This is a genomic window from Bradyrhizobium sp. 17 (assembly GCF_023073515.1).
GTDB classification, from domain to species: Bacteria; Pseudomonadota; Alphaproteobacteria; order Rhizobiales; family Xanthobacteraceae; genus Bradyrhizobium; species Bradyrhizobium canariense_D.
In genome coordinates, this window is the sequence record NZ_JADPJQ010000117.1 from 346,136 (window position 1) to 402,895 (window position 56,760).

Consider the following 56,760-nt stretch of genomic DNA (forward strand, 5'->3'; position numbering starts at 1 on the left):
CGAGATAGGTCAGCACATAGGCGATCCGTACGATCAGGAACAGCACCGCGAGCTCGTCGATCATCCGCTGCGGCGAGTCCCGGAATTCGGCCAGCAGCACCGCGAAGGCGAAGAACGGAAAGGTCTCGATACCATTCTGGTGGGCGCCGAGCGCGCGCTGCGCGATGGCCTCTTCGTAGAAGGCGGGATCGCGCGGGCGTGAATTGTCGAACCCGCGAAACCTGATCCATTTGACCGAGACGATCGTCACCAAATAGAGCAGCAACGCTCCGGAGACGCACCATTCCGCGAGTGTCATCTTTCCTCCCCCGCCTCGGTGCGACCCTAGCGAAACCGGCCTGATCTTGACAAGCTCGGGGCAACGCGCGACCCAACGAGCATGACAACCCTAGCCCCTCTCAAGACCACGAAGCCGCTGCCTCAGTCCGGCCAGCCGCGCGTCGGCGTACTCCTGGTCAATCTCGGCACGCCCGATACCGCCGACGCGCGCGGCGTGCGGGTCTATCTGAAGGAGTTCCTCTCGGACGCCCGCGTCATCGAGGATCAGGGCTTGATCTGGAAGCTGGTGCTGAACGGCATCATCCTGCGCACCCGCCCCCGCGCCAAGGCGCGCGATTATCTCAAGATCTGGAACACCGAGAAGAACGAGTCGCCGCTCAAGACCATCACGCGCTCGCAGAGCGACAAGCTCGGAGCCATGCTGTCGGACCGCGACCAGGTCACGGTGGAATGGGCTATGCGCTACGGCAATCCCTCGATCAAGTCGGGCGTCGATGCGCTGATTGCGAAGGGCTGCGATCGCATTCTTGCCGTCCCCCTCTATCCGCAATATTCCGCCGCGACGTCGGCCACCGTCTGCGATGAGGTGTTTCGCGTGCTTGCGCGGCTGCGCGCGCAGCCGACGCTGCGGGTGACGCCGTCTTACTACGAGGACGAAGCCTATATCGAGGCGCTCGCCACCTCGATCGAGACGCATCTGGTGAGCCTGTCGTTCAAGCCAGAGCTGATCGTCGCCTCCTTCCACGGCATGCCGAAGGCCTATGTCGACAAGGGCGACCCCTATCAGGACCAATGTGTGGCGACCACCGAGGCGCTGCGGCGCCGGCTCGGCATGGACGAGACAAAGCTGCTGCTGACCTTCCAGTCGCGCTTCGGATTCGACGAGTGGCTGCAGCCCTACACTGACAAGACCATGGAGCGTCTGGCGAAAGAGGGCGTGCGCCGTATCGCGGTGATCACGCCGGGTTTTTCCGCCGACTGCCTGGAGACGCTGGAGGAGATCGCGCAGGAGAATGCCGAGATCTTCAAGCACAATGGCGGGGAGCAGTTTTCCGCGATCCCCTGCCTCAACGACAGCGACCCCGGCATGGATGTGATCCGAACGCTGGTGCTGCGCGAGCTCCAGGGCTGGATATAGTGAGCCTGGATCCGAGGAGCGCCCCATGAACCGCCGCGAGGTTCTGGCGCTTCTTGGGGTGACCACGATGCTGCCGGCCTCGGTGCTGGCGCAAGCGAATGCGACGCGCCGGCTCGGCGTGCTCTCGGTCACTGCGGCGGACGATGCGATCGGGCAGACGCGTAGCGCGGTCCTGGTCGAGGCGCTTGCCGGCCATGGCTGGAAGGAGGACGGCAGCCTTGAGATCGATTGGCGCAACGGCGGCGGCGACCGCGCGCGGATCGCGCAACTCGCCGACGAACTCGTGGCGCTCAAGCCCGACATCCTGCTTGCGGTCGGCACGCCCTCAGTGGAGGAGCTGCGCCAGCGCACGACGACGATCCCGATCGTTTTCGCCGTCGTCACCGATCCTGTCAGCCAGGGCTTTGTCCAGAATCTCGCCCATCCCGGCGGCAATATCACCGGCTTCACCGATTACGACGGCCCGCTGGCCGGCAAATGGCTGGAGATGCTTACGCAGGTCGTGCCAAAGCCGTCACGCGTTTCCGTCGTCTACAATCCCGCCACCGCGCCGTTCGCGCCGCTGATGCTGCGGACGATCGAAGACGCCGGCCGCGCGCTCGATGTGACGGTGGTGCCCGCGCCGGTCCATGACACGGCCTCGATCGCCGCCCTGGCCTTGCGGAAAGACGGCGGCCTGCTGGTGCTGCCGGATTTCTTCACCATGTCCAACCGTGCGCTTCTCCTGGCAGCCATCAATGAAGCGCGCGTGCCGGCGGTGTTCTGGAGCCGGACCTTCGTCGACGAGGGTGGCTTGATGTCCTACAGCACCGACAGCGCCGAGCAGCTCCGCCGCGCCGCCACCTATATCGATCGCATCCTGAAGGGTGCGCGAGCGGCCGACTTGCCGGTCCAGAATCCGACCACGTTCGAGCTGGCGATCAACTTGAAGACGGCCAAGGCGATCGGCGTCACGCTTCCGCCAAGCCTGCTCGCAACCGCGAACGAGGTCATCGAGTAGGATTTGGCTGCGACCGCCGGATTCGTTAACGTCGTCGCTAGGTGTGCGCCAGCACGCTTTCAAGAGCGCCTCGCAAATACATAATCGCGACCATTCCCTCTCCCGGTGTCTTGTGTAGAATCCTACCGATGCCGAAATCAGGCACGACCGCTGAGCCTTGAATCCTTCTGAACTCTTTACTGAATACTTTACTGAACCCTTGGGGTCGTGATCCCGACCAATGACAGCGCGGAAAAGGCCTTTTCCCGCCAATCTTTTCCGCCTTGGAGGAAATATGAGCGGTTTCGACATTTTCGCGATTGTTCTGGTCTTGCTCGTCATCGTCACGCTGGTGGCCGGCGTGAAGACGGTGCCGCAGGGCTATGACTGGACCATCGAGCGGTTCGGCAAATACACCCAGACGCTGAGCCCCGGGCTCAATCTGATCGTGCCCTATTTCGATCGCGTCGGACGCAAGATCAACATGATGGAGCAGGTGATCGACATTCCCGAGCAGGAGGTGATCACCAAGGACAACGCCACCGTGACGGTCGACGGCGTCGCCTTCTTTCAGGTGTTCGATGCCGCCAAGGCGAGCTACGAGGTCTCTAACCTGACCCAAGCCGTCACCGTGCTGACCATGACCAACATCCGTTCGGTGATGGGCTCGATGGATCTCGACCAGGTGTTGTCGCACCGCGACGAAATCAACGAGCGCCTGCTGCGTGTAGTCGATGCCGCCGTCTCGCCCTGGGGCCTCAAGGTCAATCGTATCGAGATCAAGGACATTGTGCCGCCGGCGGACCTCGTCGAAGCCATGGGCCGACAGATGAAGGCCGAGCGCGTCAAACGCGCCGACATCCTTCAGGCCGAAGGTGCACGCCAGTCCGAGATCCTGCGCGCAGAGGGTGCCAAGCAGGGCCAGATCCTCCAGGCGGAAGGTCGCCGCGAGGCCGCCTTCCGCGACGCCGAAGCACGCGAGCGGTCGGCGGAAGCTGAGGCCAAGGCGACGCAGATGGTCAGTGAAGCCATTGCCAAGGGCGACGTCGCGGCGCTGAACTACTTTATCGCCGACAAATATATCAAGGCGTTCGGGCAGTTTGCGGACTCGCCGAACCAGAAGATCATCATGCTGCCGATCGAGGCCACCAGCATGCTCGGCTCGCTCGCCGGCATCGGCGAGATCGCCAAGGCGACGTTCGGCGAGAGTGCTGCATCCGCCGCTGCCGCCGCTCGTCGCGGTTCGGTGCCGACGACTGGGAGCACGCCCCCGGCGGTGCCGCCGCGGCAGGGGTAAAGCGCATGCCCCGGAAAAGTGGACACCGGTTTTCCGACAAGGGCATGCGCCATTTCAAAGAGGTCGTGTCATGACCGACATGTTCGTATCGCTCGGCACCTGGAACTGGCTGATCTTCGGCTTCATCCTGATGGCGCTGGAGGTGCTGGCGCCGGGAGTCTTCCTGTTCTGGCTCGGGCTCGCCGCGCTGCTGGTCGGGCTGATCTCGTTCGGAGTGGCGATATCCTGGCAGATCCAGCTCGTGATGTTCGCGATCTTCGCCGCCGCCGCCGTGCCGGTTTGGCGTCGGCTCGCCCGGCCGAAGCCGGATGCAATTGCCGCCAGCCCCTTCCTCAACAAGCGCGCGGATGCGCTGCTCGGCCGCGAGTTCACGCTGGAGAAGCCGATCGTCGACGGCAACGGCACCATGCGCATCGGCGACACCGTCTGGCGCGTCGCAGGTCCCGATACGCCGGCGGGCACGCGTGTGAAGGTGGTGCAAGTGGACGGCGCGAATCTGACGGTGGCGGCGGCTTAGTCCACCGTCATTGCGAGCGCAGCGAAGCAATCCAGACTGCTGCCGGTGGAAAGATTCTGGATTGCTTCGCTTCGCTCGCAATGACGAGCTAGTCGGGACGGCATCGCCAGACTTACGCGCCGCTCTTGCTGCGCCACCGCTCCGCAAACCTATGCAGCGGCATGAACGTCTCGCACAAGTCCCGCCCGAGCGCCGTCAGCGCGTAACCGCCGGCTTCGCCGAGCTCCACGAACCCGGCCTCGCGCAAATCGTCCAGCCGCGCCTGCAGCACCGTCGGCGAGGCCTCGTCGCAGGCGGTGCGCAATGCGCGCGAGGTGAGGGGGGCGTCGCGCAGCTCCCACAGGATTCGCAGGCTCCAGCGTCGTCCGAGGAGGTCGAGCAGCACCATGATCGGCCGCCCGCTGCGCGGGCCACGGACGCCGCGCGATCTCGAAGTGGTCTGTTTCGCCATCGTCGCCCCCTTGCGCGGTGCTACAAATAGTGTAGCTTCATGCTACGTTAAATGTAGCAAGAGAGGCGGCCAATGTCCCCGGTCACAGCGCGCATTGCCCCGCTCACCCCGCCTTATCCCCCGGAGATCCAGGCCCAGTTCGACCGCATCATGCGCGGCGCGCCGCCACTGCTGCTGTTCCGGGTCATGGCGGGCCACACCCGCGCCTGGGACAAGTTTCGCGCCGGCGGCTTGCTCGATCCCGGACCGCTGTCGCTGCGCCAGCGCGAGATCGTGATCGACCGCACCTGCGCGCTGAACAAATGCGAATATGAATGGGGCGTGCATGTCGCGGTCTTTGCCGGGCCGGCGAAACTCACCGAGGAGGAAGTGCGCGCCACCGTGCAGGGTGATGCGGCGTCGTCGTGCTGGTCCCCGGCCGAGCAGACGCTGATCGCCGCCGTCGACGCGCTGCATCACAGCGCGACGTTTGACGACGCTGAGTTCGCTGCGCTGTCGGCGCATTACGACGAGGCGCAGATCCTGGAGATCATGCTGCTGTGCGGCTTCTACCGCACGGTCTCGTATCTGGCGAACGGACTGCGGTTGCCGCTGGAGGAGACGGCGGCAAGATTTCCTGCGCCGCTCTAGCCGCCGTCGTTGCGAGCGTAGCGAAGCAATCCAGAGTCTTTCCGCGGTGGCACTCTGGATGTTTCGCTGCGCTCGCAATGACGGTGAGTGGCTCCCTACGCCACGCCTGCCCGCAGCAGATCGTGCAGGTGCACGATGCCCACCACCTTGTCCGCCTCGGTCACGACCAGCGTCGTGATCTTGCGGGTGTTGAGCACCTCGATCATCTCGGTGGCCAGCATCGAGGGCGGTACGGTTTTCGGCTGCCTGGTCATGACGTCGTCGACCGACGCCGTCAGCAGGTCGGGCCGCATGTGGCGGCGCAGATCGCCGTCGGTGATGATGCCGAGAGCCTCGTTCGCCTCGTTGACGATGCAGACGCACCCCAAACCCTTGGCGGACATCTCCATCACCGCGTCCGACATCTTGGTGCCGAGCGGCTTGACCGGGATTTCCGCACCGGTGCGCATGTAGTCGCGGACGAATTTCAGCATCGCCCCTAACTTGCCGCCGGGGTGGAAATGCGCGAACTCCAGCGCGGTGAAGCCGCGGCCTTCGAGCAGCGCGATCGCAAGCGCATCGCCTATCGCGGCCTGCATCAGGGTCGAGGTGGTCGGCGCCAGATTGTGCGGGCAGGCCTCGCGCGCCTTCGGCAGCTCGATCACGACGTCGGCCGCTTGTCCCAGCGAGGATGCCGCGTTCGACGTCACCGCGATCATCGGGATTGCGAATCTTGCGGAATAGTTCACGAGAGTCTTCATCTCCGGCTGCTCGCCGGACCAGGACAGCGCCATGATGACGTCGTCGGTGGTAATCATGCCGAGGTCGCCATGGGCGGCTTCGGCGGTGTGCACGAAGAAGGCGGGCGTGCCGGTCGAGGCCAACGTTGCCGCGATCTTGCGGCCCATATGGCCCGACTTGCCGAGCCCGGTGACGATGACGCGGCCCTTCGCGTTGCGGATCAGATCGACCGCCTGGGCGAAGCTCGCGCCAAGCGGGCCGCGCAGGGCGGCGGCGAGCGCGTTGATACCGCCGCTCTCCGTTTCCAGCGTGCGGAGTGCGGATTCGACGCTGTCGGGAATGGGGCCGGATGATTGGGTCATCAGCGGTTTCGAACTCGGCATGTTCTGGTCCAGGAGGAGGGGCCTTCGCCCGTTGGCGCCTGCTTAACACGCCGCGGCCTTCGAGGCGACGAGCCCGACCCGACCCTCAACCGGTCGTTAACCATAATTGTTTTAACTCCATTAACGATAGTTCCCGCCGATCGGTGGGGACAATCGCGAAAGTGTTTGATTTCGTTGGAGTTCTTCCATCGTGGGGTCGTCTCCAGGCACGAGCCGGAGCAAACGCGCGCATTTCCTGCGCGCGGCTTTGCCGTGCTTTGCGCTGACGGTCCTCGGAAGCGCCCCCGTGGCCGCCCAGAGCCTCACCCCCGACCTGTTCAGTCCCAACCGCGGTGGCTTCGCTTCGCCCGACACGCTGCCGACGCGCCGCACCGCGGGCGTTCCGCAGGCACCGTCGGATGCGCTGCCGGCGCTGCCCGATCCCAACTCCGACTTTCGCAAGCGCCAGCAGACGCCGGCGCGCCCATGGCAGAACCCGACGAACCAAAACGCGACCAGCCAGGTCCCGACCTATGGCCTGCCGGCCGCCAACGGTGCGAGCAGCTCCGGCTACGACTCGCTGAACCGCAAGCGGCAGCAGCCGAAGTTCTATCCGGGTCAGCCCAAGCCGAAGCGCCCTGCTGGTCCCGGCTCGCGGGCGCCGACCACTACGCCGCCGCCATCCACGCTCGGTTCGCCGAAGATCGCGCCGCCCCCGTCCGCCTCCGCCAACAAGGCGCCCGTGCCGGCGGCGATGGCGGGCACCGTGCCCGGCCAGCCGCTACGCCGCCGCCTCAAGGCCGATGACGATGCGTTCGGCGCGGTCGGCGACTATGCCGGCAGTTTCCTGATCAAGGGCGGGCTCGAGCTCTCCACCGGTTACGACACCAATCCGGCGCGTCTGAACAAGCCGGTCGGCTCGCCGGCCTATGTGGTTGCACCCGATCTCCTCGTGGCGTCCGATTGGGAGCGCCACGCGCTGGTCGCGGATCTGCGCGGCTCGTTCTCGGGCTACACCAACAACATGCCGGCGACGATCGACGGCTTTGCCTCGCCTTCGCCGGTCGAGGTCGACCGCCCCGACTTCAACGGCCATGTCGACGGCCGCCTCGACGTCAATCGCGATCTCAAGCTGACCACGCAGCTGCGCCTGCGGCTCGCCACCGACAATCCCGGCAGCCCGAACGTGCAGGCCGGCCTGCAAAAATATCCTGTTTATGCCGCCTATGGCACGACCGTCGGCTTCGACCAGAGCTTCAACCGCTTCCAGATCGCGGCCGGCGCCACTGTCGATCGCACCGCCTACACCAACTCAAAACTGACCGACGGCTCGACCTTCAGCAACGACGATCGCGACTTCAACCAGTATGGCGGCGTCGGACGCTTCTCCTACGATCTCAAGCCGGGGCTGAAGCCATTCGTCGAGATCCAGGGCGACACCCGCGTCCATGACCTGGCCGCCGACCGCAACGGCTATTTCCGCGATTCGAACGGCGGCTACGCCAAGGTCGGCACGTCCTTCGAGTTCTCGCGGATCCTCATCGGCGAGGTCTCGGTCGGCTATTCCGCGCGCAACTATGTCGACCCGCGCCTGAGCCAGCTCGCGGGCTTCCTGACCTCGGGCTCGCTGATCTGGAGTGCAAGCGGCCTCACCACGGTGAAATTCGCCACCGACACCCAGATCGCCGAGACCACCGTCCCCGGCTCCTCCGGCGTGCTGGTGCACACCTACGGGGTCGAAGTCGATCACGATTTCCGCCGCTGGCTTACGGCAGTGGGCAAATTCACCTACGGCACCTACGACTATCAGGGCCAGAATCGTAACGACAAGACCTACTCGTTCGAAAGCAATCTGATCTACAAGCTCAACCGCAACATCTGGATCAAGGGCACGCTCCGCCACGACATCCTGGATTCGAACCAGCCGGGGTCAAGCTCGCAGGCGACGGTGGTGATGGTCGGGGTGAGGTTGCAGAATTAGAGGGGAGGCCCCGTGGCGGCTCGGATTACTTTGGACATCAACTCGGCTGGAGTATTCGAGCTATGGCTCAATCCCGAAGGCCGAGACCTTCTCGTCAAGGAACTGCTCGCCCTGAGCGAGACCAACGACCACTTTCACCTGATGCCCAGTGAAGTAGCCTCGGACGTCGAAGTTTCGGCGCGTCCCTATCGGCCGAACGACAAGCTTCTCGAATACGGTAAGGTGCTGTTCCGGCTTGACGAGTGGGACGCACAGCACTTTCCGCACGTCTTGGGCTAAGGCCCCGTCGCTCTCGCCATCTACTCCGCCGTCATGCCCCGCGAAGGCGGGGCATCCAGTACGCCGCGGCTTCTCGGTAAATCACAACTGTTTCGGAATACTGGATCGCCCGCTTTCGCGGGCGATGACACCGTTTGTAAATCTGACAGCGAGCCAAGCAACTACCGCGGCAGATCCGTCTTCCCCATCAGGAACGTATCGATCGACCGGGCACACAGCCGGCCCTCGCGGATGGCCCAGACCACCAGCGACTGGCCGCGGCGCATGTCGCCGGCGGTGAACACGTTGGGGCGTGAGGTCTGATAGTCCAGCGTGTTGGCCTTGACGTTGCCGCGGGGGTCGAGCTCGACCGAGAGCATCTTGAGCAGGCCCTCGTGCACGGGATGGACGAAGCCCATCGCGAGCAGGACGAGGTCGGCGTCGAGTTCGAACTCGGTGCCGGCGATCGGCTTGAACTTGTCGTCGACGCGCACGCAGTGCAGCTTCTTGACCTTGCCGTTCTCGCCGGTGAACTTCTGCGTCAGCACGGCGAATTCGCGGATCGCGCCTTCGGCCTGGCTGGAGGACGTCCGCATCTTCAGCGGCCAGTTCGGCCAGGTGAGGCCCTTGTTCTCGTGCTCCGGCGGGGCGGGCATGATCTCGAGCTGGGTCACGGAGAGCGCGCCCTGGCGCAGCGAGGTGCCGATGCAATCGGATCCGGTGTCGCCGCCGCCGATGACGACGACATGCTTGCCACCGGCCAAAATCTCCTGGACGCCGTTCAACGGTTCCTCCGACACGCGGCGGTTCTGTTGCGGCAGAAAGTCCATGGCATAGTGGATGCCGGCAAGGTCGCGGCCGGGAATCGGGAGGTCGCGCGGGGCTTCGGCGCCGCCGGTCAGCGCCACGGCATCGTACTCGTTGAGCATCTCGCGTGGGTCGACATTGCCGTCGGCGCCGACATGGCTGTTGTAATGGAAGGTGACGCCTTCGCCTTCCATCTGCGCGACGCGGCGGTCGATGATGCCCTTCTCCATCTTGAAGTCGGGGATGCCGTAGCGCAGCAGGCCGCCGGCCTTGGCGAACTTCTCGAACAGATGCACGTCGTGGCCGGCGCGCGCGAGCTGCTGCGCGCAGGCCATGCCGGCCGGACCGGAGCCGATCACCGCGACCTTCTTGCCGGTCTTATGGGCGGCGATTTCGGGCTTCAGCCAGCCATTGTCCCAGGCGCGATCGACGATCGCGCATTCGATGGTCTTGATGGTGACGGGGTTGTCGTCGATGTTGAGCGTGCAGGACGCCTCACACGGCGCCGGGCAGATGCGCCCCGTGAACTCCGGGAAATTGTTGGTCGAGTGCAGATTGCGCGAGGCTTCTTCCCAGTTGCCCTGATAGACGAGGTCGTTCCAGTCCGGGATCTGGTTGTTGACCGGGCAGCCGGGCGTGCCGGGCGAGACCGAGCCGGTGCCGTGGCAATAGGGAATGCCGCAATTCATGCAGCGCGCGGCCTGGTCGCGCGTTTCCTTCTCGGAGAGGGGAACGACGAACTCGTGGAAATGCTTCACGCGCTCGGCGACCGGGGTGTACTTGCGGTCATGCCGTTCGATTTCGAGAAAACCCGTGATCTTGCCCATTAAACCCGAAGTCCCTGCCGCTTAAATTCGTTGTGTTTCTCTCTCGTCGTCATTGCGAGGAGCGTGAGCTTCGAAGCAATCCAGTCTGCATCCGAGGAGAAAGTCTGGATTGCTTCGCTACGCTCGCAATGACGGGCGCTGATATTTCTTACGCCCCGATCGCGATTTTCGGCTCGGCGTCCGCGTTGGCGGCCATCTCGCGCAGCGCGCGCCGGTATTCGACCGGCATCACCTTGCGGAATTTTGGCAGCCAGTCCTTCCAGTTGGCCAGGATGTCGGCGGCGCGCCTGGAGCCTGTCGCCTTCGCATGGCGCGTGATCAGGACGTGCAGCCGCTCGACGTCGGAGGCGAGCAGGTCCTTGAACACGTCGACCCGGCCGTGCGCTTCGAGGTCACCGGAGTGGTGATAGGTGCCGGCGTTGATCAGCTCTTCCGACAGCACCGGCTCGAGCTCGACCATCGCCATGTTGCACAGCCTGTCGAAGTCGCCGGTCTCGTCCAGCACATAGGCGATGCCGCCGGACATGCCGGCCGCGAAGTTGCGTCCGGTCTTGCCGAGCACGACCACGATGCCGCCGGTCATGTATTCGCAGCAATGGTCGCCGGCGCCCTCGACCACCGCCACGGCGCCGGAATTGCGCACGGCAAAACGCTCGCCGGCGATGCCTCGGAAGTAGCACTCGCCTTGAATGGCGCCGTACATCACGGTGTTGCCGACGATGATGCTCTCTTCCGGCACGATGCCGCTGTTGGCCGGCGGCTTGACGATGATCTTGCCGCCCGAGAGGCCCTTGCCGACATAGTCGTTGGCTTCGCCTTCGAGCTCGAAGGTGACGCCTTGCGCCAGCCAGGCGCCGAAGGCCTGGCCGGCGGTGCCCTTGAGGCTGACATGGATGGTCTCATGCGGCAGGCCGGCATGGCCGTAGATCTTGGCGACCGCACCCGACAGCATCGCGCCCGCGGAGCGGTTGGTGCTGTTGATCTTGGCCTCGATCTTCACCGGCGCACCGCGGTCGAGCGCAGGCGTCGCCTGCTCGATCAGCGTGCGGTCGAGCACCGCTTCCAGATGATGGTTCTGGCGCTCGGAGTGATAGATCTTCTGGCCCTTCTCTTCCTTCTGCTTGACGAAGAGCTTGGAGAAATCGAGCCCCTTGGCCTTCCAGTGCGCGACCAGCTTGGTCTGGTCGAGCAGCTGCACCTGGCCGATCATCTCGTTGAAGCTGCGGAAGCCGAGCGAGGCCATGATCTCGCGGACCTCCTCGGCGACGAAGAAGAAGTAGTTGATCACATGCTCGGGCTGGCCGGTGAAGCGCTTGCGCAGGACGGGGTCCTGGGTCGCGACGCCGACCGGGCAGGTGTTGAGATGGCACTTGCGCATCATGATGCAGCCGGCCGCGATCAGGGGCGCGGTGGCGAAGCCGAACTCGTCGGCGCCGAGCAGCGCGCCGATCACGACGTCGCGGCCGGTGCGGAAACCGCCGTCGACCTGGACCACGATGCGGCTGCGCAGCCGCTCGCGCACCAGCGTCTGGTGGGTTTCGGCGAGGCCGATCTCCCACGGCGAGCCGGCGTGCTTGATCGAGGTCAGCGGCGAAGCGCCGGTGCCGCCCTCGAAGCCCGCGATGGTGACATGGTCGGCGCGCGCCTTGGCGACGCCCGCGGCTACGGTTCCGACGCCGATCTCCGAGACGAGCTTGACCGAGACCGCGCCGTCCGGGTTGACGTTCTTGAGGTCGTAGATGAGCTGCGCCAGATCCTCGATCGAGTAGATGTCGTGGTGCGGTGGCGGCGAGATCAGGCCGACGCCCGGCGTCGAATGCCGGACCTTTGCGATGGTGGCATCGACCTTGTGGCCGGGCAACTGGCCGCCTTCGCCGGGTTTTGCACCCTGCGCCATCTTGATCTGCATCATGTCGGAGTTGACGAGATACTCCGTGGTGACGCCGAAGCGGCCCGAGGCGACCTGCTTGATTGCCGAGCGCATGCTGTCACCGTTCGGCATCGGCTTGAAGCGGTCGGCTTCCTCGCCGCCTTCGCCGGTGTTCGACTTGCCGCCGATCCGGTTCATGGCGATCGCGAGCGTGGTGTGCGCCTCGCGCGAGATCGAGCCGAAGCTCATCGCGCCGGTGGCGAAACGCTTGACGATGTCCTTGGCCGGCTCGACCTGGTCGAGCGGTACCGGCTTGCGCTTCTCTTCGTCCGCATTCTTGATCCGGAACAGGCCGCGCAGCGTCAGGAGACGCTCCGACTGCTCGTTGAGGATCTTCGCGAAGGCGCGGTAGCGTTCCAGCGAATTGCCGCGCGCGGCGTGCTGGAGCAGCCCCACCGACTCGGCGGTCCATGCATGGTCCTCGCCGCGGCTGCGATAGGCATATTCGCCGCCGACATCGAGCGAGGTCTTGTACACGAGCGCGTCGCCGAACGCGTCGGCATGACGGCGCACCGCCTCTTCGGCGATCTCGCCAAGACCGACGCCCTCGACGCGGGTGTGCGTGCCCGCGAAGAATTTTCCGACGAATTCCGCCTTCAGGCCAATGGCGTCAAAGATCTGCGCGCCGCAATAGGACTGGTAGGTCGAGATGCCCATCTTGGACATCACCTTGAGCAGGCCCTTGCCGATCGACTTGATGTAGCGCTTGACGATCTCGTAGTCGTCGAGCGAGCCGGGCAGGCGGTCCTTCATCGCGATGATGGTCTCGAACGCCAGATACGGATTGATCGCTTCCGCGCCGTAGCCGGCGAGACAGGCGAAGTGATGCACTTCGCGCGGCTCGCCGGATTCGACGACGAGGCCGACCGAAGTGCGCAATCCGGTGCGGATCAGATGATGATGCACGGCGGCGCAGGCCAGCAGCGACGGGATCGGAACCCGGTCGGTGCCGACCATGCGGTCGGACAGGATGATGATGTTGACGCCCTCGCGCACCGCGCTCTCGGCGCGCGCGCAGAGCTCGTCCAGCACCTGGTCCATGCCGGCCGCGCCGAGGCCGGCGTGGAAGGTGGTGTCCAGCGTGCGCGACTTGAAGTGCGACTCGGCGACCTCGGAGATTGAGCGGATCTTTTCGAGGTCCGCGTCGGTCAGGATCGGCTGGCGCGCTTCGAGGCGCTTGGTAGTGGCTAGGCCTTGCAGGTCGAACAGGTTCGGCCGCGGTCCGATGATGGAGACGAGGCTCATCACCAGCTCCTCGCGGATCGGATCGATCGGCGGATTGGTGACCTGCGCAAAGTTCTGCTTGAAGTAGGTGAACAGCGGCTTGGCCTTGGCCGACAGCGCCGAGATCGGCGTGTCGTTGCCCATCGAGCCTGCGGCTTCCTCGCCGGTGGAGGCCATCGGCGTCATCAGGATGGTGATGTCTTCCTGGCTGTAGCCGAACGCCTGCTGGCGATCGAGCAGCGACAGGTTGGAGCGCACGCCGGTGGTCGGCACCTTCGGCAGCTCTTCCAGCACGATCTGGGTCCGCTCCAGCCACTCCGTGTAGGGATGGCTCCTTGCGAGCTCGGCCTTGATCTCGTCGTCGGGGATGAGGCGGCCCTGCTCGAGGTCGACCAGCAGCATCTTGCCGGGCTGCAAGCGCCACTTGGTGATGATCTGGTCCTCGGGAATCGTCAGCACGCCCATCTCGGACGCCATCACGATGCGGTCGTCCTTGGTGACGAGATAGCGCGCCGGCCGAAGGCCGTTGCGGTCCAGCGTGGCACCGATCTGGCGGCCGTCGGTGAAGGCGATCGCGGCGGGGCCGTCCCACGGCTCCATCAGGGCTGCATGATATTCGTAGAAGGCGCGGCGCTTCTCATCCATCAAGGGATTGCCGGCCCACGCCTCCGGAATCATCATCATGACGGCGTGCGGCAGCGAGTAGCCGCCCTGCACCAGGAATTCGAGTGCGTTGTCGAAGCAGGCGGTGTCCGACTGGCCTTCGTAGGAGATCGGCCAGAGCCGGTTGATGTCCTTGCCGTACAGCTCGGAGCTCACCGAGGCCTGGCGCGCCGCCATCCAGTTGACGTTGCCGCGCAGCGTGTTGATCTCGCCATTATGCGCGATCATGCGGTAGGGATGCGCCAGCGACCACGCCGGGAAGGTGTTGGTCGAGAAACGCTGGTGCACGAGCGCCAGCGCGCTCTCGAAATCCTTCTCGTGCAAATCGGGATAGTACTTGCCGAGCTGGTCGGCGAGGAACATGCCCTTGTAGATCACGGTGCGGCAGGACATCGAGCACGGATAGTAGCCGGCGAGGCCGCGGTCGCGGCGCTGATAGATCGCTTGCGAGATCGACTTGCGCAGGATGTAAAGCCGGCGCTCGAAATCGTCCTCGGTCTTGGCGGTGCCGTTGCGGCCAATGAACACCTGCATGCAGGCGGGCTCGGTCGGCTTTACGGTGACGCCGAGCGAGGAATTGTCGGTTGGCACGTCGCGCCAGCCGAGCAGCGTCAGGCCCTCTTCCTTGATCTGGTCGGCGATGATGCTCTTGATGACGTTGCGCCAGGCAGTGTCGCGCGGCATGAACAACGCGCCGATGGCGTATTCGCCCGGATTGGGCAGCACGAAGCCGAGCTCCTTCGCCTTGCGGCTGAAGAAAGCATGCGGGATCTGCACCAGAATGCCGGCGCCGTCACCGGCGCGCGGGTCGGCGCCGACGGCGCCGCGGTGCTCGAGGTTACAGAGGATGCTGAGCGCGTCCGCGACGATCTCGTGCGACTTCTGGCCCTTGATGTTGGCGATGAAGCCGACGCCGCAGGAATCTTTTTCCAGGCTCGGATCGTACAGGCCTACGGCCGGCGGCCGTGAATTGTGTTCCTGAATCGGATCGGTCGTTTTCGAGGCGACCGTCGCCGACAGTTGTTCTGCCACGATGTTTCCGCGCTCGACTTGCGACCCGTTCATGTTCTCGTCCTCTCCATGCGGCAAGCTGCCTCACCGCCATCTTCGGCGCACCTTGGGCGTCCCGCGGCACCCGCTTCTGGGTCACCGCTCGTCCGCTCGCGAGCCGCATTTTCTTAAATTCAGGCCAAGGCGTTCTTCGTCCCCGAGAACGGCTTTGCCTGTTGCCTTCTTGGCGCTCGAAAGCACCGACTTTCGTTGCAATCCCTATGCCGGAACCGCAAGCAAAATTGAGACAGTCTTCCTGTCCTAACCATCACCTTGCCAAATTTTTGTCTATCACACAAGCGCGCGCAAGTCCCGATTCCCCATATGTCAATCAATCGCTTTCCAAAAGTTGCGCGGCCCCGGTTTTGAAGCAAACGCGCCCTGATCCGGCCCTGCCGACGCCGGAATCCCCAATGAAGCTTCGGATCAACCCTTTGGAAGACCCGCCACGCCGCAAGAAGCAAAAGAGCGCGATCCATCCGGGGGCCTGACAGGAGCGTCTCGACCATGAAGTTTTTCACAGGATGTGTGGCCGCCGCCACGCTGGCGCTGGCCGCGACCGCGGCTCAAGCGCAGGTTCCAGCGCGAGGGGCGATGATCGCGGTCTCGGATTTCGACGCCCCCTATGCGCCGTCGGAGGCCGCGCCGCCGCCGCGCTACGGCTATGGCTACGAAGAACGCGGGCCGGCCCCGGTGCTGCTGCCATCGACCGAGGTCTACGCGGTGCTGCGCGAGAACGGCTTCTCTCCACTGGGCATCCCGCGCCTGCGCGGCGGCGTCTACACCATCGCGGTGATTGACCGCCGGGGGGAGGACGGCCGGCTCGTGATCGATGCCCGCGACGGAAGGATTTTGCGCTTCATGCCGGCTGCCGACGCCTACGGCATGGCACCCGGCTACGAGCAGCCTGCGGTTGCACCTTACCGCCCGCAAAGCGCGCTGCCGCCGCCGACCATGGTCCGCAGTGGTCCGCCCCGCCCTCCGGCCCCGATCCCGCATGTCGCCAGCCGTTCCGTGCCGCTGCCCAAGGCGGCTCCGCCGCGCGAGGCCCCGGGCGTCCCCGCCAAGCCGGCCGAGCCTGCGACGCCGCAGGCCCAGGTGCCGCAGGCACAACCTGTGACGCAGACCGCGGCCGCCGTGCCGTCCAAGCCCGCTGAGGTCGCACCGCAAGCCGCCGCGCCAACCGTAGGTCAGGTCAAGCCTGCCGCGACTATCCTGCCTACGCAGGAGATGCCGGCGGCACAGGGGCTGGACTAAGCGCGGGCGTTTGAGGCGATGGCCCGCATCACCCCAACGGTGTCGTCCTGGCGAAGGCCAGGACCCATACCGCGAGGTGCATCATATGAGTGACGCGGGAGTACCGAACTCCGAATCTTCGCCAAACTCCTCCCTGTGGTGATGGGTCCTGGCCTTCGCCAGGACGAGGTTGGGGAGAGAGTTAGCGCAAACAGAAGGCGTCTCAGCACTCAGGCGCCTTCTGAACCATGACGAGCGCGGCTCAGCTCCGGCCATACCCCGCCGCTTCCAGGATCAAATTCGCCACCTCCTTCGGATGCGACACCAGCGACAGATGGCCGGCGTCGAGCTCGATCGTGGTTGCGTTCATGCGCTTGGCGAGGAAGCGTTCGAGATCGGGATTGATGGTGTAGTCGTTCTTCGACACCGCGTACCAGCTCGGCTTGGAATGCCATGCCGCCTCCGTGGTGCGACCGGCGAAGATCGAGGCGGCCGTCGGCCATTGCACGGCGTAGAGCTCCTTGGCCTGCTCCGGCTTAACGCCATTGGCGAAGTACTTCAGGAAGGCGTCTTCTGACAGCTTGGTGTAGCCGTCGCGCTCGACGACGCCGGCGCGTGCCGGTCCCGCCGGAAACTGCTTCGACAGCGCGACAAAATCCTCGTTGGCATCGGGCGCACGGGCGGCGACATAGACGAGGCCGGTGACCTTCGGGTCGGTGCCGACCTGGCTGATCACGGTGCCGCCCCAGGAATGCGCGACCAGCACGGTCGGACCATCCTGTTCGGCCAGCACGCGCTTGGTCGCCTCGACGGAATCCGCAAGCGACGACAACGGATTTTGCACGGCAGTTACGTTGAGCCCTGCGGCCTGGAGGATCGGGATCACTTCCGACCAGCTTGAGCCGTCGGCCCAGGCGCCGTGCACCAGCACAACGTTCTTGGCCTTTACGGTCTGCGGCGTCTGCGCGTGAGCGAGGCTGAGAGGGGCCGCCAGCAGGCTCGCGGCGACGAAAAGGCTGCGCCAGAAAGTCATGATTGTTCTCCGTCTTGTTTTTGGGTTCGATATCCAAAAGACGATGCGCGGGGCGGCGGTGTTACGCCATTTCACCGCTCTGTGATGCGGCGCAACAGTCCAGCACGGCCGTTCAGCAATCGGTGACGTCCCGGCGACGACCGAGACCATCCTCTCTGGTAAGGTATGGCAGATCCGTCGTTCGGTATTTCTTCCGTGCACGATTGATCGATCTCGCGGCAGGATTCCCCGGCTCTCGCCGGGACGAGGAGAGCCCAACAAAAAAACGCCCCGGGGCACCGGGGCGTTTTCGCAACCTGGAAGCGGCCGACGTGATTTACGCGGCTACCGAGTTCTCGATCACCTGTGCGCCTTGCGCACCGGTGTTGATCGCGATGTGGCGGGGCTTCTTCGCTTCGGGAATCTCACGGACGAGGTCGACGTGAAGCAGCCCGTTCTCGAGCGAGGCGTTCTTCACCTGCACGAAGTCGGCAAGCTGGAAGGCGCGCTCGAAGGCACGCGCGGCGATGCCACGGTACAGCACTTCGGCCTTCGAGTTCTCGTTGGCGACTTTCTCGCCCTTAATCGTCAACGTGTTTTCCTTCGCGACGATGGAGAGCTCATCCTTGGCAAAGCCCGAAACCGCAACGGTGATGCGGTAGTCGTTCTCACCGGTACGCTCGATATTGTAGGGGGGATAACCGGGGCTGCCGTCCGAACCGGCCTGGTCGAGCAGGTTGAAGAGACGGTCGAAGCCGACGGTGGAACGGTAGAAGGGGGTCAGGTCGTAGGTACGCATGGTCAAGTCCTCCATTGAGCGACTGTTGAGTAACCCGCCCGCCAATCGGGCCGGGCTTTCGTCTGTGTGCAGCCTGATGTTCCGGTTCCGAAACACTGGTAGCGGCCTGCACCAAGGTGATATGGGTTCAGGGGAACGGCGTTCAAGAGGGCGGATACTCAGCCTTTTCGGCGCTCCCGCCCCTGATTTGCAGCTCTTCGTGCCCAAGCCCTCCCCATCATGACGCTGGTCTCGATACCGTCCAATCCCGTTCCCGAAGACGTCGTCAGCGGCACCATCAAGACCCCTGATGGCGTCGAGCTGCGCTTTGCGCGCTGGGCACCGCCGGCGAACCGCAAGGGCACGGTCTGCGTCTTCACCGGACGCAGCGAGCAGATCGAGAAGTATTTCGAGACCGTGCGCGACCTGCGCGACCGCGGTTTTGCGGTGGCGATGATCGACTGGCGCGGGCAGGGCCACTCCTCGCGCCGCCTGCGCGATCCGCGCAAGGGCTATGTCCGCGACTTCGCTGATTTCGAGATCGACGTCGAGACCTTCGTGCAGCAGGTGGTGCTGCCGGATTGCCCGCCGCCCTTCTTCGCGCTCGCCCACTCCATGGGCGGCACCGTGATGCTGCGGGTGGCGCATGCGGGCAAGCGCTGGTTCGACCGCATGGTGCTGTCTGCGCCGATGATCGACCTCCCCGGCCGCGCCACCTCGTTTCCGGCGCGGGCTCTGCTGAAGACGATGCGCGTGCTGGGGATGGGCGGCCGTTATGTCCCCGGCGGCAGCGACCAGATCACCGGGCTCAATCCCTTCATCAACAATCCGCTGACCAGCGACCCCGTGCGCTATGCGCGCAATGCCGCAATCCTGGAGGAGGATCCGACCCTCGGGCTCGCGTCACCGACGGTCGCCTGGGCCGATACCGCCTTCCGCGCGATGAACACCTTCAAGGGCAAAAACTACCCGTCCGAGATCCGTCAGCCGATCCTGATGCTGGCGGCCTCCAGCGACACCGTGGTCTCGATCGCGGCGATCGAGGAGTTCGCCTATCATTTGCGCGCAGGCTCCCATCTCGTGATCGCCGGTGCCAAGCACGAGATTCTCCAGGAGCAGGACCGCTACCGTTCCCAATTCTGGGCAGCCTTCGACGCCTTCGTGCCAGGCACGCCGCTGTTCAAGTGAGGGGAGGCGATGCTGCCCTGCGACCACACGCCGGCATGCCGGGACAAGCCCGGCCATGACGAGGAAGTAGCATCACCCACTACAGCGTCTTCAGATACTCGATCAGATCGTAGCGCTCGTTGTCGTCCTTGAACACGCGGCCGATGACACCGGGACGTTTTTCCTCGCCCGGCTTGCGCTCGAAGGAATGGCCGAGCACGCTGTTGCCCTGGATCGGATCCTTGTCCGACCCGGCCGAGAACTCGGTTTCACCCGTCTTGCACTTCTCGTTGGCGGTGACCGCAAAGCCGACGGTCACGGGATCATAGTCGCGGCGGCCCATGCAGAATTTTTGCGGGCGCTCGCTTGCAGGCTTCAGCAACCAGTAGAGAGAGGGCACCGAACCGTTGTGCAGATAGGGTGCCGTGGCCCAGACGCCGTTCAGCGGCCGTGCCCGATAGCGTGCTCCCCCCACCGGATTGAGGCAGTTCTTGCGCGCGAGATTCCACAATTTCGACCGCTCGGCGTCCGGAGTCTTCTCGTCGTCCATCCATTTGCGGGCGACGAGATCCACCACCGTCATCAACCCGAGCGCATAAACCATCTCGGTCGGCGAGCTTGCGGTCGAGACGTCGCATTGCCACCATTTCTGGAGGTCGGCCGTATTCACCTTCAGGAAGCCGGGCAGATCGACGATCCTGTTGCTGAGCACGAGCGACTGTTCGGGATCCGTCTTGATCTCGTCGAGGGGGATCGTCACCGCGTTCAGCACCTTGCTGTCGCCGCTCGGCTCCCAATGTCCCGACGACCAGAAAGCCGGGGTGTCGATCGCCGGCAGATGGCATCCGGAGCACATCTCGGCGTAGATCTTGCGGCCATTGTCGACCTTCTTTTGATCGAGCCTCCAATTGTCGCCAAGGATCTGCGAGGGCCATTTCGGCGCCAGCAGGCCGCCGAACTTCGGGCCGGTGGAGGGATCTGCCGTCTTGAACGGGTCTGGCCCCCTGAGCATGTCCTCGATCCAGCCGAGCGTGTTGATATGAACCGAGGAGCGCCACAGCCTGTCCTCCGGGTAGGCGTCGGACAGGTTGAGCAGCGCCGTCACGCCGAGGGCTTCGCCGGCGTTGCGGATCAGCGGCTGCTCGATCGAGGCGTCGTACTGGGCGAACTTGAACCAGGGCACGGTCCAGATCGGGGGATAGCTGACCGGCGCGTCCTGGGCGTGCAGGTTCTTCTCGAATCCCTTGATCCCGCTCAGCGCGAGATCCTGCGAAAAAACTTGATTGCCGATGCGATTGAGAGCGTCGAGGCGACCGAACCCTTCCTCGGTGTCCTGCTGCTGCCTGCCGTTCCAGGTCTTCTTGCCTTCAATCGTCTTTTGCTGGGTTTGCGCCCAGTCGATCAGGAAGTTGCCGATCGCGCTGAGCTTCTGCTTGAGCGCGGCGCGGTCAGCCTTGCTGGCATCGGGGCCGAGCACGCGATCGGCGAAGCGCTGGAAGCGGAACGGCACGTAAAGCGTGTAGGCGATCGACAGGCCGGTGGAGACCTCGAGCTTCTTCAGGTCGGTCATGGCCGGGCCGCCGTCGAAACGCACGTCCACGCCCTGGTAGTGGATCTGGCCGGTATGGCAGGCCGCGCAGGTCAGCCCGATCTTGTCCTCTTCGCGACGGCCGGTCGCGGGATCGACGACACCGGTCATCCGTGCGAAGCCGACCGGCAGGCCGTCGACGTTCTCCGCCGGCGTCCACCTGGTCGACCAGTCCGGCACCTGTGTCGTCTCGTAGACATTGGCATAGCCGAAGCGGCGCAGTGACGTCGCGTCAGTCTGGATCGACTGCGGGCTCGGGATGAACCCGAAGCGCTCGAGATAGGTGCCGTCCGTCATCATGCCCGGCGCCGAGAACAGATGCAGGCGCGGCTGCTCCAGGGCCATGAACCATTCATAGGGCACCGGGAAGGTCGCTGTGCCCTGGCTGGCATGGTGAAACCAGTGCCTGTCCTTCAGCGACCAATTCTGTTCGAGCCAAAAGGCCGCCTTCGTCTCCGGGACCGTGGGCAAGGGTGGCGGCAGGAGATTCACGAGAATTCCCTTTTGCGGCAGCATGGCGCGCACCTGGTCGGGAAATTCGGCGACCGCAACGAGCAAGGCGAGACCGAGGGCGAGCAGCAGGGCCGCAACCTTGAGGGCGCCCCGCACCACACGCTGGCAGGTGGACAGCACCGGCTGCGATACCAGCCGCTGGTTGATGCGAGCAGGGAATTGCCGCTCGTTGAACAGAGTGCGCACGTCGGCCACGCTGAGATAGCGGTCCTCACCCGCGCCCTTGCCCATGATCTTCAGGAGGATCGGCCACTCGAACTTCATCAGCAGGGGGTAGTACCAGCGCGCGGCGCTGCCGGCGCGCTTGAGGTTGTCGCGCATGAAGACGCCGATTTCCGAGGCGTTGAGACCGGGCTCAGAGCCGCCGCCGTTCGGATCCCGGTAGTCCCGGCCGAAGCTCGCAAACCGCGCAAGCTCGTCCTCATCGACCTTGCCGTCGACGCCGAGGACGCGCGAGCCGGCACCGCGCTTGTCGAGAGGGCCGCCACGCAACGCGTCGAGCTGTGCGCCCGAAAATATGCTCTTCAGGATGTGACCGAGCCCGTTGGCGATAAGCGCAACGCCGCGGACCTGGATGCGGGCCGAGACCTTCTTCAGCCCGGTCTCGCCGCTCGCATTCGCGATCGTTTGCGACAGCGTGCCGAGCGGAACGGTTCTGCCGTCAACAAACCCCTCGCCGACGAGGCCGCGGAGGAATGGACAGGGATTGTTCGGGGAGACCTGGATCGAAGGGTCTAAGGAGGGCTTCGGAGCGGAGTCATGCATGGCCCAAATCCTGAAAACGGCGAATCGTGAAATACAGACGCGGCGATAGAGCGCGGAAAGTCCTGACAAACCGACAACACGTTATACTACTTCAGCGTGTAGCCGAGTGTGGCTGAATTCACTGTCGTGTCAATAAAGGCGGAGGGGACATTGCCGCGTGGCCGCGGCTGGCTCTCAGGATTCGGCGACGCGTTTGACGTCGCTCGAAACCAGGGTCAGTTTGCCGAGCGGCACGCCCGCATTCAAGAGTCCGGCGCGGTAATGGGCGAGGTCCTCGGGCCGCTTCCAGTGGAAATTGCGCAAATGGCGGTCGACATTGAGAGTCGGGTAGTTAGCCATGAGCACGCGGGTCGCCTCGACCGCCTCGTCGCCGCGTCCCAATTGCGCCAGCGCCGCGGCGCGGATTGCCAGCGCCTGCAAATGGTTCGGGTTGATGTAGAGCTGTTCTCGAGCCCATGACAGAGTCGCGTCATATTGGCCCAGCAGATAATGGCTGAAGGCGTTCAGTGCGGCCCATTGGTAGCGCGGATCGCTGTTGTCGCGCTGTGCGGCCATCGAGAACAGCTCGATCGCCTCGCGGTGCTCGCCGATGACGAAATGGCAGATGCCGAGCACGCCGCGCGCGCCGTTGTCGTAGGGGTTGAGCGCGACGGCGCGCTTGGCGGCGTCCATCGCGGCCTCGTAATGCCCCTCCAGCGCGTGGGTCCAGGACAGGATCGAGAACGCAAATGACGAGCGCGGATCGAGCCGAACGCTGGTTTCGGCAAGCTTCATCGCCTCGGCCCACATCTCGCGCGTGCCCTTGACCCAGCCGAACTGGATGCTCTGGATCTGAATCGTGGCGAGATAGGCGTGCGCAATCGACAGCTTGGGCTCGAGCCTGATGGCCTCCCGGAACAGGTCGACGGCGATGGCCAGGTCTTCCTTGGTTTGCCGATAATAGTGCGACAGTCCTTTGAGGAAGCGGTCCCAGGCGGTGACGTCGGTCGAGAGCCGCGCCGGCGCCGAGGCTTCGGCCCGGACGATCTCGGTGGCGATGGCGGCGGACAGGTTGGTGGTGATCTCGTCCTGCATCGCGAAGAGATCGCCGATGTCGCGGTCGTAGCGGCCAGTCCAGAGCTGCTCGCCGGTCTCCGGCGCGATCAGCTCTGCGGTCACGCGGATCTTGGCTCCGGCACGCCGCACCGAACCCTGGATCAGATAGGTGGCGTCGATCTCCCGCGCGATCAGGCGGGTGCTGGCGTTGTTGCCCTTGAACACGAACGTCGAGTTGCGGCTCAGCACGCGATAGAAGGATTGCAGCGACAGCGCGTGGATCAGATCCTCGGTCAGGCCGTCGGAGAAATACTCGTCCTGTGCGTCGCTGAGATTGGCGAAAGGGAGCACGCCGACGATCGCGGTGCGATACTGCTGCGAGAGGGCGGATGCCTCCCTCAGCGCGGGCGCAAGCGCCGGTGCACCTTCAGGCGTCCAGGTCCAGACCCCGATCGGATCCTTGATGTTCTTGAAGCGGTGGTTGCCGGCATCGACCAGCGGCACGGTGAGATGCTTGCTGGCCTCCTTGTAGGCCTTGGCCGAGATGGCGAAGCCGCCGGGGCTCGCCACGGCTTCGAGGCGGACGGCAATGTTGACATCGTCACCGAAGACCTCGTCCTCGTCGGCGATGACGTCACCCATATGGATCCCGAGGCGGAACTGCATGGCGCGATCGGCGGGCAGATGGTGATTGCGCTCCGCCATCAGGGTCTGCATCGCGATCGCGGCCTCGGTGGCGCCGACGATCGAGGGGAATTCCAGCAGGAAGCCGTCGCCGGTGTTTTTGACGACGCGGCCGCCGTGATTGAGGATGATGGGATGGATCGCGCTGCGATGGGCCTTGAAGGCGGCATGGGTGCCGGCCTCATCGGTGCCCATCATGCGCGAATAGCCGGCGACATCGGCGCAGACAATGGCAGCCAGACGTCTTTCCATATTCCGGAGCTCCAAGAGACTTGCAAGAGACTTGGAAGAGATCGAGGACCGGCCACGGCGTGGCAGTCGCCTCGAATCCCGCATTCAAAGAACCCGTTCCTTATAGAGCAGATGAGGCCGAGCGAAAGTATGATCCGCATTGCAAATTCGAGGTAAATCCTCGGCAATCCGGCAGTGGACGGGGACGAGCGAACGCACTAAGCCGACCTCTTGGGCTACGGTTGGGCGGCGGAGGCACGTCACACATGCTGGGCATTCACGAAATCTGGCTCTTCGTCCTGTCGGGCGTGCTGCTCAACATCACGCCGGGGCCTGATACGGTCTATGTGATCGGCCGCAGCATGCAGCTGGGCTGGCGAGGTGGCGCCGCGGCCGCGCTGGGCATCAGTTGCGGCTGCTTTTTCCATGTCGCGGGCGCGGCAATCGGCCTTTCGGCCCTGCTGATGGCCTCATCGACCGCGTTCTCGATCCTGAAGCTGGTCGGAGCGGCCTATCTCGTCGTGACCGGGCTTCAGATGCTGTGGTCGCGCCCGGTGCTGGCCTCGGCCATCGACGAGCCTGTGCAGAGCTCGCTGCGGCGGGTTTTCCTCCAGGGCGTCTTCACCAACGCGCTCAATCCCAAGGTCGCGCTGTTCTTCCTTGCCTTCCTGCCGCAATTCGTCGCAGCGGACTCGGCGCACAAGCCGCTCGCCTTCCTGATGCTGGGCCTGATCTTCATCTGCACGGGAACGCTGTGGTGCCTGGTGCTGGCGGCGTTCGCGGCAAGGGCCGCCCACCGCTTGCGGAGCTCCGAAGGCGCGGTCGCCTGGGTCAACCGTACCCTCGGCGGCCTCTTCATCTATCTCGGCATCCGCGTCGCCATGCTGGAGACGCGGTAACGTCCTTTACGCGAATTCCTTCAGCAGCGCGCTGCCGGCGAGATAGAGGCCGAGCAGGATCATCGCGATCAGGAACCAGCGGCGAAACGCTTCCGCCGGCATCCGCGCCCGCACCGTTTGGCCGATATACATGCCGGCAAACGCGCAGGCCATGCCCACGGCGCCCGGCACCGCGTTGGCCGGCGTCAGCAATCCCCCCGCGGTGAGATTGAAGGCGAGCGCCAGTGTCGCTGTCGTGAAAAACACGCCGAGCGCCTGCACCAGCTCGTCCTTCTCCATGCCGATCGCCTGCATGAACGGCATCGAGGGGATCACCTGCACGCCGGTCGAGGCCGAGATCACGCCGGTGACCACGCCGACCACGCCGCCGACCCATTTCTCGTTCTTTGGCGCAACATGAAACTGGAATTTGTTCAGCCCGATGATCGCGTAGATGACCAGGAGCACGCCGAGCACGATCGTGCCGTAGCGCGCATGCGGGCCGGTGAGCGCGCCGGCATTGAGCCAGCACCCGATCACGGTGCCGATCATCAGCGGCCACAGCCGCCTCAGGATATCGCGCAAATGGGGGCCGACGAAGGTCTGCCAGATGTTGGTGACGATGGCGGGGACGATCACGATGGCGATCGCGCGGCTCGGCGCCATGCTCACCGCGAGCAGGCCCATGGAGACAGTCGGCAGGCCGAGCCCGACCACGCCCTTGACGAATCCGGCGATCAGGAAAACGGCGGCGATGAGAATGAGGAGCGGGTCGATCATATCTGCACATTGACCGATGCAGCGCGCCGGCACAATCTGTAGCTTACGGAGAAAGCCTTCGTTTGGAACGAAGGCTGAAGGGACCCCCGATGCGCTTCGACCTCGTCGACCTCCAGCTGTTCATCGCGGTCGCCGACCAGCGCAGCATCACCCGCGGCGCGGAGCGGTCGCATCTGGCGCTGGCCTCAGCCAGCGCGCGCATCAAGGGGCTGGAGGATGCGCTCGGCGTCGCGCTGCTCAAGCGCGGGCGCCGCGGCGTTGAGTTGACCTCGGCCGGCGAGAGCCTGCTCGATCACGCCCGTCTCGTCATTCACCAGATCGACGCCATGCGCGGCGATCTCGCCGGCTTTGCCAGCGGCGTGCGCGCCAGCGTGCACTTCCTCGCCAATACCTCGGGGCTTTCGGAGCATCTGCCGAAGGCGCTCGCCGGCTTCCTGCGCGAGCATCGCGACGTTGCCATCGACATCGAGGAGCGCGAGAGCACCGACATCGCGGCCGCGATCACTGCGGGCGCGGCCGATCTCGGCTTCGCCGCCGAGCACGCGCTGCCCGATCATATCGAGCGATTCGCCTTCAGCGAGGATCGCCTGACGCTGGTGACGTCTAGGCGCGGCCCGTTCGCCGGCCGCCGCGCGATCGATTTCCAGGAGGCGGGCGCTTGCGACTTCGTCGGGCTGACCAGCGCCACCGCGCTTCAGGTGCATATTTCGAAGCACGCCGCCCGGCTCGGCATGCGGCCGCATTACCGCGCACGCTTGCGCGACTTCGATGCGATCTGCCAGATGGTCGCCGCCGATGTCGGCGTCGCGCTGGTGCCCGAAGCCGCGGCCCGCCGCTGCGCAAAACTGATGCCGCTCGCCATGGTCCGCCTGCGCGATAGCTGGGCCAACCGCAAACTCGTGATCTGCGCGCGAAGCTTCAAGACACTACCGCGCCCGGCGAAGATGCTGGTGGAGCATTTGCGGTCTGCGGCGGTGTGAGTTCTGGGATTTCCCCTCCCTTTAGAAGAGGTTAAGACGCAGCTACTTCGCCGTCTCCACGCCAGCGTCCTTGATCACCTTCGCCCATTTCTTCGTCTCGTCCGCGATGAATGTGCGAAAATGCTCCGGCTCATCGCCGACCAGCGTCGCGCCCTGGGCAGCGAGCTTTTCCTTCACCGCCGGATCCGCCATCGCCTTCGTGGCCAGATCATGTAGCGCGGTGACGATCTCCTTCGGCGTGCCCTTCGGCGCGACCATGCCGTACCAGTTCTCGATGCGCAGATCCGCAAAGCCCGCTTCCGCGGTGGTCGGCACGTCAGGCGCCGTCGGCGAACGCTCGGCGGAGCCGACCGCGATCGGTCGCAGGGCGCCCGCCTTGACCTGCGGCAGCAGCACGGGGAGGTCCAGGAACGTCATCTGCACCTGCTGGCCCAGCAGATCGTTCACGGCGGGCGCCGCGCCGCGATAGGGCACGTGCACGATGTCGATCTTGGCCGTCAGCTTGAACAATTCACCGGCGAGATGCGGCAGGCTGCCGGGTCCGGAGGAGGCGAAGTTGAGTTTTCCCGGCTGCGCCTTGGCGAGCGCGATCAATTCCGCGATGTCCTTTGCGGGGACGTTGGTGGCGACCACCAACATTTCCGGCACGGTTGCGACCAACGTCACGGGCGTGAGGTCGTTGAGCGTATCGTAGGCGACCCTTTCCATGCTCGGGCTGATCGCCAGCGCGCCGGCGCTGGAGATCGCGATGGTGTAGCCGTCAGGTGCAGCCTTGGAGACGGCATCGGTGCCGAGCACGCCACCCTGGCCGCCGCGATTGTCGATCAGCACCGGCTGCCCTGACAGTTCCGACATGCGCTGGCCGATCACCCGCGCGATGATATCGTTGGGGCCGCCGGCCGGAAACGGCACGATCAGCTTGATCGGCTTGGCCGGGAAATTCTGGGCGGAGGCGAGCGTCGGAAAAAGAAGCAAGGCCGCGAGAAGGAGCGTACGCCGGTTGGTCATGCAGGCTCCTAGATCGCCTAGCCGTTGAGCAGTTTCAGTGCTTCTTCGTGAACCCTGGCGTCGCCGGCCGCGACGATGCGGCCGCCGCCCTGGGCCGGCTTGCCTTCCCAGGTGGTGACGACGCCGCCGGCACCGGTCACGATCGGGATCAGGGCTGCGATGTCGTAAGGCTTCAGCTCGGTCTCGACCACGAGATCGACGTGACCTGCCGCCAGCATGCAATAGGAGTAGCAGTCGCCGCCATAGCGCGACAGCCGCGCGCCCGTTTCGATGCGGCCGAAGATGGCGCGGTCGCGCTCGCTCATCAGCAGCGGGCTGGTGGTGTAGGTCGTCGCCTCCGACAGCAAGGCGCAGCGCCGGACCTGGAGCCGGCGCTCGCCGGACGGGCCTTTATAATGAGCCGAGCCGCTGTCGCCGGAAAAGCGTTCGCCGATGAAGGGCTGGTGCATCATGCCGTAGACCGGCGTGCCCTTGTGCAGGAGCGCGATCAGCGTGCCCCAGATCGGAAAGCCGCCGATGAAGGATTTGGTGCCGTCGATGGGGTCGAGCACCCAGACATAATCCGAATCCTCGCGCTCGTTGCCGAATTCCTCGCCGACGATGCCGTGCTGGGGAAAGTTGGCCTTGATCAGACGCCGCATCACCGCCTCCGCGGCGCGATCGGCCTCGGTCACGGGGTCGAAATCCTTGGTCTTGCTCTTGTCCTCGATCGACAGCGAGGTGCGGAAGAACGGTAGGATGGTTTCGCCGGAGGCGGTGGCGAGCCGTCCGATGAAGGCGGAGAAATCGATCACCGTCACGGCGTATCCTCAAAAAAGCGAAAGTCGGGTGAAGCTCACTCCTGCCTAGCTCAAATCGGAAGAATCGTGCAGCGCTGTCTTGCTTTTGCACCCTGGTATTTTGGATGCCGGATGCGTCCCTCCTTCAAAGAACTTGGCTGGCCAAAAATCGATCATTGAGTTGAAACCTTAGTTCCGGATCTGCCTCGTTCGTATGCAAATGACTATCAACCCATTGAATTTCCTTATCAAAGGAACTGAATCTGGGTTTCTCTAGAAGCAACCGAGCTATGTCCTCATTGCATGGGAAACCGGTCGAAAGCCCTTGCACTTTGTGCGTCGCGGCCGCATATTGTTGCGGTGCGGTAGCGCTTCTCGCGTTACTGCTGCCCTCCTTGGGCGTTTCCTCCCTAGACTTGGGCCGCTTCTTCATTAGAAGCGGCCCTTTTTTCTTTCAGCCTCTGCTTTCTCTCGGCATCGGCTTTCATTTCGATGCTCGCCGCGAAACGCATTCGCGCTGATCGCACCCAACACAATTGTTCGAAGAAAACGTCGCGCCTATTCAGCCGCGGCCTGGAACGGGCCGAGATCGCCGAACGGGACCGTGGTCGCCAGCACGTCTGCGAGCACGCCGAAGTCCGACGCCACTTGTGCAAAGCGCGGACTGCGCTCGCGCCGCCGCTCGTCCATGTAGATTGCGCGGTTGAGCTCGAGCTGCACGGCATGCAGGCCACTGGCCGGGTTACCGTAATGCTCGGTGATGAAGCCGCCGGCGTAGGGCTTGTTGCGGCCGATCGAATAGCCGAGGCCGGCCATGGTCTCCTCGACCCGGTCGGGCAATAGCGGCGTGCAGCTCGTGCCGTAGCGGTCGCCGATGACGATGTCGGGCCGGCGCGGCTCGTCGCGGGAGACGCCGACCGAGGGCATCGAATGGCAGTCGACCAGCACGACGGTGCCGAACATCTGGTGCACCTTGTTGATCAGCCGGCGCAGCGCGCGATGATACGGCTTGTACAGCGTCTCGATCCGCCCCAGCGCGTCGTCGACCAGGATGCGCTCGCGATAGATCTCCTGGCCGTCGCCGACCACGCGCGGAATGGTGCCAAGTCCGCCGGCAACCCGCATCGAGCGGGTGTTGGCAAAGCTCGGCAGGCGCCCGGTGAACATCCGGGGATCGAGCTCATAGGGCTCGCGGTTGACGTCGACATAGGAGCGCGGAAAGTTGACCCGCACGGTCGGAAAGCCGCGCTCGCTGAGATGGCCGATCAGCTCGTCCATGAAGGAATCTTCGGAACGCCGCAGCGTCGGCAGGTCGATCCTGGAGGCGCTGAGGAATTCGTCCGGATAGGTCGAGCCGGAATGGGGCGAGTTGAAGATAACCGGCGCGCGCCATTGCGCGGGCTCAACGATCTCGAAGGCTGGCGACTTGTCGCCGTCAAACCGGGTCATCTTCTCAGGCTTCGTCCCTTGGTGTCAGGCTTCGCCCTTGGCAATCAGGCTCCGCCTCTCGGTATCAGGCTTCGCCCTTGGCGCATTGATTCGGCCGATCGGGCGGCTCTTATGTGTCGTCATTGTCCGGAATCGCAACCATCCTGCCAAGCGAAAAGATGAGATCTGCGCTGGAACATGTCTTAACCCTGCGGGCAGCGAGGTGGGGACCGGCAGGTACGGCTCGATTGCTTCGTGCCGTATTCCGGTTCACAAGAGTCCGGCAGCGCGAGCTGCGGAGGGTAAAGATTTTCACCCCAAATTTACCCTCCGTCGGGCTTAGTGACCTCCGCTGATATCCTCTGGGGATTCGACATTTCCGCCATGCCAAAGATCCTGCTCGCCGAAGACGACAACGACATGCGCCGTTTCCTGGTCAAGGCGCTGGAAAACGCCGGTTTTCAGGTCTCGTCCCACGATAACGGCATGGCCGCCTATCAGCGGCTACGGGAAGAGCCGTTCGAGATGCTGCTCACCGACATCGTGATGCCGGAGATGGACGGCATCGAGCTCGCCCGCCGGGCCTCGGAACTCGACCCCGACATCAAGATCATGTTCATCACGGGCTTCGCCGCGGTCGCCCTGAACTCCGATTCGGATGCCCCCAAGAACGCCAAGGTGCTGTCCAAGCCCGTGCATTTGCGCGAATTGGTCAGCGAAGTGAACAAGATGCTGGCGGCCTAAATCGGCCCCCTTCCGTCCTTGCACCGGCTCCCGTGAGCCGTTATAGGGACCCGACCCGATCTAGAGACATCTAGGGCGCGTAGCTCAGCGGGAGAGCACTACCTTGACATGGTAGGGGTCACAGGTTCGATCCCTGTCGCGCCCACCATCCTTCGCTCGCGATAGCCGAGTGAAGGATGCCACGCCGAAGCCCAACGGGCGCAGGCGGGCTGCCGCCGCGAGGTTCGGCTCGGCAAGCCACCAATCTCATTTCGGCGAAGCGTGTCCGGTGTAGCTCGAAGAGCGTAGACGGACTGGAGCGGCAGCCTCCTTCGCCGACACACCGCCGCTAAATCCCCTATTTCAGTTCCGTGTTTGCGACCGGAAGGATGGAGGCGACGTGCCAGCCGTCCGCATCCTGAACGTAGGTCTGGCTGATCAGAAACGTATTTTGTTGTGGCGGCTTGCCCGGAAGGCCGCGCGTAAAGACGATCGGCACGAGGATCTGCATGATCTCGTTCGAGATCACGGCGACGCGGAATTTCGACATGTCGGGTTCGAGGTGCCAGGTGCCCTCGTAATAGGTCTTGAACCGCGCGGCGACCTCATCGCGACCGCGCGTCTCGATGTTTCTGGCAAACAACAGCGTTCCGGCTGAATTCAGGAGCATGGCCTTCATGGCGTCCGCATCATGCGCATTCTGCGCCGCGATGAATTTCTCGAAGATGGTTCGTGCTTCGGCATCATTTGCGGCAGCCTGCGCGCCTCCGGCCGGCCAGAACGTTGCGGCGAGAAACAGCGCTGCGGCAAACGCCGCAACTTGAGGGCGCCGTGAAAACACTCGTGGCGTGAAATTGCCTGAAGGCATTTTAGGTCGGATCATGGTCACCTCTGGTCATTTGCCGGCGGAATTTGAATGGTGAGCGTCATACCATTGTGGCCAGGTCGATGTTTTCAGGATTGCACGATCGGCGATGACCCCGACATCACGGAAACGTAGGCTTCCGGATGCCACGGGACCAGGCAAGCAAACCCTCGCCGCGAGCAGCGAGTTGAGTTATCGTCTTGTGGTGTGAAGTAACCCGGATGAAGGTTGCCCATGAGCGTGTCCGTCATCGAGCAGGCAAAGATCCAGGCGCAGGTGCTGGTGCCCCTGGTTAAGGCGTTGCAGGCCGAACTCGGCGAGGCGCGCGCCAATGCATTGGTGCGCAAGGCGCTTGGCGACCTCTATCGCGGCTTCGGCGAGGAATTCTGGAAGGCAAAGAACAGCACGAACAACGAAGCCGATCTCGGCAAGGCCGTCGCGTCGGCGTTCAAGACCTATGCCCGAGACGACGCGCTCGCCTATGACATCATCGAGCAGACCCAGGACGCCTTTGCGTTCGACGTGACGCGATGCGCCTATGCCGAGTTCTACAAGGCGCTGGGCGAGCCGGAGCTCGGTTTCCTGCTGGTCTGCACCGCCGACTTCGCGACCGCTGATGGATTTGGCGCCGACGTCAGGCTCACGCGCACGCAAACCATCATGCAAGGCGCGTCCCATTGCGATTTCCGCTACTGGCGCGACGAGCGCGGATCAAATGAAGGGAATGCGGGTGATGCGGGCGAGCTATGTTGCCCTGATGGTGCTGGCGCTGATGTCGTCGCGCGCCGCTGCTGCGGTCATCGACTGGCAGGCCGAACTGCAGCGCTGCCGCGCATTGCGCGAAAGCGTGGCGCCGCTGCTTCAGGCCGGCGAGGGCATCTCGGCCGTCGGCCGCTCCAACAGATCCATCCGCCGCTGCATCTGGATCCAGCGCATCGCGGTGCGCAGGAAGATTCCCGGCGCGGAGGTTTGGTAGCGTAGCTGGTCATGCAGCGCTGCTGTCTCACACTCCGTCATCGCGAGCGCAACGAAGCAATCCAGACTGTTTCCGCGGAGGGGTTCTGGATTGCTTGGCCGCGCTCGCAATGACGATGTGGAAGCAGCAACGTGTTCAGCTCATCGCCTTCACGATGGAGATTCCGATACCGAGCTCCTCGTGGAACTTACGCACCAGCGCGGCCTGCCAGCTCTCACCGAACTCGATCTCGCCGCCGATCGCGACGACGCGATGTGCGAATGAAGGCGCCATGTGGTCATGGGGGATCGTTATCGTGCACCACCTCGGTGCAATGCGCAGCTTGATCCGCGACTCCCCGCCTGCCATTGTCCGCCCACCACGCCAGCGAGAAATGAAGGCAGGTTATCGATATGAGCAGCGTGAACAAACCAGGTGGCAACTACTTGCCGGTGATCATCCATGGTGGAATTGCGTATGTCAGTGGTCAGCTGCCGCGTCGCGGCGAAGCCCTGCTGTGCTCCGGTAAAGTCGGCGCAGGTGTCGATGTCGCCGCCGCACAGGGGGCGGCGGCCCTCTGCGCAGATCTCTGCATTTCGGCCATCAATCACGCAACAGGTGGAGAGGACAAGATCGTCCAGGTCTTGCAGCTCGTTGGATACATCGCCTCGGCCCCTGGATTCACTCAGCAATCGCAAGTCATGAACGGCGCTTCCGACCGGTTGATCGAGCGCCTAGGCGATCGCGGTCGTCACACGCGTACATCTGTCGGCGTCGCCGAGTTGCCGCGGGGTGCACCGGTCGAGCTGAGTATGATTGCCGCTGTTCAGTCGTAGGAAGGCATGCCGTTCGCTGATCGTCAGCTTCGACGTTCGCACTTCGATACGTCGCGACGACACGCGGTCTATTCGACCAGATACTTCTTCACCGCAGCCTCGTCCCACGCGATCCCGTTGCCGGGCTCCTCGTTCGGCAGGGCAAAGCCGTCCTTGATGATCAGCCGCGTTGAAAGCACTGCGTCGGCCCAGTCGACATATTCGAGCCAATGCGCGGTCGGCGTCACGCACAAAAGATGCGCGCTGACTTCCGAGAACAGATGCGTCGACATCTCGATCCCGGCGGCATGCGCCAGCGCGGCGGCGCGCAGCCAGCCGGTGACGCCGCCGATGCGCTGCACGTCGGGCATCACGTAGTCGCAGGCTTCGGCTGAGAGCGCGGTCTGCATCGCGAAGGCGCTGTCGAAATTCTCGCCGATCTGGACCGGCGTGCGCAGCGCATCCGCGATGCGGGCGTTACCCTCATAATCGTCGTGACGGATCGGCTCCTCGATCCAGGTCAGGCCCTCATCGTCGAGCATCTCGCCACGGCGGATCGCCTCGGTGGCCGTCAGCGCCTGGTTATAGTCGCACATCAAGGTCACGTCGTCGCCGACGGCCTTGCGCACCGCGCGCACCACCTTCAGGTCTTCCCGTGCATCGGGACGGCCGACGCGGATCTTTGCGGCCTGAAAGCCCTCGGCCAGCAGCTTGTGGGCTTCCTCCACCGCGGCACCCGCCGGCATGATGCCGAGCCCCTTCGAATTGTAGGCCCTGACCGGTCTTGGCGCGCCGCCGAGCAGCCGCGCTAGCGGCAGGCCGCGTGCGCGCGCCAGTGCGTCCCATGCCGCCATGTCGATGCCGGATTGTGCCAGCCGCTGCAGGCCGGCGAGCCCCAGCAGGGTGAAGCGCTGGGTCAGCTTGCGCTCGATCTCGAACGGTAGCAGCTCGTCGCCCGCAAGCAGCTCCGACATTTCCGCGACCATCGCCGTCAGCGGCTTCAAGGCCGATGGCGTGATCGAGAACAGATAGGCGTGCCCCTGGACGCCCTGGTCGGTCTCGCAGTCGATCAGCACCAGCGGTGCCTTTGCGACAGCCCCGGTCGAGGTCTGGAGCGGGAGGTTCATCGGCACGATGACGGAGCGCGCATTGAAGCGCTTGATGCGGATGGTCTCGGCCATTTGGTGGATCTCCTGGCGGAGTGAATGCAGATAAATGCCGATCTTAAACATTCGCCATGAAACGAAAAGCCGCTTGGCGCGACCACCATAAAATGGGGTTGCGCGGGAGCGCGTTTATTGGCTCTGTTCCGCAAATCGCCCCGAGTTCGAGACAGGAACGCAATCACGGAGCCAAAGAGTGAAGCAAGAGATCTCCGAAGAACAGCGCAAGAGCGGCATCCTGACCGGTGCCGCGATCGCCTTCCTGCTGCTCGCCTTGCCGCTCGCGGTGTGGCTGGACCTGACCGAACTCAGCAAGACCGCGCTGCGCCGGCAGGCGATCGACCTGAATTCGGTGATCACGAGCGTGCGCAGCTACTACGCGACCAACGTGGTCGGGCGCATCATCGCCAATCCGAACGGTACGACCAGGGTGATTCACAACTACGAATCCATCCCCGGCGCGATCCCGATCCCGGCGACATTGTCGCTGGAGCTAGGGCGGGTGATCGGGGCGCAGCAGGAAAACATCACCTACCGTTTCGTCTCGGACTTCCCGTTCCAGAACCGCGCCCCGCACCAGCTCGACAAGTTCGAGAAGGACGCGCTCGAATCGCTTCGCAACGATCCCGAGCAGAAGATCGTCGACACCGAGACCTCGCTGTTCAACGACAAGGTCCGGCTGATTGCTCCGGTGACGATGGGCCCGGCCTGCGTCAGCTGCCACAACAGCCACCCCGAGAGCCCGAAGAAGGACTGGAAGGTTGGTGACGTCAGAGGCATCCAGGAGGTGATCATCGCCCAGCCGATCGCCGCCAACATCTTCTCGTTCAAGTTCCTGCTGGCCTATTTCCTGATCGCCGCCGGCAGCGGCCTGTCGTTTCTCTCGCTGCAGCGCCGCCAGGCGAGCCGTATCAAGGGCATGAACAAGGAGCTCGAATCCGCCAACGACTTCCTGGCTTCGCTGTCGATGAAGATCTCGCGCTACATCCCGCCGCAGGTCTACAAGAGCATCTTCTCCGGCCAGAAGGACGTCACCATCCACACCGAGCGCAAGAAGCTCACCATCTTCTTCTCCGACATCCAGAATTTCACCGCGACGGCGGAGCGGCTCCAGCCGGAGTTGCTGACCCAGCTCCTCAACGAATATTTCACCGAGATGTCGGCGGTCGCCCACGAATTTGGCGGCACCATCGACAAGTTCATCGGCGATGCCATGCTGATCTTCTTCGGCGACCCCGAGACCAAAGGCGACCGCGCCGACGCGCAGGCCTGCCTTCAGATGGCCTGGCGCATGCAGCACCGGCTCACCGAGCTCAATGCGAAATGGCGCGCCTCCGGCATCGAGCTGCCGTTCAAGGCCCGCATGGGCGTCAATTCCGGCTATTGCAATGTCGGCAATTTCGGCAGCAGCGATCGCATGGACTACACCATCATCGGTGCGGAGGCGAACCTCGCCGCGCGCCTGCAATCGATCGCCGAGCCCGGCGGCATCGTGCTGAGCTACGAGACCTTCGCGCTGGTCAGCGACATCGTCCGCGCCCACGCGCTGCCCGCGATCACGATGAAGGGCATCAGCCGCGAAATCATTCCCTATTCGGTCGACGCGCTGAACGACGCGGCCGCCGAAAGGAGCGGGATCATCACCGAGCGAGCGCCGGGGCTGGAGCTCTATCTCGACCCCGCCGTGGTCAAATCCGGCGACGCGGCGCGGGTGCGCTCGCTGCTGGAGAATGCGCTGGCCTCGCTGAACCCGGCGTGAGGAGCACGCGCGTTGCCGTCTCCCATCGAGAGAGTGTGCCGTGTGGCACCCCCTCCCTAGCCCTCCCCCACAAGGAGGGAGGGAAACACATCTTTAACGTGGCGACGTTGTCCAACTTCGCGGAAAGTCGATCATGGTGCGACGCTGCTCCGTTCTCCGCTCGGCTCCCTCCCCCCCCTTGTGGGAGAGGGCGGGGGAGAGGGGTAGCCCAGCAATAGGTGGGCCCGAGTCAACTCACCGCGCCGCGCCTTCCGTGAAGGCGGTGTCGATCACGTCGCCGAAGGGTTGCCAGGAGCGGCCGTCGAACTGGACCAGCCGCATCTGCCGGATCGGCAGGTAGCTGTTCGGCGAGGTGTTCATCCTGATGTTGGGCAGGGCGACCGAAGGCTGATAATTCCTCAGCGAAGCCGCCTGACGCATGATGTTCTCGCGCGAGAGGTCGTCGCCGCATTGCTTCAGCACCTGCGTCAGCGCCTCTGCCGCGGCGTAGCCATAGAGCGCGGCGCTGCTGTTGGTGCTTTCGTCGTGATGGTATTTGTCCATGAAAGTGAACCAGTCCTTCATGGCGGGATCGTCCTTCCATGCGGGATCGCTCGGGTCCTTCAGAAAGGCCGCCGAGATCACGCCGGAGGAATTCTCCAGGCCTGCGGGCGCCATCGCATTGGCGATTGAGGCGGAGGCGTCGTTGACGATGAAGACCGGGCGCCACTTGAGCGACGCCGCCAGCTTGATCACCTTGGACGCCGTCGACGGTACACCGAGAAAGACGAAGATATCGGCGCCGGCGCGCTTGAGGATCGAGACGTGTCCGTCGAGATGCTCATCGGCAATGTCGAAGGCGATGTCGACGAGGACGAGACGGTTCAGATCGCCAAGACCTTCCTCCAGGCCCTTGAGAAGCGCACGCCCGAACTGGTCGTTCTGCCAGAGCACCACGATCTTCTTCCTGGGATAATAGGCCTGGAGATAGTTGGCGTAGATGCGCCCCTCCGACCGGAACGACGGCTGCCAGCCCATGGTCCAGGGAAACGCCTTGGCCTGGCTCAGCTCCTCGTCGCCGGAGGCGACGAACAGTTGTGGGATCTTCTTCGCGTTCAGATACCAGCGCGTGGCGAGATTACCGGGCGTGCCGAACGATCCGAACATCAAATGCACGTCGTCCGTCTCGACCAGATTGCGCGTCAGCTCCAGCGCGGTCGTCGGATCGGAATTGTCATCGCGCGTGATGAAGCGGATCTTGCGGCCGTTGATGCCGCCGCGCGCGTTGACCATGTCGAAATAGGCCGCTTCCGCCTGGCCGATGGCGCCGAATTCGGACAGCGGTCCCGAATACGGCATGACATTGCCGATACGGATTTCGTTGTCGGCGGTGGGTTGATCGGCGCGCTCCTGCGACATCGCCCCGAGCGATGCCAGGGCAACCATCAACACGAACAGCATCCTGCCGGAGACGCGCATGCCCGATACCTTGACGTTGGCCCCTCATCGAGGTCGGCTCAATCCGCACCAAGGCTGCTTGATCTAGGTCAAGCGTTTGTCAAAGCTGTGGCGCGCTGCGCAGCTGGAGGGCCGGACGAAACGGCAGGCGTGCTGACGCGCCGACTGGGGCGCGCCGCTAGGGCAGCCCGCGGACTTTGAACTCCATCTCGACCCGGCGGTCGTGAAATCGGGCGATATAGCCCGGGTGCGCTCGCTGTTCCGCACTCGTCCGATGAAAAATGAATCGATCTGTGAAAGATCATGTTTGGGATAGCGGGCCGTAATTTGGATGGTGGTCTATATTGACCGGTGGCGGCAGAGCTCTCGGTTCCATGATGGTCCATCACCGCCCGCATCGGCGCCCATCGGTGACTGAGAGTATCGCGCTCCCGCCGGATTCAGGCGAGCCTCATGGCCATTCAGCGACCACCTTGTCCTACATGCCGGATAACAACGACGCTGGCGCGCATCACGCCAAGCTCCGCCGGTTCTGAGATTTGGACCTTCGAATGTCCCGCTTGCGATTTCGTCGACCAGATCGCGGTCGTGCTGGTCGACCCAATGAGATCGTCTGATACCTTGGCTTGGTTTCAGGGCGAATTGCGGGCGCCTACATAGGGCGCGCGCTACCTGGAACGATCGAGCGCCGAAGGCCTGGACGTAGGCATTGGTCGAGAAGAACCGGTTGCAGCGCTCGGCTTGGCAACGACGGTGACGTTCAGCGAGCTTGGTGCTGCGCTTCATCAGCAGAGGTAGTCACCCGAAAATCCGCATCATTAATGCTTTGCCGATCGGGGCGGCGTGGATGCCGCTGAATGCGCTGACGTAGTCACCGGAATAGAAAGCGCGAATGAGAGCGATGCGGGTGTTGAGGGTTTCATCAAACCGGATTGCAAAGCCATTCCCCGTGCGTCGCACGACCAGGGCCGCGACGTTTCTCTCCTGGAGGGTGCAGCGAACCGCGGTCCCGACAGGTGGTGGATTGTCGCTCACGAAGCGAGCGCCCGTGATCGACATGTCTGCCAAACGGTAGATGCACTGCCGGGAACCGATATTGAAAAGGACAGGCTCATCTCGCTCGAACCGCTCGGCCTTCCGTCGCCGCGGCTGCTCGATGGACACCAGGCAGACGATCAACAGAATGATGGCGTTGTACAAACTCCAGGCGAGCGCCAGACCGCCATAGGCGATCATGTCACCTTGCACATGAAGCACGAAGGCATAGACGATACCCGCGAGCGTAATCGCCAATGCGGTGCCGTATATCCTGAGCAGTGGCCATTCGACGAAGCGTTGGTCGCGATCCCCGCCCTTCGCCGTGACCTTGAATGTGTGTCCCTGCGTCTGGAGCAGTCCCGCCGCCACGGCCTTGAGAACCGCCGGCAGTGCAATGTATTGAGCGACATCCGACATCACCGCCATGGAGCGTCCGCGGGAAATCCAGGCCATGGTGAGCGAATACCAGACATAAAAAGGCAGGAAATATCCGAGGAGTTCGAAAAGATCGGCCTGGACCGCTTTGATGCCGAAGAGAAGATAAAGGCTTGGAACGACGAGACCGAAGACCTTGACGACATAGGTCGAGGTCCAACTCATGAATGCTTCGATGAGAGAAAGCCTGTCGACAACGTCCAGCTGCGATCTTCGGGAAAAGGGACCACTGCGCCCCCGAAAGATTTGCATGAAGCCAAGACACCATCGGCTGCGCTGAGTGATGTACTCCTTGAGTCCCTCCGGGGCCAGCCCCAAGGTCAGACGCTCGTTCAGGTACACCGTGCGTGATCCAATTTCCGTCAGCCGCAGCGTCAGCAAGTAGTCCTCCGTCACGGAATCGGTCGGAAAGCCGCCGATCTTCACGAGGGACGAGAATCGGATGACCGACGACGTGCCGCAACAAAACGCCACGCCCCAAGCGTCCTTCGATGGCATCAGGATATCGAAGAAAAAGCGCTGCTCGTCCGGCCAGACCTTGGTCGCGGCCAAATTGGTTTGGATCGGATCCGCATTGATGAAATGCTGAGGTGTCTGTACCACGCCTACGCCCTGGTCGCGGAACAGGCACGTCGCGCGGCTGAGAAATTCGGGCATAGGCACGAAATCGGCGTCGAGAATCGAAATGAAATCTGGGGGATCGGCGAGCTCCGCCACATGCCACAGGGCGTGATTGATGTTGCCGGCCTTGGCGTCCTTGTTGTCCGGACGCGCCAGATACCGGCAGCCGAGCTGGCCGGCAAGCTTTTCGAGCCAGTCACGCCGTCCGTCGTCCAGAACCCAGACGCGGTAGTTGGGATAGTTCATTCCCGTGGCGCCGATGATTGTGCGCTCCAGAATCGACGTTTCCTCGTTGTAGGTGCAAATGAATACGTCGATCAGCGGAGCTTGCCGTCCGGCAAGCCACCGCCTGTTGACTTCGACTTGCGGCGTTCGATTGGTCGAGCGGCTGAGAAACACCAGTGTCAGTGCACCCGCCGCAAGCGATACAGCCTCGACGAAGAGGAACACGGATCCCACGGCGAAGTCGGCGGTCCAGCCGACGGGCGGCACCGTGGCTGTCATGCGCCATCCAAAATAGCGGATCATGAGCAGCAATGCGATTGAGATCATCAGCGAGCGCGCCGTGGAGTTCTCGTGCCGCAACCAGGGAAGGACGGCAACGCAGAACCCGAGCGCAATAAGGCCCGGTGTCAGCGCGGCGATCATGGCTTTCTCGCAGTGTCTGGCGAGAAGATGACGCGTCCGGTTCGCCCGACTGGACAATCGTTGGAGCCATCGTTGAGGTCGGGGACCGAAATCGTCGCACGATACGGTTCCTTGCTCAGCGCATCGGGATTAATGGCGAGGTTCGCTGCGACCCCTGCGGAGCCGGTGAGATTGACGACGGTGCCAGTCAATTCGGGGCCGCCGGCGCTCGGCCGGAAATGTGCGAGAGATCCCAGTTGCAGCCCGTTATACACGCTCTCAGTGACGTTCGCCGTCACTACGGCGCCGGAACAATCGAGTAGACGAATGAGCGGTTGTCCGGCCCGGACGTCCTCTCCAGGTGCCGTCATGACCTCCCATATTCGGCCGGCGACGGGGAACTTGATGTCCGCCTCGGAGCGGCCGATGTAACGAGATCGCTCTGATTCTATCTCGCCGACGAGCCACGAGATTTGCGCATCGGCGTGCGCTACGTCCGCGGTGAGGCCTTCAGCCCGCTGCCGCATTTCCTCCTCACGCTGCACCGAGCTCGGACGATCGTTGTAGCTGTCGCCGAGGAAAGTGCCCTCGCGCGCGGCGGTGAGCTCGACCTGGGTTGCATCCAGACGGCGTCGCGCGCCGATTTCGGTCTGCTGAGCAATGGTTTGATCCCGCGTCAGGCGCCCAAGCTCGACAGACGAAACGCTGCCCGATTTGATGAGCGATGATGCTCGTTCCACCGCGGCTGCCGCCTCTTCACGACGCGCTGCGGCCGCTTCGATTGATGTTTGGATTTCTGCGATGCGCGCCTCGAGCTGACGAATGCGCCCCGCTGTGAACAGGGCCGCCTGACGCGCCAGATCCTTCTGCCCCGCCTGGGCTGAAGCTATCTTCGAAACGAGGCTCGGCCTTTCGTTTTCGAGGCGAGACATCTGACTGCGCAGGTCATCGAGCCGCACGCGGTCGCCGCGCGGATTGACGACACGGAGGATGAAAGTGCCCTCACCGACGGTGCCTAAATCGCCTGACAGACTGGCCCCGGCTGAAATCTTCCCGTCAATCGGCGACCTCAACGTCACGAGCCTCGAATTGACGACGGCTTCGACGCTTGACGTCTGGAAAAGCGCTCTGAGCGGCAGCCAGCCGAATACTGCGACGATGGCGATGCCCGCCGCGGCCTTCACAAATCGGAGAAGCGTCCGGCTCGGCTTGGATTGCGCTACATCCGCGGCGGCATCGCCGCCGGTTGCGGGGGCATCGGCATTGCCGGGACTGAGACGCGCATCCAACGCGCGTTGCAAACCGTGCGCGTCATGGTTTCCGTCCACCGCGAGAGGTTTTGCGATATCTGGACCGCCGCCGCCTTCGAATGTCGAATCGAAACGCGTTTTGTTTTGCATCATACACCTGAGAGTCAACGCGCAACCTCCGCGCGAGATACGGCCGGCCGAATCCAAATGCGATGTTGGTGTTGCAAAGGCTAACTGAAACATGAGAATTGTCTGCGATAGCGGATCGCCAAGAGTCGCATTGGGCCGATAGAGGCACGGGTCCGTGCTACCGTTCAGCCGATGTGTTGACGAGGTGCAGCTTGGTCGCGGGCGAAGCCCGCGGCATTGCTTTCTCAAACTCCGCGAGAATGCTGGCGCCGAGCTCTGAGGCGGGGATCGGCCGGCCGAAGAAGAAGCCCTGGACCTGATCACCGTTGGCCGCGTCGAGGAAAGCTGCCTGGTTGGCGGTCTCGACGCCTTCGACCGTCACCCGCATGCGCAGTTCCCGTCCGAGCGCGATGATCGCTTTTACTACTGTCCCGACCTGACAATGAGGGCCGTCGAGGCTCTGCATGAAGGCTCGATCGATCTTGATCTTGTCGAACGGAAAGCGCCACAGATAGCTGAGGCTCGAATAGCCAGCCCCGAAATCGTCCATCACGATGGCAACGCCCATCGTCTTGAGCGTCCGGAGCTGAGCCATGATCGTTTCGGTGTTGCCGAGCAGCAGGCTTTCGGTGATCTCCAGTTCGAGTCGGTGCGCCGCGAGTCCGGCGTCTTTTAGTGCGGCGGCGACGATGTCACCGATGTTGCCCGCCACGAACTGCACGGGTGACAGGTTCACTGCAACGGTCAGGTGCGCCGGCCAGGTCGCGGCCGTGCGGCATGCCTCCCGCAACACCCACGCCCCGATCTTGTCGATAAGCCGCAAGTCCTCGGCGACCGGAATGAAGGTCAATGGCGGAATGAGGGTTCCGTCCGCCGCGGGCATCCGGATCAGCGCTTCGAAGCCGGCAAGGCGGCGCTGGGATATTTCGAAGAGCGGCTGATAATGCAATTCGAAGCGATCATTCAGTACCGCGTCGCGAATCGCCCTCTCGAGCTCGATGCGCGCTTGTAGCTCAGTGTCCATTTCAGGCAGGAAAAACCGGATGCAGTTGCGGCCGGCTGCCTTGGCCGCGTAGAGCGCGAGGTCGGCACTCTTGAGCAACCGCTCGGCGGTGGTGTCTTCCCCCGTCGCCAGCGCCACGCCGATGCTAGCGGTGGTGAGGATCTCGTGCTGCTTGAATTTCACGGTCGCATTTACCGCGGCGGCGAGATGGCTCGCAAACGACTCGGCCTGAGCTTTGCCGGCGATCCCGCTCTGCACGACCACGAATTCGTCGCCGCCGAGCCGCGCCACCACGTCGTCGATCCTGGCCGCGGCGCGAAGACGCTTGGCGATGGACTTGAGCAGAAAATCGCCACTGTCGTGACCAAGCGAATCGTTGACCTCCTTGAAACGGTCGATGTCGATGAAGTGTACGGCAAGGCTGCCGCCCCGCATCGGCAGGCGAGCGATGGCGCTCTCCAGTTTTTCGATCAGCTGCGGGCGATTGGTCAGCCCGGTCAACGCGTCATGATGGGCGAGAAACCGGATGCGCCGGTCAGCGTGCTTCACCTTTGTTTCCCGATACCAGGCAATTGCGGGAATGGAGAAGGCGAGACCTGACAGCAGGCAAAGGAACACGGCCGCGGTCAGGAACGTATTGTGGACATTCTTGCGTTGCTCGGTTTCATCCACGTAGGCCGCAACGACAGCGGTGAGGCGACCGTCGGTCTGGACCGGGACATAGGCGCGGGCGAAGAATGCCGGTCGGTCGGGCGAATTTCCCTCCCTGACGTCGACGATCGGGAGACCGTCAACCGCTGATCGCGCCGCATCGGGGCTATATTCAGACAAGTCGACGAGCGCGATCTTTTCGCGGGTCGAAACGAACTGGGAGTAGCCATTACGGTTGAATATTTCGTAGTGAAAGACCTCGCCGGAATTTCGCGCCGACAGGAAGAACGCCATGCTCGCGGCGGAAGGCTGCTCGCCGCCGGCGATCTGCTCGAGATCGGTGACACTGGCCGCCAGGAACCTCGCCCAGCTACGAGCGGTCGACGTCGCATCTTGACGGAGAAGATGATCGGTCGTGATCTTCAGGGTCGTCCCGGCGCCCAGCAACAGAATGGCAAGCGCGGCGACGATGGTGACGATGTTTCGCTGAGGCCAGATACTGGCGAGTGACGGCATCAGTGCTACCGGGTCGATCGCATTTTCGTGAGCTCGGCCCGAACCGTTTTTAGCAGTTCGGCATTGCGCTCACTTTTCGAAGCCCAATCGTCGGCAACGGCCGCGAACACGGCATTGGCCGCATCGAGGTCCGACGGCGTGGGTATGGTCACCTGGCGTTTGGGATCGGACTTCAGCTCCCCCATAATGCTGTTTTCAACGGCTTCGTAGGTATCCATGAAACGTCCGGCAGACCACGCACCGCTGTATTTGAGGATGGTCGCCTGTGCAGGTTTCGGCAGCCGGTTGAATATTTTCCGGTTCATCAAAACCATCAGCGGTGCGCCGCTGATGCCAAGAAGGTAATGATAGGTCGCAACGCGTTTGATGCCGTAATCGACCAATGGAGATGGTGGTACCAGGGCGCCATCGATGCTGCCGCTGCCAATGGCTTCGGAGATCTTGGTGACCGGCAGAAATACGGGCCGCGCTCCGAGCTTTTCGAGCGCTGCGGCTTCGCCCGGATTGTTGACGCGAATTCTCTTGTCCTTCAGATCATTCAGCGACGTGATCGGAATGTTGCTGTGGATCGTCTCGGGCTCGGTGACATAGGCGCCGATCACCACGTAGTCGTCGTATCCTTGCAGCGCGCCGGCGGCCATAAGCCGGTTGAACACCGCAACGGACTCCCGCATGTTCGTAAACAGGCCGGGCATCTCGATGATTGCATTGTCTGCGAACCGGTTGCGAGTCAGTCCCGTCACGACGTAGGCGATGTCGGCCGTACCATCGAGCACGAGCTGGGGTTGCTCAGCCGGATCCTTTCCAAGCACGCCGCTGAAATAGGTCTCGATTTCGATCTGGCCTCTTGCCTCGGCGTTGACCGCGTCGACGAATGGCTTGACCGCAGCGAGATAACTCGTCGAGCGGTCGGAACTGGGGAAGGCCAATTTGAGCTTGACCGGTTCGGCGGCGGAGGCCGAAATCAACGCAAAAGAGATCACCGCGCATCGTGCAAGCAAACTAAGCATCGGTTTTCCGATCGTGGCGGCGGCGCGTCGAAACGCCGATTTGCTCGGTCCCTAACGAACCCCCATAGATAGAAATGCTTCAGAGAACTCTCCTAGATAGCACGCGGCGATCCGGGCGGCGACCAGATCGCGAATCGTAGTTTGAAGCGTGCTAACGCCGGCGAGACAATTGTCTGAGAGCGCGCGGCCGCGAGAGGGCAACCCAGCTAAAGGTGGACGTTATCAGCGCGCTGCCGGCAACACGCCGCTACGGCAGACCGCGCGCCTCGAGCTGATGCACCAGCAGCAGTGTCGGCTCGGCGAGGCTGTCGCCGGAGCCGTCGAGGCCGAAGGCGCTCGCGATGCCGTCGCGGCTGCGCAGCAGCGCGCTACGCGGACAATGGCCGGCGCCGCAGAGCGTCTTCTTCAGGGTTTCGCCCTGCGCCGTGATGCCGGCGGAATCATCCGCGGCCCAGGCCAGCACGATCGGGACGTCCACATTGAGGATGCCGGGGAAGACCGAGCGCTTGTTGTACTGGCTGGCGTCCCTGCCGAGATAGGCCTTCTCGCTGTCGCTGGCGTCCTTGCCGGCGCGGTAGATCCCGGACACCAGCACGACCGCCGCGACATCGGCGCGGTCGGTCTGGAGTTCGGGATGGGCCAGCAGGGTGGCGACGTGGAAGGCGCCGGCGCCGTAGCCGACTGCGACGATCTCGCGGGCATCGCCGTTGAATAGGTCGATATTGCCGTAGACCCAGGACAGCGCCGCCGCCACGTCGCTCGCACCCGCCGGCCACGTCGCCGAGGGCGCCAGCCGGTAGTTGACGCGCACGCCGATCATGTCGTTGCGCGCGGCAAAGCACATGGCCTGGTCCTGGATCTGGCGCGACAGCTCCGGCGCGGCGCGGTCGCCAGTGAAGGTGTCGCCGGTCACGAACAGCAGCACCGGCCGCGGCGTATCCGCCTTGGTCGTGGCGGTGGCGACATCGAGCACATTGGCTTCGCTCTCGCCGTAGCGCAGGCCGCGCGAGAAGGTGACCTGCTCGCATAGCCGCGCGGTGCCGCCTGCGGTGGTGTCGCTATCTGTGAGGCCGACCTGGACAAGATCGGACGGCGCAGCCGGCCGCGGCGGCAAGGGGCCGTGCGCGGAGGCTGCCGTCAGGCCCAGAATCAGAAAAAATGCGAGAAAATTCTTCATGTCGGTGGTGGCCCTGCGTGCCCGATATGGGCTCGCGCGTTTGGCCCGTCTTTTCAATTCGCCTTATTAGTTAGTTGGTCATGAGGCGATTTCGCGGCACCCATGGTTCTCTCGGCTCGTCCTCCACGCGTGGTTCAATTCCCCGGCTGGAACGTGCAATCCGCCCCGCTGCCGTCCTTCCGGCGGATGGCATTGGGGTCGATCGTGCAGCTCAGCTTGGTCAGGCTCTCGAAATTCGATCCTGCGGCGCCGTCGGCCGGAATGCCGGCCAGAGCTTCGGTGGCGAAGATCTCGTTGGCCGTGGAGCCATTCACCGTCCGGGTCTTCTTGCCGAAGGTGACCTCGCAGTTCCGGACGGTGATGTCGACATTGCCGGCGCGACAGACGATTCGATCGGCGGTCACCATGATCGGCTTCTTGTAGGGAATGTCGCTGTTGGCGGCGAACAGCATCGCCATTGCCTTCTTCTCGGCGCCAGACAGGACCGACGACAGCGGCGCGATCACCCCCGCGAGCGCCAGCGCCGTCGCGCCCGAGACTTTTGCGGGCGTCGCGTCGGAGGCTCCCGCGACGCCGGAGGCGGCTGCGAGGACGAGGGTGCAGGCGAAGATCAATCGACCGGCTTTCATCTTCCCTCCCTGGACCTGCAATCGCGGCTTCCCTCCGAGAAGCGCGCGGAACCAGATTAGCATGTAAATCCGAATTGGAAGGCAAGTTCGCCTCGCCTCGCGCCTTCGCGCGCTACGGCTGTTTTGCTCCGAGGTGTCAAACGGTTACGCCGCGGGGCCGAGCCCCGCGCCGAGACGGCCGTTCTACTGTGCATGGGGTTGTTTTCGCGTTTTTTTGTTTGGCCGACCTGTCAGGCCTGCTTCATCGTCCGGAAGGTGATGGAATAGCGGCGCGCCTCGACCGGCGGGATGCTGTGCTCCCATTGCGACCGCGCCTCGCCGTCCATCATGTAAAGCGAGCGCGGCCGGGCTTCGAGCGTGTGGCGCTCCCATTTGTCGCCGCTACGGCGGCGGAAACGGAATTTGCAGGACGAGCCCAGCGACATGCCGAGGATTTTGTCGAAATGCGGCTTGTCGCGATGCCAGCCGATGCCGACGCCGGCCTCGTATTCGGTGCAGAGCACCTGCCGCACGCTGCCGCCGGCAAGCCCAGCCCATGCCTCGACCTGCCGCGCGACGGGCAGGACCCAGTCCGGGATCGGCTCGGCCTCGGCCAGCCGCTGCAGCGAATAGTCATAGCGATAGCCGAAGGACGCCACCCGGCGGTTGCCCTCGAAGGCGCCGAACTGGAAGCGCTGGAGCGGCAATGCTGCGATGCGGCCGATGAGCGCCTGCTCGACGGCGGTCTCGACGAAGTCATCGGCATAGCGAAGGCCGGCGGGCCCTGCGTGCGGATCGTCGAACAAGCCAAGCTGCGTCATTCCTCGCATTTCCGTGATGGAACCTAATGGTGGCTGATGCGACTTACATATGACGCGGAAAGTAACATGCGAGGCTGTCATGGCAGAGAAGCATACCGCCGATCCGGCAGAGATCATGCGGGCGACCGGTCATCCTGAGCTGGAATACGCAGCCGGCTGGACCATCGCCGGTCTGGTCACCATCGGCACCATCGTCGCCGCCTGGGTGTTCGCGATCTAGCCATTGGAAACTGCAGCTCGAACGCCGCGCCCTGATCGGTCGGCGTGAGCCTGATCGAGCCGCCATGGCTCGCCATCACCGCGCGCGCGATCGCCAGCCCCATCCCGGTGCCGCCCTGGTCGCGGCGCGTGGTGAAGAACGCGTCGAAGATCCTGTCGCGGTTCGGCGTCGAGATCGGCTCGCCGTCATTGCTTACCGTCACACGCAGGGTCGTACGCTCGTCGATCGCTTTCAGCCTGATTGTCCCAGCCTTGTGTCGCATCGCATTATCGGCGAGATGCGACAGCACGATGAGCGCCTTCTCGGCCGACATGCCGATCATCAGGTCGAGGCTGCCGCTGGCCTCTATCGAGCTCGCCGGAAATCGGCTCCTGAGGTCGGCAATCACCGGCGCCAATTCCGTGCGCTCGTTTTGCGGCAGGCTTTCGGCACGCGCGAGTTCGCGCAGCCGCTGCGCCATCGCTTCCAGCCGCTTTGTGTCGGACAGGATGTTGGCGATGAACGTCTCCTGCTCGGCCGGCGTCAGGCTGCCCGCTTTGCCCTGAAGCGTCCGCGTCGTGTAGATCACCCCCGCGACGTGGTTGTTGACGATGACAGGCATTGCCGAAAACACGTGGACGCCGAGGCCGCGGCCATCAATTCTACGGCGTCACCGCTCCGCGGGGCACGGCGCGTGGGGCGGTCAGCTCCTTCCACGTCGAATTGGCGACATGCACGGGCGAGAACGCCGGGCGCTCGACATAACGGCCGTCGCCGGCCTCGGCGCGCAGATCGCCGTCTTTCCAGACGATTCGGCCGCGCGACAGCGTCGCCGCCGGTCCGCCGGTGCAGGAAAACCCCTCGAACACGTTGTAATCGATCCGGCTCATCTGCCGCTTCGCGCTGATGGTCTTGCTCGCCTTGGGATCCCAAACCACGATATCTGCATCCGAGCCGACGGCGACCGCGCCCTTGCGCGGATAGATGTTGAGGATGCGGGCGATATTCGCCGAGGTGACTGCGACGAATTCTTCCTTCGTCAACCGTCCCGTGGCGACGCCCGCGGTCCACAGCAGGGCGAGGCGATCTTCGAGGCCGCCGGTGCCGTTCGGGATCTTTCTGAAATCGCCGAACCCGAACCGCTTCTGCTCGGTGGTGAAGGCGCAGTGGTCGGTCGCGACCACCTGCAGCGAGCCGGCTTGCAGACCGGCCCAAAGACTATCCTGATGCGACCTGTCGCGGAACGGCGGCGACATCACGCGCTGCGCGGCATGATCCCAGTCCTTGTTCTGATATTCACCGGCGTCCAGCAACAAGTGCTGGATCAACGGCTCGCCATAGACGCGCTTGCCCGCCGCACGTGCGCGCGCGATCGCCTCATGCGCTTCGCGGCAGCTCGTGTGCACGATATAGACCGGCGTCCCCGTCATGTCGGCGATCATGATGGCGCGGTTGGTGGCTTCGCCCTCGACCTCCGGCGGCCGTGAATAAGCGTGTCCCTCGGGCCCGGTGACGCCGCCCGCGATCAGCGCCTCCTGCATCAGGGCGACGACGTCGCCGTTCTCCGCATGCACGACAGGCATGGCGCCGAGATGGGCGCAGCGGGCGAACGAGTTGTAGAGCTCGTCGTCGTTCACCATGAGCGCGCCCTTGTAGGCCATGAAGTGCTTGAAGGTGTTGATGCCGTAGGTTTTGACCACGGTCTCCATCTCGTCATGGATCTGCTTCGACCACGACGTTACCGCCATGTGGAAGCCGTAGTCGGAGGCCGCCTTCTCGGATTTGTGTCGCCACTCCTGATAGGCCGCGAGCATCGGCTGGCCTGGATCGGGCAGGCAGAAATCCACCACCATGGTGGTGCCGCCGGCCAGCGCCGCCTTGGTCCCCGATTCGAAATCGTCGGCGGTGACAGTGCCCATGAACGGCATTTCGAGATGAGTGTGCGGATCGATGCCGCCCGGGATGACGTAGGCGCCGCCGGCATCGATGACCTCGCACCCCGTCGGCGCATCGAGCGATTGCCCGACCGCGACGATGGTCTCGCCGTCGATCAGCACGTCCGCGCGGCGCGAATGATCATGATTGACGACGGTGCCGCCGCGGATGAGGAGGGGCATTGGATGCTCCGGAGAGGAAAGTGGACCTCGCGAAGCTAAGCGCGCGGCACACGACGCGACAGGTGGAATTTTAGTCAGGCACGCCGACAGTTGAGCCGTGCTCTCTCGGCCCCTACGCCGCCCGCGCGATCAGCCCGTCAATCATCGCGCGCACCAGGCCCGCGATTTCCTTCCGGAGCGCCGGCAGCGGCACCGCGACCAGTTTCTGCTCCAGTCCCAGCGCCACCATGCCATGCACCGCCGAGAACAGGCTGCGCGCGGTGATGCCGAGCTCCTCCCGACTGCGTTTTGGAAATAGCGCGGCCAGCGGCTGGTAGACGTGGCGAAACAGCTGCAGCTGGTCGTCGATGGACCAGTCGGGGAGGGGCTTGTCGGCTGCCATGCGGTGCTCGAACAGAGCGCGCCACAGTTCGAGATTCTCCGCGGCGAAATCGCAATAGGCGAGAGCAATGCGGACCAGGGTCTCCTGCGGCGACGGCTCGCGCGCGCTTTCCGCCGCGCTCAGGGCCCGGTCGAGCCGAAGCAAAGTGCGCGAGCCCACGCGCAGGATCAGTTCATCGACATCGGCGACGAGATTGTAGACCGCGCCGTTGGCGCAGCCGATCTCGCGGGCGAGATCGCGGGTCTTTAAACCCGCCAATCCCCTGTCGGCGATCATTCGTTCCGCCGCCAGGATCAAATCGGATCGAAGTTTCTCTCGGCGTTCCAATGGCTTAGTCATCTGCAAACCAAATTCTTGAGCGTCGCTCAAATATTCCTTGAACGATGTTCAAGTTTCTTGCTACAAACCATCCGTGAGCAACGCTCATAACAGGGAGCTTCAGATGTTCAAGACCGTAGTGACACTTTTCCGCGGCAGCGTGGCCGCCGCCAGCGAGGAGCTGGAAGACCGGACGGCCCTTCTGATCCTCGATCAACAGATGCGCGACGCGGCCGCGGCCGTCGAGCGCGGCAAACGGACCCTTGCGCTGGCGATTGCGCAGGACCAGCAGGAAGCTCGCAAGCTCGAGGCGACCGTCGCCCGCATCGCTGATCTCGAGATGCGCGCGGTCGCGGCGCTCGACGGGGACCGCGAGGATCTCGCCAACGATGCTGCCGAAGCCATCGCGGGCCTGGAGGCCGATCGCGATGCGGCGCTGACGGCCCGCGCACTGTTCGCAACCGAAATCGCGCGGCTGAAGCGGCACGTCGCAAGCGCGCAGGCCCGCATCACCGAGCTCGACCGCGGCCGCCGCGTCGCCCGTGCCTCGGAAGCGGTGCGCTCGCTTCGCCGCAGCGGCATCGAGGCGGCACGCCCCTACGAATCCACGCTGCCGGAGGCGGAGAGCACTTTGAGGCGTCTTCGTGAGCGGCAGATGGAAGCCCAGGCCGCCGACGACGCGCTGGTCGAGCTCGATGCGGCCACCGGTCCGCTCGCCACCGCCGAAAAACTCGCCGAGCAGGGTTTTGGCCCCAGGCTCAAGACGACCGCGGACGACGTGCTGGCACGGTTGAAGTCCAAGCGCACGCCGACGGTCTGATCCCAAACCCATCATCATTCGAACCAACAGGAGACCATCATGAACCAGAATGGCCAGCCCCACAGCGGCGCCTGGGTGACTTTCACTTACGTGTCCTTCGCAGCCTCCGCCTTCCTCATCGCCATCGGCATCTTCTTCCTGCCGATCGACCTCTGGATGAAGGGTTATCTCACCATGGGCATCGTCATGTTGATCCAGACTTGCATCACCCTGACCAAGACGGTCCGGGACAACCATGAAAGTAGCCGGATGGTGAACCGCATCGAGGATGCCAAGGCGGAACGTCTGCTGATGGAAGTCTCCAAGGCGGCCTGAGAGGCATGACAATACGCAAGGAAGCAGCGGAGCAATTTGTTCCGCTGCTTCGCGCCGGATGCATTCCGTCAAACCTTATCGCGCCAGCGAAATGCAACCGAGCCATGACGGATCGCGCGGGCGTGCGCTCTTGCGCACCGGCAGCGGCCGGAGCACTCTGCACGAGCGGCACACAAAGAATGCCGCCAAAAAGATGTGCTTACAAGATCTCGGCGAGGAACTTCATGGCGGTGACGCGGATCGACTGCGACATCCACCCGGCGGTTGGTGGCACGCGCACGACGCTGCTGCCGTATCTCAGCGATCACTGGAAAGAGCAGGTCGTGAGCCGCGCCATCGACGGGCTCGATCTCACCTCCTATCCGCCCAGCATGCCGCTGGCGGGCCGCGCCGACTGGCGTCCGGCGAACGGCGCAAAGCCTGGTTCCGATCTTGCGATGGTACAGAAGGGCGCATTCGAGCAGTTGGGTGCCAGCCACGCGATTCTCAACGTGCTCTACGGCGCTCAGGCCGTGTTCGATCCCTACATGGCGGCCGACTTCTGCAGGGCGATCAACGACTGGATCGCGACTGAGTGGCTGTCGCGCGATGCGCGCTTGCGTGCCTCGATCGTGGTGCCGATGCAGGATCCGGATCTGGCGGTCGAGGAGATCGAGCGCCGCGCCGGCGATCACCGCTTCGTGTCGATCCTCGTGCTGGCGCAGGGCGAGACGCTGCTGGGACGCCGGCATTTCTGGCCGGTCTATCGGCTCGCGGAAAAGTACAAGCTGCCGCTCGCGATCCACGCCGGCACGCAATATCGGCAGGCGCCGAGCTCGGCCGGATGGCCGTCGCACCGCTACGAATATTACTTCGTCGAGGCGCAGGCATTTCAGGCGCAGATCCTGAGCCTGATCTATGAGGGCGTGTTCGGCAAGTTTCCGGACCTCAAGGTCGTGCTGATGGAATCCGGCGTGAGCTGGCTCCCGGCTTTCAAGTGGCGCGCCAACAAGACCTGGCGCGGCGTGCGCGTCGAGGTGCCCTGGGTCGAGCGCGAGCCGGCAGCGATCATCCGCGACAGTTTTCGTGTCACAATGCAGCCGTTCGACGCGCCGGGCGACGCCAAAAGCGTCGAGGAGATCATCGACCAGATCGGCTCGGACAAGATGTTCCTGTTCGCGTCCGACTATCCGCACTGGCAGTTCGACGGCGACGATCCGATCCCGCCGGACCTGCCGAACAGCATCATCTCGAAGATGTGCGTCGACAACCCGCTGGAGACGTTTCCGCGGCTGTCGCTCGCCAACTAGACCGGAGTTTCGCATGAGTGACGTCATCGACCGCCCACTACGAGAAGACGAAAAGCCTGCCGCTTCGCGGCTGCGCATCGTCGATTGCGACGTTCATCCGAGCCTGCATTCGTTCGACGATCTCAACGAGTTTCTGCCAAAGCGCTGGCAGCAGCATCTGAAGGAATATGGCAGCCATTTGCGCACGCCCTATCTGTTCACCACGCCCTATCCGCGCTCTTCGCCGCTGATCGCGCGGCGCGATGCCTGGCCGCCGACCGGCGGGCCGCCCGGTTCGGATCTCGCCTTCATGCAGAAGCAGCATCTCGATCCGCTCGATGTCGAGTTCGGGATTTTGCAGGTGCTCGATCTCTTCATCTTCTCGCAGCAGAACCTCGAATTCGGCGCCGCGATCCAGCGTGCCATCAACGACTGGCAACTGGCGTTCTGGTCGCATCGCGACCCGCGCCTGAAGGCTTCGATCCTGGTCGGGCAGGACGGCGTCGATCTCGCCATTGCCGAGATCGAACGCTGCGCGAAAATCGGCGAATACGTCCAGATCAACGTCTCGCCGCGCGCCAACGAGCCGTTGGGCCGCCGCCGCTACTGGCCGATCTACGAGCGTGCCCAAGAACTGGACCTGCCGCTCGGCATCCATGTCGGCGGCTATGGCGGGCATGCGCCGACCGGTGGCGGCTGGCCGTCCTATTATGTCGAGGAGCACCAGTCCAACGCGCACACCATTGCGGCGCAGCTTGCCAGCCTCGTGATCGAGGGTGTGCCGGAGCGTTTTCCGAAATTGAAGTTTGTCTTTATCGAGGGCGGCTTCGGCTGGATCCCGTCCGCGGTGTGGCGAATGGACCAGCATTTTGAGCGGTTTCGCAGCGAGGTGCCGCATCTCAAGGCAAGCCGTCGGAATATGTCCGCGAGCATTTCTGGTTCACGACGCAACCGATCGACGAACCTGACGAAGCCCGGCACCTGCGCTCGTTGATCGAATGGGTCGGCATCGACCGTCTCCTGTTCTCGTCGGACTATCCGCACTGGGATTTCGACGATCCGCGCTTTGCGTTCAAGACGCCACTGACGGAGGCCGAGCGAAGGAAGATCTTCAGCACCAATGCCCGCGCGGTCTACAAGTTCTGAGAAGGTCTGCACGGATGGCCCGTCACATCGTCGCGTCCACCTCGGAGATCCCACCCGGTGGCAACAAGGTCGTCGATGTCGCCGGCCGCGACATTGTCGTGTTCCACGTCAATGGCGAGTTCTTCGCTTTGCTGAACCGCTGCCCGCACGAAGGCGCGCCGCTGGAGAAAGCGGCCTGTGTCGCGCGACTGACCTCGCCCGAGCCCGGCATCTATCAGCGCTCGCGCGTCGGCGAGATGCTGCGCTGTCCCTGGCATGGCTGGGAGTTCGACATGCGCAACGGCCAATCCTGGTTCGACCCGAAGCGCGTCAAGATTAAGTCATATCCGGTCGCGGTGGAGCGAGGCGAGGAACTCCAGAAAGGCCCGTATGTTGCCGAGACCTTTCCGGTGCATGTCGAGGACAGCTACGTGATTGTCGAGGTCTGAGCAGCCGTTTCGGATTGTGATTTCGCCGCAGGTGGGATAAGCCTCGCCCGCATTTATGGCGGAGACGAGCTTTGTCGAAACAATCACTGCGTGAGGAGGCCGAGCGCCTGATCCGCGAATCGATGGAAAAGAAAACCGTCGTCGTCAAGCAGGGCGATACTCGCATCGAGGCCGTCTGTGGTAAATGCGGCGCCCCGAACCGTGTGCAGGCGCCAAAGGGCCAGACCCGCATCAAGTTCGCCTGCAAGAATTGCGGGCATCAGCAAGAGACGCTGTAGGTTTCTTCGCCCTCTCCCCCTGTGGGAGAGGGTGGCTCGCCGCATAGCGGCGAGACGGGCGAGGGGTTTCTCTCTGCGAGAGACACTGCTCCTGAATTTGCGGATGCAACCCCTCATCCGGCGCTTCGCGCCACCTTCTCCCACAAGGGGAGAAGGAAAAACGCCTAATCCCCCTTCACGAACTTCGCGAATGCATCCGCATGGTCCGGGTGCCAGCGTGACAGCGGCGGGCGGTTCTCCACGATGTCGCCGGCGGCCCACAGCATGCGCTTTTCATCGAGCGCGCGCGGGACATCGTTGTCCGGGCACAGAATGTAGAAATCCCCGGCCTCCAGCCGCGCCAACATGAAATTCACGGTCTGCTCGGCCGTCCAGGCGCCGGCCGGCTTCTCTGTGCGGCCCTTCGCGGTAAGGCCCGTAAAGACGAAGCCGGGAATCAGCAGATGCGCGGTGATGCGGCAACCCGCAGTGTTGCGCAGCTCGTGCTGGAGCGCTTCCGTAAAAGCTTTCACGCCTGCCTTGGAGACGTTGTAGGCGGGATCGCCGGGCGGGGTGGTGATGCCCTGCTTCGACCCGGTGTTGATGATGAGCCCCGCGCTGCCGCGCGCGATCATGTTGGGCGCGAAGGTGCGCGAGCCGTTGATGATGCCCCACATGTTGACGCCGATGATGCGCTGCCAGTTGTTGGGTTCGCCGAACAGCGTGCTGCCGGGCTGGATGCCCGCATTGTTCATGAGGATGTCGGTGCCGCCGAAGCGCTCGTGGACGGCGCGCTCCAGTTCCATCACGCTCTCGGCCTTGCTGACGTCAATCGCGAAGGTCATCACATGTGCGGCGGACGTGAGGGATGAGAGTCTTGTCGCGGCGTCCGCCAGCCGCGCCTGATCCACATCGGCGATACACACCTTCACGCCGTTTCGCGCGAAGGCTGCGGCGGCGGCGAATCCGATGCCGGACGCGCCACCGGTGATCACGGCAACATTGTCTTTGATGATCGCGGGATGTGGCATGGATCGGTCTCCGGGGAGGGGCTCGGTCGTGCTATAACATGGCACTCGCGCGACCCCGCACAAGTCGGCATGGGAGGTGTTCGTTCCGCGCCGACTCTACGCCTCTACTTTACGCCTGTCCGGCATCGCAGTATTCTATCGATCAACGATCCCACCCAGATCGAACCAATCAATCATTGACAGGGAGTTCAGCCATGGCTGTGTCGCAGGCTATTCCGATCACGCGCCATCCATTCGCCAACGGATCCTACAAGCAGATGCTGATCGACGGGAAGTGGGTCGATGCTGCCTCAGGCAAGCGCTTCGAGACCCACAACCCCGCGACCGGCGAACTGCTCGCAACAGTGGCCGAGGGCGACAAGGAAGATATCGATCGCGCAGTTGCTGCCGCTCGCCGCGCCTTCGAAGGGCCCTGGAGCAAGGTCAAGCCGTTCGAGCGGCAGAATCTGCTCCTGAAGCTTGCCGACCTCGTCGAGAAGAATTTCGACGAATTGTCGCAGCTCGACACGCTCGACATGGGCGCGCCGCTCAGCCGTACCCGTGCCTATCGCCTGCGCGCCGTCGGCATGCTGCGCTATTATGCCGGCCAGACCACCGCGATCCATGGCGAGACCATCGAGAACTCGCTGCCCGGCGAAATCTTCTCCTACACGCTGAAGGAGCCGATCGGCGTCGTCGGCGCCATCATTCCCTGGAATGGTCCGCTGACTGCGACGATCTGGAAGATCGGTCCGGCGATCGCGACCGGCTGCACCGTCGTGCTCAAACCGGCCGAAGAAGCGCCGCTGACCTCGCTGCGCATCGCCGAGCTGGCGATGGAAGCGGGCGTTCCGCCCGGCGTCATCAACGTCGTGCCTGGCTATGGCGAGACTGCGGGCGCGGCGCTTGCCGCACACCACGA

Annotated in this window: 48 protein-coding genes, 1 tRNA gene and 3 pseudogenes (2 of these 52 only partly in view); 24 read left to right on the forward strand and 28 right to left on the reverse strand. The window is 63.7% G+C overall.

Annotated features, from left to right (window positions below; genetic code table 11):
• A protein-coding gene (locus tag IVB13_RS26715) for an MAPEG family protein (protein WP_018453326.1) crosses the window boundary here: on the reverse strand, positions 1 to 298 show its 5' portion. It extends 101 nt beyond the left edge of the window; only the first 298 of its 399 coding nucleotides appear in the window; the start codon lies at positions 296 to 298; its stop codon lies beyond the left edge, outside the window.
• Between the two features lie 81 nt (positions 299 to 379).
• Between IVB13_RS26715 and hemH the strand changes: the two genes are divergently transcribed.
• The 4 genes from hemH to IVB13_RS26735 all read left to right on the forward strand — a co-directional run bounded on the left by hemH (position 380) and on the right by IVB13_RS26735 (position 4,210).
• Positions 380 to 1,417, forward strand: coding sequence for a ferrochelatase (hemH, locus tag IVB13_RS26720; RefSeq protein ID WP_018453327.1), 1,038 nt, complete (start codon positions 380 to 382; stop codon positions 1,415 to 1,417).
• 25 nt (positions 1,418 to 1,442) lie between these two features.
• Positions 1,443 to 2,417, forward strand: a complete 975-nt coding sequence (locus IVB13_RS26725; RefSeq protein WP_018453328.1) for an ABC transporter substrate-binding protein — start codon at positions 1,443 to 1,445, stop codon at positions 2,415 to 2,417.
• A 274-nt stretch (positions 2,418 to 2,691) separates the two neighbouring features.
• Positions 2,692 to 3,693 (forward strand): SPFH domain-containing protein, encoded by a 1,002-nt coding sequence (locus IVB13_RS26730; RefSeq protein WP_007615156.1) that lies wholly within the window; start codon positions 2,692 to 2,694, stop codon positions 3,691 to 3,693.
• Positions 3,694 to 3,763: 70 nt separating this feature from the next.
• Positions 3,764 to 4,210: an NfeD family protein gene (locus IVB13_RS26735; RefSeq protein WP_007597152.1), complete on the forward strand. Its 447-nt coding sequence runs from the start codon at positions 3,764 to 3,766 to the stop codon at positions 4,208 to 4,210.
• 112 nt (positions 4,211 to 4,322) lie between these two features.
• Here IVB13_RS26735 and IVB13_RS26740 read toward each other — a convergent pair whose 3' ends face one another.
• Positions 4,323 to 4,661, reverse strand: a complete 339-nt coding sequence (locus IVB13_RS26740) for a helix-turn-helix domain-containing protein (protein ID WP_204512442.1) — start codon at positions 4,659 to 4,661, stop codon at positions 4,323 to 4,325.
• Positions 4,662 to 4,733: 72 nt separating this feature from the next.
• Between IVB13_RS26740 and IVB13_RS26745 the strand changes: the two genes are divergently transcribed.
• Positions 4,734 to 5,291, forward strand: coding sequence for a carboxymuconolactone decarboxylase family protein (locus tag IVB13_RS26745; protein ID WP_018453330.1), 558 nt, complete (start codon positions 4,734 to 4,736; stop codon positions 5,289 to 5,291).
• A gap of 95 nt (positions 5,292 to 5,386) precedes the next feature.
• Here IVB13_RS26745 and IVB13_RS26750 read toward each other — a convergent pair whose 3' ends face one another.
• Complete coding sequence (locus IVB13_RS26750; RefSeq protein WP_166520846.1) at positions 5,387 to 6,394, reverse strand: KpsF/GutQ family sugar-phosphate isomerase; 1,008 nt, start codon at positions 6,392 to 6,394, stop codon at positions 5,387 to 5,389.
• 190 nt (positions 6,395 to 6,584) lie between these two features.
• Between IVB13_RS26750 and IVB13_RS26755 the strand changes: the two genes are divergently transcribed.
• Complete coding sequence (locus tag IVB13_RS26755; RefSeq protein WP_247299314.1) at positions 6,585 to 8,354, forward strand: outer membrane beta-barrel protein; 1,770 nt, start codon at positions 6,585 to 6,587, stop codon at positions 8,352 to 8,354.
• Between the two features lie 12 nt (positions 8,355 to 8,366).
• The gene (locus IVB13_RS26760; protein WP_018453333.1) at positions 8,367 to 8,633 is read left to right on the forward strand and encodes a hypothetical protein; all 267 of its coding nucleotides are present in this window, start codon (positions 8,367 to 8,369) and stop codon (positions 8,631 to 8,633) included.
• Positions 8,634 to 8,794: 161 nt separating this feature from the next.
• Here the strand turns inward: IVB13_RS26760 and IVB13_RS26765 are convergent, their stop codons facing one another.
• Positions 8,795 to 10,246, reverse strand: a complete 1,452-nt coding sequence (locus IVB13_RS26765) for a glutamate synthase subunit beta (protein ID WP_018453334.1) — start codon at positions 10,244 to 10,246, stop codon at positions 8,795 to 8,797.
• A gap of 148 nt (positions 10,247 to 10,394) precedes the next feature.
• A complete protein-coding gene (gltB, locus tag IVB13_RS26770; RefSeq protein WP_026232514.1) occupies positions 10,395 to 15,128 on the reverse strand; it encodes a glutamate synthase large subunit in 4,734 nt (1,577 codons plus the stop codon).
• A gap of 492 nt (positions 15,129 to 15,620) precedes the next feature.
• Between gltB and IVB13_RS26775 the strand changes: the two genes are divergently transcribed.
• The gene (locus IVB13_RS26775; RefSeq protein ID WP_018453336.1) at positions 15,621 to 16,370 is read left to right on the forward strand and encodes a hypothetical protein; all 750 of its coding nucleotides are present in this window, start codon (positions 15,621 to 15,623) and stop codon (positions 16,368 to 16,370) included.
• A 241-nt stretch (positions 16,371 to 16,611) separates the two neighbouring features.
• Here IVB13_RS26775 and IVB13_RS26780 read toward each other — a convergent pair whose 3' ends face one another.
• Both IVB13_RS26780 and IVB13_RS26785 read right to left on the reverse strand, forming a co-directional pair.
• Positions 16,612 to 17,382: an alpha/beta hydrolase gene (locus IVB13_RS26780; RefSeq protein WP_018453337.1), complete on the reverse strand. Its 771-nt coding sequence runs from the start codon at positions 17,380 to 17,382 to the stop codon at positions 16,612 to 16,614.
• Between the two features lie 316 nt (positions 17,383 to 17,698).
• Entirely contained in the window at positions 17,699 to 18,160 is a 462-nt protein-coding gene (locus tag IVB13_RS26785) for an Hsp20 family protein (protein ID WP_026232515.1), read from the reverse strand.
• Between the two features lie 219 nt (positions 18,161 to 18,379).
• On the opposite strand from IVB13_RS26785, the gene IVB13_RS26790 reads away from it, so the two are divergent.
• Positions 18,380 to 19,327, forward strand: a complete 948-nt coding sequence (locus tag IVB13_RS26790; protein ID WP_018453339.1) for an alpha/beta hydrolase — start codon at positions 18,380 to 18,382, stop codon at positions 19,325 to 19,327.
• Between the two features lie 79 nt (positions 19,328 to 19,406).
• On the opposite strand, the gene IVB13_RS26795 is transcribed toward IVB13_RS26790, so the two are convergent.
• The gene (locus IVB13_RS26795) at positions 19,407 to 22,172 is read right to left on the reverse strand and encodes a di-heme-cytochrome C peroxidase (protein ID WP_085350689.1); all 2,766 of its coding nucleotides are present in this window, start codon (positions 22,170 to 22,172) and stop codon (positions 19,407 to 19,409) included.
• Between the two features lie 174 nt (positions 22,173 to 22,346).
• Positions 22,347 to 24,143, reverse strand: a complete 1,797-nt coding sequence (locus tag IVB13_RS26800; protein WP_162496403.1) for a tetratricopeptide repeat protein — start codon at positions 24,141 to 24,143, stop codon at positions 22,347 to 22,349.
• A gap of 245 nt (positions 24,144 to 24,388) precedes the next feature.
• Between IVB13_RS26800 and IVB13_RS26805 the strand changes: the two genes are divergently transcribed.
• Positions 24,389 to 25,021 (forward strand): LysE family translocator, encoded by a 633-nt coding sequence (locus IVB13_RS26805; RefSeq protein WP_018453342.1) that lies wholly within the window; start codon positions 24,389 to 24,391, stop codon positions 25,019 to 25,021.
• A 6-nt stretch (positions 25,022 to 25,027) separates the two neighbouring features.
• Here the strand turns inward: IVB13_RS26805 and IVB13_RS26810 are convergent, their stop codons facing one another.
• A complete protein-coding gene (locus tag IVB13_RS26810) occupies positions 25,028 to 25,780 on the reverse strand; it encodes a sulfite exporter TauE/SafE family protein (protein WP_018453343.1) in 753 nt (250 codons plus the stop codon).
• Between the two features lie 89 nt (positions 25,781 to 25,869).
• Here IVB13_RS26810 and IVB13_RS26815 point away from each other — a divergent pair, with 89 nt between their 5' ends.
• Positions 25,870 to 26,760: a LysR substrate-binding domain-containing protein gene (locus IVB13_RS26815; protein WP_018453344.1), complete on the forward strand. Its 891-nt coding sequence runs from the start codon at positions 25,870 to 25,872 to the stop codon at positions 26,758 to 26,760.
• A 42-nt stretch (positions 26,761 to 26,802) separates the two neighbouring features.
• On the opposite strand, the gene IVB13_RS26820 is transcribed toward IVB13_RS26815, so the two are convergent.
• The 3 genes from IVB13_RS26820 to IVB13_RS26830 form a co-directional block, all read right to left on the reverse strand.
• Positions 26,803 to 27,768 carry a tripartite tricarboxylate transporter substrate binding protein gene (locus IVB13_RS26820; protein WP_018453345.1) on the reverse strand — a complete coding sequence of 322 codons (966 nt, stop codon included), beginning with the start codon at positions 27,766 to 27,768 and terminating at the stop codon, positions 26,803 to 26,805.
• 17 nt (positions 27,769 to 27,785) lie between these two features.
• A complete protein-coding gene (hisN, locus tag IVB13_RS26825; protein WP_018453346.1) occupies positions 27,786 to 28,568 on the reverse strand; it encodes a histidinol-phosphatase in 783 nt (260 codons plus the stop codon).
• A gap of 537 nt (positions 28,569 to 29,105) precedes the next feature.
• On the reverse strand, positions 29,106 to 29,996 hold the full coding sequence (locus IVB13_RS26830; RefSeq protein WP_018453348.1) for an N-formylglutamate amidohydrolase: 891 nt from the start codon (positions 29,994 to 29,996) through the stop codon (positions 29,106 to 29,108).
• A 363-nt stretch (positions 29,997 to 30,359) separates the two neighbouring features.
• Here IVB13_RS26830 and IVB13_RS26835 point away from each other — a divergent pair, with 363 nt between their 5' ends.
• Both IVB13_RS26835 and IVB13_RS26840 read left to right on the forward strand, forming a co-directional pair.
• Entirely contained in the window at positions 30,360 to 30,719 is a 360-nt protein-coding gene (locus tag IVB13_RS26835; protein WP_007597092.1) for a response regulator, read from the forward strand.
• A 73-nt stretch (positions 30,720 to 30,792) separates the two neighbouring features.
• Positions 30,793 to 30,867, forward strand: a tRNA-Val gene (locus IVB13_RS26840).
• 189 nt (positions 30,868 to 31,056) lie between these two features.
• On the opposite strand, the gene IVB13_RS26845 is transcribed toward IVB13_RS26840, so the two are convergent.
• Complete coding sequence (locus IVB13_RS26845; RefSeq protein ID WP_026232516.1) at positions 31,057 to 31,581, reverse strand: nuclear transport factor 2 family protein; 525 nt, start codon at positions 31,579 to 31,581, stop codon at positions 31,057 to 31,059.
• 216 nt (positions 31,582 to 31,797) lie between these two features.
• Between IVB13_RS26845 and IVB13_RS26850 the strand changes: the two are divergent.
• Positions 31,798 to 32,265, forward strand: a pseudogene (locus IVB13_RS26850) (L-2-amino-thiazoline-4-carboxylic acid hydrolase); the annotation flags it as partial.
• A 409-nt stretch (positions 32,266 to 32,674) separates the two neighbouring features.
• Here IVB13_RS26850 and IVB13_RS26855 read toward each other — a convergent pair.
• Positions 32,675 to 32,812, reverse strand: coding sequence for an NUDIX domain-containing protein (locus tag IVB13_RS26855; protein WP_018453353.1), 138 nt, complete (start codon positions 32,810 to 32,812; stop codon positions 32,675 to 32,677).
• A gap of 119 nt (positions 32,813 to 32,931) precedes the next feature.
• On the opposite strand from IVB13_RS26855, the gene IVB13_RS26860 reads away from it, so the two are divergent.
• A complete protein-coding gene (locus IVB13_RS26860) occupies positions 32,932 to 33,354 on the forward strand; it encodes a RidA family protein (protein WP_018453354.1) in 423 nt (140 codons plus the stop codon).
• A 68-nt stretch (positions 33,355 to 33,422) separates the two neighbouring features.
• On the opposite strand, the gene IVB13_RS26865 is transcribed toward IVB13_RS26860, so the two are convergent.
• Positions 33,423 to 34,514, reverse strand: coding sequence for an enolase C-terminal domain-like protein (locus IVB13_RS26865; RefSeq protein WP_026232518.1), 1,092 nt, complete (start codon positions 34,512 to 34,514; stop codon positions 33,423 to 33,425).
• A 178-nt stretch (positions 34,515 to 34,692) separates the two neighbouring features.
• Between IVB13_RS26865 and IVB13_RS26870 the strand changes: the two genes are divergently transcribed.
• The gene (locus IVB13_RS26870) at positions 34,693 to 36,255 is read left to right on the forward strand and encodes an adenylate/guanylate cyclase domain-containing protein (RefSeq protein WP_018453356.1); all 1,563 of its coding nucleotides are present in this window, start codon (positions 34,693 to 34,695) and stop codon (positions 36,253 to 36,255) included.
• Between the two features lie 234 nt (positions 36,256 to 36,489).
• On the opposite strand, the gene IVB13_RS26875 is transcribed toward IVB13_RS26870, so the two are convergent.
• The 8 genes from IVB13_RS26875 to IVB13_RS26910 form a co-directional block, all read right to left on the reverse strand.
• Positions 36,490 to 37,713, reverse strand: coding sequence for an ABC transporter substrate-binding protein (locus IVB13_RS26875; protein WP_018453357.1), 1,224 nt, complete (start codon positions 37,711 to 37,713; stop codon positions 36,490 to 36,492).
• A 777-nt stretch (positions 37,714 to 38,490) separates the two neighbouring features.
• A complete protein-coding gene (locus IVB13_RS26880) occupies positions 38,491 to 40,434 on the reverse strand; it encodes a glycosyltransferase (RefSeq protein WP_247299319.1) in 1,944 nt (647 codons plus the stop codon).
• Positions 40,431 to 41,813, reverse strand: a complete 1,383-nt coding sequence (locus IVB13_RS26885) for an HlyD family secretion protein (protein ID WP_143273909.1) — start codon at positions 41,811 to 41,813, stop codon at positions 40,431 to 40,433. The genes IVB13_RS26880 and IVB13_RS26885 overlap by 4 nt, the downstream gene beginning before the upstream one ends.
• A 157-nt stretch (positions 41,814 to 41,970) precedes the next feature.
• Positions 41,971 to 43,893 carry an EAL domain-containing protein gene (locus IVB13_RS26890; RefSeq protein WP_245288368.1) on the reverse strand — a complete coding sequence of 641 codons (1,923 nt, stop codon included), beginning with the start codon at positions 43,891 to 43,893 and terminating at the stop codon, positions 41,971 to 41,973.
• 74 nt (positions 43,894 to 43,967) lie between these two features.
• Positions 43,968 to 44,972 (reverse strand): TRAP transporter substrate-binding protein DctP, encoded by a 1,005-nt coding sequence (gene dctP, locus IVB13_RS26895; RefSeq protein WP_051112953.1) that lies wholly within the window; start codon positions 44,970 to 44,972, stop codon positions 43,968 to 43,970.
• A 247-nt stretch (positions 44,973 to 45,219) separates the two neighbouring features.
• On the reverse strand, positions 45,220 to 46,149 hold the full coding sequence (locus IVB13_RS26900) for a carboxylesterase family protein (protein ID WP_018453363.1): 930 nt from the start codon (positions 46,147 to 46,149) through the stop codon (positions 45,220 to 45,222).
• 134 nt (positions 46,150 to 46,283) lie between these two features.
• Complete coding sequence (locus IVB13_RS26905) at positions 46,284 to 46,778, reverse strand: hypothetical protein (RefSeq protein ID WP_018453364.1); 495 nt, start codon at positions 46,776 to 46,778, stop codon at positions 46,284 to 46,286.
• A gap of 230 nt (positions 46,779 to 47,008) precedes the next feature.
• Positions 47,009 to 47,578 carry an alpha-ketoglutarate-dependent dioxygenase AlkB gene (locus tag IVB13_RS26910; protein WP_018453365.1) on the reverse strand — a complete coding sequence of 190 codons (570 nt, stop codon included), beginning with the start codon at positions 47,576 to 47,578 and terminating at the stop codon, positions 47,009 to 47,011.
• A gap of 79 nt (positions 47,579 to 47,657) precedes the next feature.
• On the opposite strand from IVB13_RS26910, the gene IVB13_RS26915 reads away from it, so the two are divergent.
• The gene (locus tag IVB13_RS26915) at positions 47,658 to 47,798 is read left to right on the forward strand and encodes a hypothetical protein (RefSeq protein WP_007597071.1); all 141 of its coding nucleotides are present in this window, start codon (positions 47,658 to 47,660) and stop codon (positions 47,796 to 47,798) included.
• Here IVB13_RS26915 and IVB13_RS26920 read toward each other — a convergent pair.
• The 3 genes and pseudogenes from IVB13_RS26920 to IVB13_RS26930 all read right to left on the reverse strand — a co-directional run.
• Positions 47,755 to 48,429 (reverse strand): annotated as a pseudogene (locus tag IVB13_RS26920) (HAMP domain-containing sensor histidine kinase); the annotation flags it as partial. The gene IVB13_RS26915 and the pseudogene IVB13_RS26920 sit on opposite strands and share 44 nt — an antisense overlap.
• 10 nt (positions 48,430 to 48,439) lie before the next feature.
• Positions 48,440 to 49,894, reverse strand: a complete 1,455-nt coding sequence (hydA, locus tag IVB13_RS26925; protein WP_018453367.1) for a dihydropyrimidinase — start codon at positions 49,892 to 49,894, stop codon at positions 48,440 to 48,442.
• A gap of 112 nt (positions 49,895 to 50,006) precedes the next feature.
• On the reverse strand, positions 50,007 to 50,615 hold the full coding sequence (locus tag IVB13_RS26930; RefSeq protein WP_026232519.1) for a TetR/AcrR family transcriptional regulator: 609 nt from the start codon (positions 50,613 to 50,615) through the stop codon (positions 50,007 to 50,009).
• A gap of 103 nt (positions 50,616 to 50,718) precedes the next feature.
• Here IVB13_RS26930 and IVB13_RS26935 point away from each other — a divergent pair, with 103 nt between their 5' ends.
• From IVB13_RS26935 to IVB13_RS26960, 6 genes and pseudogenes are all read left to right on the forward strand, one after another.
• Positions 50,719 to 51,414: a PspA/IM30 family protein gene (locus tag IVB13_RS26935; protein ID WP_018453369.1), complete on the forward strand. Its 696-nt coding sequence runs from the start codon at positions 50,719 to 50,721 to the stop codon at positions 51,412 to 51,414.
• Positions 51,415 to 51,453: 39 nt separating this feature from the next.
• Entirely contained in the window at positions 51,454 to 51,729 is a 276-nt protein-coding gene (locus IVB13_RS26940; protein WP_007615098.1) for a YiaA/YiaB family inner membrane protein, read from the forward strand.
• Positions 51,730 to 51,953: 224 nt separating this feature from the next.
• The gene (locus IVB13_RS26945) at positions 51,954 to 53,018 is read left to right on the forward strand and encodes an amidohydrolase family protein (RefSeq protein ID WP_247490906.1); all 1,065 of its coding nucleotides are present in this window, start codon (positions 51,954 to 51,956) and stop codon (positions 53,016 to 53,018) included.
• Between the two features lie 13 nt (positions 53,019 to 53,031).
• Positions 53,032 to 54,143, forward strand: a pseudogene (locus IVB13_RS26950) (amidohydrolase family protein).
• A 14-nt stretch (positions 54,144 to 54,157) separates the two neighbouring features.
• The gene (locus tag IVB13_RS26955; RefSeq protein WP_018453372.1) at positions 54,158 to 54,571 is read left to right on the forward strand and encodes a Rieske (2Fe-2S) protein; all 414 of its coding nucleotides are present in this window, start codon (positions 54,158 to 54,160) and stop codon (positions 54,569 to 54,571) included.
• Between the two features lie 71 nt (positions 54,572 to 54,642).
• Positions 54,643 to 54,849, forward strand: coding sequence for a hypothetical protein (locus IVB13_RS26960; protein WP_007615092.1), 207 nt, complete (start codon positions 54,643 to 54,645; stop codon positions 54,847 to 54,849).
• A gap of 164 nt (positions 54,850 to 55,013) precedes the next feature.
• Here IVB13_RS26960 and IVB13_RS26965 read toward each other — a convergent pair whose 3' ends face one another.
• Complete coding sequence (locus tag IVB13_RS26965; RefSeq protein ID WP_018453373.1) at positions 55,014 to 55,859, reverse strand: SDR family NAD(P)-dependent oxidoreductase; 846 nt, start codon at positions 55,857 to 55,859, stop codon at positions 55,014 to 55,016.
• A gap of 194 nt (positions 55,860 to 56,053) precedes the next feature.
• On the opposite strand from IVB13_RS26965, the gene IVB13_RS26970 reads away from it, so the two are divergent.
• Positions 56,054 to 56,760: the beginning of an aldehyde dehydrogenase family protein gene (locus IVB13_RS26970; protein ID WP_247299325.1), read on the forward strand. The gene runs 790 nt beyond the window's last position; 707 of the gene's 1,497 nt are visible here — the first part of the coding sequence; its start codon is at positions 56,054 to 56,056; its stop codon lies off the right edge, out of view.

Excerpts from the sequence above, each read along its gene's own strand:
- IVB13_RS26905 (WP_018453364.1), bottom strand. The coding sequence starts at position 46,778 with ATGAAAGCCGGTCGATTGATCTTCGCCTGCACCCTCGTCCTCGCAGCC.
- IVB13_RS26735 (WP_007597152.1), top strand. The coding sequence starts at position 3,764 with ATGACCGACATGTTCGTATCGCTCGGCACCTGGAACTGGCTGATCTTC.
- IVB13_RS26955 (WP_018453372.1), top strand. The coding sequence starts at position 54,158 with ATGGCCCGTCACATCGTCGCGTCCACCTCGGAGATCCCACCCGGTGGC.
- hydA (WP_018453367.1), bottom strand. The coding sequence starts at position 49,894 with ATGCCCCTCCTCATCCGCGGCGGCACCGTCGTCAATCATGATCATTCG.
- IVB13_RS26815 (WP_018453344.1), top strand. The coding sequence starts at position 25,870 with ATGCGCTTCGACCTCGTCGACCTCCAGCTGTTCATCGCGGTCGCCGAC.
- IVB13_RS26805 (WP_018453342.1), top strand. The coding sequence starts at position 24,389 with ATGCTGGGCATTCACGAAATCTGGCTCTTCGTCCTGTCGGGCGTGCTG.
- IVB13_RS26940 (WP_007615098.1), top strand. The coding sequence starts at position 51,454 with ATGAACCAGAATGGCCAGCCCCACAGCGGCGCCTGGGTGACTTTCACT.
- IVB13_RS26845 (WP_026232516.1), bottom strand. The coding sequence starts at position 31,581 with ATGATCCGACCTAAAATGCCTTCAGGCAATTTCACGCCACGAGTGTTT.
- IVB13_RS26745 (WP_018453330.1), top strand. The coding sequence starts at position 4,734 with ATGTCCCCGGTCACAGCGCGCATTGCCCCGCTCACCCCGCCTTATCCC.
- IVB13_RS26800 (WP_162496403.1), bottom strand. The coding sequence starts at position 24,143 with ATGGAAAGACGTCTGGCTGCCATTGTCTGCGCCGATGTCGCCGGCTAT.
- IVB13_RS26835 (WP_007597092.1), top strand. The coding sequence starts at position 30,360 with ATGCCAAAGATCCTGCTCGCCGAAGACGACAACGACATGCGCCGTTTC.
- gltB (WP_026232514.1), bottom strand. The coding sequence starts at position 15,128 with ATGAACGGGTCGCAAGTCGAGCGCGGAAACATCGTGGCAGAACAACTG.
- IVB13_RS26775 (WP_018453336.1), top strand. The coding sequence starts at position 15,621 with ATGAAGTTTTTCACAGGATGTGTGGCCGCCGCCACGCTGGCGCTGGCC.
- IVB13_RS26780 (WP_018453337.1), bottom strand. The coding sequence starts at position 17,382 with ATGACTTTCTGGCGCAGCCTTTTCGTCGCCGCGAGCCTGCTGGCGGCC.
- IVB13_RS26740 (WP_204512442.1), bottom strand. The coding sequence starts at position 4,661 with ATGGCGAAACAGACCACTTCGAGATCGCGCGGCGTCCGTGGCCCGCGC.
- IVB13_RS26725 (WP_018453328.1), top strand. The coding sequence starts at position 1,443 with ATGAACCGCCGCGAGGTTCTGGCGCTTCTTGGGGTGACCACGATGCTG.
- IVB13_RS26885 (WP_143273909.1), bottom strand. The coding sequence starts at position 41,813 with ATGCAAAACAAAACGCGTTTCGATTCGACATTCGAAGGCGGCGGCGGT.
- IVB13_RS26750 (WP_166520846.1), bottom strand. The coding sequence starts at position 6,394 with ATGCCGAGTTCGAAACCGCTGATGACCCAATCATCCGGCCCCATTCCC.
- IVB13_RS26945 (WP_247490906.1), top strand. The coding sequence starts at position 51,954 with ATGGCGGTGACGCGGATCGACTGCGACATCCACCCGGCGGTTGGTGGC.
- IVB13_RS26855 (WP_018453353.1), bottom strand. The coding sequence starts at position 32,812 with ATGGCGCCTTCATTCGCACATCGCGTCGTCGCGATCGGCGGCGAGATC.
- IVB13_RS26880 (WP_247299319.1), bottom strand. The coding sequence starts at position 40,434 with ATGATCGCCGCGCTGACACCGGGCCTTATTGCGCTCGGGTTCTGCGTT.
- IVB13_RS26730 (WP_007615156.1), top strand. The coding sequence starts at position 2,692 with ATGAGCGGTTTCGACATTTTCGCGATTGTTCTGGTCTTGCTCGTCATC.
- IVB13_RS26860 (WP_018453354.1), top strand. The coding sequence starts at position 32,932 with ATGAGCAGCGTGAACAAACCAGGTGGCAACTACTTGCCGGTGATCATC.
- IVB13_RS26930 (WP_026232519.1), bottom strand. The coding sequence starts at position 50,615 with ATGACTAAGCCATTGGAACGCCGAGAGAAACTTCGATCCGATTTGATC.
- IVB13_RS26790 (WP_018453339.1), top strand. The coding sequence starts at position 18,380 with ATGACGCTGGTCTCGATACCGTCCAATCCCGTTCCCGAAGACGTCGTC.
- IVB13_RS26765 (WP_018453334.1), bottom strand. The coding sequence starts at position 10,246 with ATGGGCAAGATCACGGGTTTTCTCGAAATCGAACGGCATGACCGCAAG.
- IVB13_RS26795 (WP_085350689.1), bottom strand. The coding sequence starts at position 22,172 with ATGCATGACTCCGCTCCGAAGCCCTCCTTAGACCCTTCGATCCAGGTC.
- IVB13_RS26965 (WP_018453373.1), bottom strand. The coding sequence starts at position 55,859 with ATGCCACATCCCGCGATCATCAAAGACAATGTTGCCGTGATCACCGGT.
- IVB13_RS26830 (WP_018453348.1), bottom strand. The coding sequence starts at position 29,996 with ATGACCCGGTTTGACGGCGACAAGTCGCCAGCCTTCGAGATCGTTGAG.
- IVB13_RS26910 (WP_018453365.1), bottom strand. The coding sequence starts at position 47,578 with ATGACGCAGCTTGGCTTGTTCGACGATCCGCACGCAGGGCCCGCCGGC.
- IVB13_RS26875 (WP_018453357.1), bottom strand. The coding sequence starts at position 37,713 with ATGCGCGTCTCCGGCAGGATGCTGTTCGTGTTGATGGTTGCCCTGGCA.
- IVB13_RS26935 (WP_018453369.1), top strand. The coding sequence starts at position 50,719 with ATGTTCAAGACCGTAGTGACACTTTTCCGCGGCAGCGTGGCCGCCGCC.
- IVB13_RS26810 (WP_018453343.1), bottom strand. The coding sequence starts at position 25,780 with ATGATCGACCCGCTCCTCATTCTCATCGCCGCCGTTTTCCTGATCGCC.
- IVB13_RS26900 (WP_018453363.1), bottom strand. The coding sequence starts at position 46,149 with ATGAAGAATTTTCTCGCATTTTTTCTGATTCTGGGCCTGACGGCAGCC.
- dctP (WP_051112953.1), bottom strand. The coding sequence starts at position 44,972 with ATGCTTAGTTTGCTTGCACGATGCGCGGTGATCTCTTTTGCGTTGATT.
- hemH (WP_018453327.1), top strand. The coding sequence starts at position 380 with ATGACAACCCTAGCCCCTCTCAAGACCACGAAGCCGCTGCCTCAGTCC.
- IVB13_RS26820 (WP_018453345.1), bottom strand. The coding sequence starts at position 27,768 with ATGACCAACCGGCGTACGCTCCTTCTCGCGGCCTTGCTTCTTTTTCCG.
- IVB13_RS26915 (WP_007597071.1), top strand. The coding sequence starts at position 47,658 with ATGGCAGAGAAGCATACCGCCGATCCGGCAGAGATCATGCGGGCGACC.
- IVB13_RS26865 (WP_026232518.1), bottom strand. The coding sequence starts at position 34,514 with ATGGCCGAGACCATCCGCATCAAGCGCTTCAATGCGCGCTCCGTCATC.
- IVB13_RS26785 (WP_026232515.1), bottom strand. The coding sequence starts at position 18,160 with ATGCGTACCTACGACCTGACCCCCTTCTACCGTTCCACCGTCGGCTTC.